The sequence below is a fragment of the Allobranchiibius huperziae genome (genome assembly GCF_013410455.1).
GTDB lineage: Bacteria > Actinomycetota > Actinomycetes > Actinomycetales > Dermatophilaceae > Allobranchiibius > Allobranchiibius huperziae.
Map to the genome: position 1 here is coordinate 907,239 of NZ_JACCFW010000001.1, position 56,223 is coordinate 963,461.

Here is a 56,223-nt window from a genome sequence, read left to right on the forward strand (position 1 = left end):
GCGCTGTGGATGGAGGCCGACCGGCACGGCCACCTGCTCGATGCGGTCAACCAGGCCAACCTGGACAACCAGCGCGACGTGGTCAAGGAGGAGAAGCGCCAGCGCTACGACAACCGGCCGTACGGCAATGCATTGCCCGACATCTACGCCGCCGTCTTCCCCGAAGGGCACCCCTACCACCACAGCACCATCGGGTCGATGGAGGATCTGGACGCGGCGTCCCTGGAGGACGTGCGCTCGTTCTTCGCGGCCCACTACCGCCCTAGCAACACCGTCCTCACGTTGTGCGGCGACGTGAGCGTCGAGGCCGGATTCGACGCCGCCGCAAAGTATTTCGGTGACCTGCCGACCGTGGAACGCCCGCCGGTGCCGCCGACCGCGCCGCTGCCCCCGCTGACCACGCCGGTACGGGTGGAGCGCGTCGAGGACGTGCCGAGCGACCGGGTCTACATCGCCTTCCGGCTGCCCGGTGACCGCACGGACGACTACCTCGCCTGCGAGCTCGCGATGGACCTGCTCGCAGGAATGGCCACGTCGCGGCTCTACCGCCGCGTCGTACGCCGGGAGCGCCTGGCCGACCACGTCTTCCGCAGCGCGTTCGGTCTCGCCGGCGGGGTCTCGCTCGGCATGCTCGGCGCCGACGTCGCGCAGGGACACTCCGTGGCCGAGTTGGAGACCGCCGTGCACGAGGAGCTCGTGACACTGGCCGCATCACCGCCGACGGAGGAGGAGATGCAGGTGCTGCGCGCGGGCGCGACCCGCGACGTGCTGCAGGCCTTCGCCAGCACCCAGGAGCGGGCCGATTTCATCAGCCAGTACACCCTCCTGCACGACGACCCGACCTACGTGAACACCCATCTGGAGGAGCTGCTCGCCGTGACGCCCGAGCAGATCCAGCAGGCCGCGGCGCGGTACCTGCAGCCGGACAACACCGCCACGGTCGTCTACCGCAGGACCGACAGCGCGAAGGACGACGCATGACCAGCCTCGAACGCCCGCAGGTTCGACCGCCCGCCGCGTGGTCCTTCCCCGATCCCGTCGACACCACGCTGCGCAACGGCATCCCGCTGTCGGTCTTCCATCGACCGGGACAGCACGTGGCCTCGGTCCAGGTAGTCATCCGGCTGCCCGCGACCCTGGAGCCGGCGGACCGCGAGGGGCTCGCCACCATCGTGTCGCGGACCATGGACGAGGGCACCCGGTCGCACACCGCGGACGAGTTCGCCGGCCTGCTCGACGGCAGCGGCATTGCACTCGCGGCGAGCCAGACGCTGCTCGGCCTGACCGTGCAGCTGGAGGTCGCGACGGGTGCGCTGCGCCCTGCACTGGAGTTGGCCCTGGAGTGCCTGAGCGAGCCGGCCTTCCCCGAAGAGGAGGTCAGTCGCCATGTCGCGCAACGTCTTTCCGACATCGAGCGTGAGCTGGCCGACCCGGGGTCACGGGCTGCACTGGAGTGGATCGACGCCTACTACGACCCGACCGCGCGGGCCAGCCGCCCGGTCGCCGGGCGCACCGCGACGGTGCGTGCGATCGACGCCGCCGCCTGCCGCGACTTCCACGCCGCGCACGTGACCGCCGATGGCGCCCGGGTGCTGGTGGCGGGCGACCTGGACGCCGCCGAGGTGCATGCTGCCGTTGACGCGACGCTGGGCACGTGGTCCACGACGGGCACGGGGTCGGCCGGCTCCGGTGTGCTGGACCTGCCGCGTGCCGGCGGTGACCGCGTGGTCTTCGTGCACCGGCCCGGATCGGTGCAGACCCAGGTGCAGCTCGGGTGGGGCGGTCCGTCGCGACGTGTCGACGGCGGATGGGCGCCGTACCCGGTGCTGGCTTACTTGGTGGGCGGCTCACCCGGGGCGCGGATCGACCGGGTGCTGCGCGAGGACAAGGGCTACACCTACGGATTCGGCGCCGGTTTCCGGCCCCGCGGTGCCAGCGGCACCTTCGTGGCGGGCGGCTCCGTGCGCGGCGACGTGACCGCCCCTGCCGTGGAGCTGCTGTGGGAGGTGCTGGACGGCGTCGCCGACGGCTTCACCCAGGAGGAGCTGCGCTCCGGCGTGGACTACGTCGGGATGACGGCGCCGGGGCGGTACGCCACGGCGGACGCGGTCGCCGACGAGGCGGCGGCACTCGCGCTGGACGGCCTCGACACCGGTTTCGTCACCGACTACCTGCGCGACCTTCGTGGGCTGACCGCCGATGACCTGGCGCAGGCGTGGGCGCGATGGGGCAGGCAGCCTCGCACGCTGGTGCTGGTCGGGGACGCCGAGGCCCACGCGGACGCCGTACGCGCTCTCGGGCGCAGCGACGTCACCGTCGTCTGAGCGAGCTGCTCAGTCTCAGTCGACGTCGATCACGGCGGCGTAGGTGCCGATGCCGACCAGTGCGTCGCCGCGGGCTGAGCCGTCCGGGTAGTGGATCGTCTCCAGCAGACCGGTGCTCGGGTCGAAGTCGACGTCCTTGACCTCGCCGAGGTCGTCGCCGCGGGTGCTGAGCACCCGCTTGCCCATGAGCTGGTAGTCCTTGTCCGACAGTTCCTTCATCGGCCCGTCGGCCTCGGACAGCACCCCGACGTCGGCCACCGTGACCGCGTCGTCGCCGAAGCCGGTCACGTCGCTCCAGGTGAGGATCTCCCCGTGCTTGTCGGTCTTGCGCAGCACCAGCGCGGCGATCCTGCGCTGCGGGACGTCGATCACGAAGCGGGAGACCTTGCCCACCGTCTCCGCGGTGGCCAGACTCACGACCTTGCGTCCGGTCGCCTTCTTGAAACGCATCAGCGGTCCGCCTTCAACTGGGCCCGGAACTGCTCGACGGCCGCGCCGAAACCGGCGAGGTCGTGTCCGACGAAGTCCTTCGCGCTCGCCGGCACGATGAGGTGCTCGCCGGAGACGGAGATGGTGTCCGGCAAGGGGATCAGCACGTCGGTGCCACTGCTGCCCAGCGCCTCGGACGCCTCGATCTCGTAGCCGACCACGTCGCACTGGCCCGAACCGCCTTGCGACACCTCGATGATCACGTCGACGACCTTGCCGAGGTCGACGCCCGCGTCGGTGAGCACCTGCGAACCCAGCACGTTGCCGCCGGACCCGCCGCTCGACGCGGACCTGTCGAGGACGGCCTCGGTCGATTCGAGCACGTCCTCATCGGCGATCATCACCGCGTCGGCACCGAGGGAGGCCACCGAGGTCCACGCCAGGGCCTTCTTCAACGGCCCGGCGAACAGTCCGCGTCCCGCGAGGGTGAAGCCGCCGACCTGACCGCCGCCCGCGGCGTACACGACGTCCTTGATCTGAGCGACGTCCTCGCCGCCCATCGTGACCACCGGTCGTTTGGCCAGCTTGGAGGTGCGCATCAGGCGGGTCATCGGCCACCACCGCCCTTGGTGCGCGGCGAGCCGGCCGGATCGACGATCACGCCGCCGCGCCGTCGTCGTGCCTGCACGGCGAGGACGGCCCCCACGAGCAACAGGACGATCACCACGATCACGATCAACCAGACCCACCAGCTCATCGCGGAACCTCCATGTTGTCAGCCACATTCGTCAAACGACGGTCGCGGGGAAACCGCGGCGTCCGCACGGTCCGCCGATGCTTCCGACCCTAGTCCACCCCCGGGGTGCAACATGGCGGGCATGACCGACACCCCGGCACGATGGACGGCGGCGAGCGTCTATCCCGACATGTGGACCGACCCGGACCAGGACCCGCGCAACAGCGACGGCGTGAGCCCTGACGGTGAGCTCGCGACACTGCAGGACTACCTGCGGGATTATCGCTGGACCCTGCGGATGAAATGCGAAGGCCTGAATCCTGAGCAACTGGCGCGGCGTTCGGTGCCGCCGTCCACCATGTCGCTGCTCGGGCTGCTGCGTCATCTGGCCGAGGTCGAGCGCGACTGGCGCAACTGGATCAGCGTCGGCGAACGACTCCCCGGCCTTTACGGCGGAGACGACGGTGACTTCGACGGAGCCGTCGGCGAGCAGCCGGTCGTCGACGCCGCGTACGCCGACCTGGCCCGCGAGCAGGCCGCGACCGACGGGGCGCTCGCCGAGCACCCCGACCTGGGTGAGCGGCTGGGCGCGGACGGCATCGCGGTGCGCGAACTGCTCGTGCACCGCATCGAGGAGTACGCCCGGCACTGCGGGCACGCCGATCTGCTCAGGGAGTGCATCGACGGCCGGGTGGGCCAGTGAGGACCCCCGTCAGGAGGCGAAGGCCTCCGTCAGCACGTCCAGGCCCTCGCCCAGCAACTCGTCGGAGATCACCAGCGGCGGCAGCAGCCGGATCACGTTGCCGTAAGTGCCGCAGGTGAGGATGACGACGCCCTGCTCGTGGCACTTCTTCGCCACGGCCGCGGTGCGCGCGGCGTCCGGCTCCTTCGTGCCCGGCTTGACGATCTCGATGGCCAGCATCGCGCCCCGGCCACGGATGTCGCCGATCTCCGGCGTCGTCTCGGCGAGGGTGCGCAGCCGAGCCTTCACCAGGTCCTCGATGTGCGTGGCGCGCTCGAGCAGACCGTCGGCGGCCATGGTCTCGATGGCGCCGAGTGCCGCGGCGCACGCGACCGGGTTGCCGCCGTACGTGCCGCCGAGGCCGCCCGCGTGCACGGCGTCCATCAGCTCGGCCCGACCGGTGACCGCGGCGAGCGGCAGCCCGCCGGCGATGCCCTTGGCGGTGGTGACCAGGTCCGGTACGACGCCCTCGTGATCGCTGGCGAACCAGGAGCCGGTGCGCGCGAAGCCGCTCTGCACCTCATCGGCGATGAAGACGATGCCGTTGGCCGTGCACCAGTTCGCCATCGCGGACAGGAAGCCGGGCGCGGGGACGATGAAACCGCCCTCGCCCTGGATCGGTTCGATGATGACGGCGGCGATCTGGTCGGCACCGATGGTCTTCTCCGCGGCGGCGATCGCGCGCTGCGCGGCCTGCTCGCCCGTCATGCCGTCGGGGTCGCGGAACGGGTAGGACGTCGGCACCCGGTAGATGTCGGAGGCGAAGGGGCCGAAGCCCAGCTTGTACGGCATCGCCTTCGCGGTCAGGGCCATCGTCAGGTTGGTACGCCCGTGGTAGGCGTGGTCGACCGCGACCACCGCGGTGCGGCCGGTGGCGTAGCGCGCGACCTTGATCGCGTTCTCGACGGCCTCGGCGCCTGAGTTGAAGAGCGCCGACTTCTTGGCGTGGTCGCCGGGAGTCAGCTCTGCCAGCTTCTCGGCGACGGCGACGTACTCCTCGTACGGGCTGATCATGAAGCAGGTGTGCGTGAAGTCGGCGACCTGCTCCTGGACGCCGGCGACGACGCGGGCGTCGGAGTTGCCGACGCTCGTCACCGCGATGCCCGACCCGAGGTCGATGAGGGTGTTGCCGTCGACGTCCTCGATGACCCCGCCGCCCGCACGGGCGACGTAGACGGGCATCGTCGAGGCGACACCGGACGCGACGACCGCCGCCCGACGCTCGGACAGGGCTCGTGACTTGGGTCCGGGCAGCTCGGTGCGCAGCTCGCGCCGCTGGGCCAGCTCGGTGTGCTCGACGACGGACATGGGTACTCCTTCAGGACGGCTCCGGAACGACGACGACATCGTCCCGGTAGAAGTGTGCCACCGCGATCATTCGATATCGAAACGCAGATCAGCTGAGGCGCGCGAGCACCTCGTCGTGCAGCAATCCGTTGGTGGCCACGGCGTTCCCGCTCCAACAACCGTCGCGCCCGTCGAGGCCGGTGAAGCGCCCGCCGGCCTCGGTGACGATGGGCACCAGCGCGGCCATGTCGTAGTCCTCCAGGTCCGGCTCGGCGGCGATGTCGACCGCGCCCTCGGCCACCAGCATGTAGGACCAGAAGTCGCCGTACGCGCGGGTGCGCCAGCACTCGTCCATCAGCGTGACGACGGCGTCCAAACGGTCCCGCTCCCGCCAGCCGCTGAGGCTGGAGTAGGAGAAGGACGCATCGGAAAGCTTCGAGACACCCGACACCGCAATGGGTTTCGCGCTGGACAGCGAACGCCCGGTCCAGGCTCCGGTGCCGCGCCCGGCCCACCAGCGCCGCCCGAGCGCGGGCGCGGAGACGAGTCCGACGACCGGTTCGCCGGCATCGATGAGCCCGATGAGGGTCGCCCAGACGGGCACGCCGCGTACGAAGTTCTTGGTGCCGTCGATGGGGTCGATGACCCACTGGCGCTCGCCGGTGCCGGTGACGCCGAACTCCTCGCCCTTCACGCTGTCGCGGGGGCGGGCGCGGGAGAGCTGGGCACGGATGGTGCGCTCGGCGGAGAGGTCGGCCTCGGTGACCGGCGTGAGATCGGGCTTGGTCGAGACCGACAGATCGTCGGCGCGGAAGCGTCCTGTCGTGGTGGGCTCGACCGCGTCGGCGAGGACGTGCGCGATCCGTACGTCGTCGTCGTAGACGCGGTCGCCGGGTGGGATCATCCCGAGACCGTATCCGCGGAGGCCGCTCGATCGCGCGCCATCCCGATGCGCAGTACGTCGTGCAGATCCTTCGCGAGCTCGTGCGCGTCGACGAGGGTGCGGCTGACCGGAGGCAGTTTGGACAGGATGCGCTGCAGCCGGGCGGCCATCGCGTCCGCGTGTAGAGTCGCCGGCGGATCGACCGTCCAGCAGGCCGCAAGGACGGTGTACGACAGCTTGTTGAGGGCCGCTTCCAGTTCGCCCCAGCTGCCGAGCGTGAGGGGCAGGTCCACCTGGGCGATCTGCAGCACCTGCGCGCACTGCAACTGTTCGAAGGACAGGTCACGGCGCGCCTCGAAGCCCGCCGGCGTCGACTGCTCGCCGTCCGCCAGCATCACCAGCACCCGTTCGAGCGCCCGCAGCGCACGGCGGTACTGGCGTCGGACGAGGATGACCGGAGTGCCCCGGCTGCTCACCCAGATGACGATCAACGACGAGGCCGCGCCCACGGCCGTGTCGAGGATGCGCAGCCCGGCGATGTGCCCGACCGGCTGGTAGGGGTTGTTCGCGGTGGAGATGAGCAGCGCCATCGGCGTGATGAAGATGCCGCCGAGCGCGTAGTTGCGCACCACGACCATCTGCATCAGGAAGACCAGCAGCAGCGCGACGCCGAGTAGCAGCAGGCCGCGCACGTGCAGCGCGTGCAGCGCGAAGAAGACCAGCACCCCGGCGAGGGTCCCGGCGAGCCGGTGCAGCGCGCGGTGGGTCAGCGACAGGCGGTCGGCCCCCACGGTGATGATCAGCGCGGTGGTGAGCACGGCCCAGTACGGATGCCCGAGGTGCAGCCCGTACGACACGGCACAGGTGAGCAGCACCGCGGCCGCGAGCCGGCGGGCGGCGAGCCAGGGCAGCGACCGCTGGGACAGGCCCCAGCGCAGCAGGTAGGCGAACGACGGCGACCCCAGGTACCGCTGGCCCTCCATCTCGTCCGCAGCGACCGGCGCGGCGTGCAGACCGGCCAGGGAGATGCGGCGGACCAGGTCGGCGTGCAACTGCCGTAGCCGCAGGTTGTCCTGGGACCAGCGGCGGCTGCGCGGCTTCGACCCGACGGCCGCCTCCAGCACGGTGCTGGCGCGGAAGACGGCGGCGTACGCCCGGTCGCGCAGCAGGCCACGCTCGGCGGGATCACCCTGGTCGGGGACCGTCTCGGTGTAGGCGTGCACGGCCTCCTGGGCGTCGTCGACGGCGTCGTGGACAGTCGTGTCCCGCCTGGCGATCTGGATCAGCAGCGATACGGCGCAGGCGCTCCCGGTGCCCAGGGCGTTGATCTCGATCACCGTGTGGACAGGGACGTGCACGGTCGGCAGGTAGGACGCGATGGCCGCGCCCATGATCAGGAACATCGGTCCGGGCTGCTCGTTGACCAGTGCGTTGTAGGCCAGCACGACGACCAGCGAGATCAGGACCAGCACGATCGTGAGCAGCCACGGGCGCGACCCTGTGAGCGCCCCGAGGGTCACCGAGGCGAGGTAGCCGACGTACATCGTCGACAGGATCACCAGCCGCTCCCGCCACGGCCGGGTGCGCGCGATGGTCGCGAGGAACGCGCCGGTCAGGCCGATGATCGCCAGGGAGGGCGACAGGACCAGGCTGATGGCGGTGAGTGCGACGGCGGTGAGGAACGTCGCCTCGAGGGCGAACTTCCAGCGACCGGGCTCGACCGGTTTGATCTCGGTGAAGGTGAGCACCTGCCGGCTGACGGTCTCCGGCACACCCCAGGTCGCCACGGTCAGTCCCCGGCGAAGTCGGACACGAGGGGTGGTTCACCGGGTTCGTCCGGCTGGTCGTGGACAGCGCTGTGCTCGTCGGAGGTGCCGGCACGCGACCGCAGCAGCCTGCGCAGCGACTCCAGCCGCGACGGTCCCGCCGGGCCGGCGTTGCCGTTCGCGACCCACGCGTCCAGCCCGCACTCCGGCTCGTCGTGGGTGCAACCGCGCGGGCACTCGTCCGTGCCCGCGGCCAGGTCGGGGAAGTGGTCGATGATCCGGTCCAGGTCGACGTGCGCCAGGCCGAAGGACCGCACGCCCGGGGTGTCGATGACCCAGCCGCCGTCGGCGAGGGGGAGTGCCACTGCCGAGGTGGAGGTGTGCCGTCCCCGGCCGGTCACGGCGTTGACGATGCCGATCGCCCGGCCGGCGTGCGGCACGAGCGCGTTGACGAGGGTGGACTTGCCGACACCGGAGTGTCCGACGAGCACGGTCATCCGGTCCTGCAGGCGGGCGCGCAGGTCGGCCAGCCCGTCGGTTCCGTCGCCCTCCTCGGCGCCGCTCACAGACGTCGTCACGACGTACGGCACATCGAGCGAGACGTAGTCCTGCAGGAACTGGGCCGGGTCGCGCAGGTCGGACTTGGTGAGGACCAGCAGCGGGTCCATCCCCGCGTCGTACGCCGCGACGAGGCATCGGTCGACCATCCGCGGCCGCGGCTCCGGATCGGCCAGCGCGGTCACGATCGCGAGCTGGTCGGCGTTGGCCACGATGACCCGCTCGATCTTGTCCGAGTCGTCCTCCGCGGTACGGCGCAGCAGGCTCGTCCGCGGCTCGATGCGCACGATCCGCGCCAGGCTGCCCGGATCGCCGGTGGTGTCGCCCACCAGGCCCACCCGGTCGCCCACGACCACGCTCTTGCGGCCGAGCTCGCGGGCGCGCATCGCGATCACCGGCCGGTCCTGCACCAGGCAGGTCCATCGTCCGCGGTCGACCCCGATGACCAGGCCGATCACAGCGTCGGCATGCGCCGGACGCTCCTTGGTGCGCGGCCGCGAGCCGCGACGCCCCGGGCGCACCCGGACGTCGCTCTCGTCGTACTCGCGCTGTCTGCTCACCGGGTGCCGACCCGGTCCGCGCCACGCAGCATCGAGTCCCACAACGTCGTGAAGGTGGGCAGGGTCTTGGCCACGGTGCCGATGTCCTGGACCACCAGTCCCGGCACCCGGAGGCCGAGGACGGCGCCGGCCATCGCCATCCGGTGGTCGGCGTAGGTGTGGAAGACGTCGGGCGACAACGCTCGCGGGCGCACGATCAGGCCGTCGTCGGTCTCGGTGACCTCGCTGCCGAGGCGACTCAGCTCGGTGGCCAGTGCCGCGAGACGGTCGGTCTCGTGGCCGCGCAGGTGGGCGATGCCGTGCAGGTGCGACGGTGCGTCCGCCATCGCGGCCAGCGCGGCGATGACCGGGGTGAGTTCGCCGACGTCGTGAAGGTCGACGTCGAGGGAGCCGATCTGGCCGTCGCCGCGCACCGACAGGCCGTCGCGGTCCAGGCGTACCTCGGCGCCCATCATGTCCAGGATGTCGCGGATCTGGTCGCCGGCCTGGGTCGTCGTGTGCGGCCAGGCAGGCACCCGCACCTCGCCGCCGGCGACCAACGCCGCGGCGAGGAACGGCGCCGCGTTGGACAGGTCGGGCTCCACGTCGACGTCGAGCGCGAAGATCTCCGACGGCTCGACCCGCCACTGGTTCGCGTCGCTGTCGTCGACGATGACGCCGGCGTCGCGCAGCACCTCCACCGTCATCTCGATGTGCGGCAGCGACGGCACCGGCTTCCCGTCGTGCACGACGGTCACCCCGTCGTCGTACCGGGCACCGGCCAGCAGCAACGCCGAGACGAACTGGGAGGAACCGGAAGCGTCCAGATGCACGGTGCCGCCGGCCACCCGTCCTGACCCCTCGATCGAGAACGGCAGCCCGTCGCCCTCGACGGGCACGCCGAGCGCTCGCAGCGCGTCCAGCACTGGACCCATCGGCCGGCGGCGCGCACCCTCGTCACCGTCGAAGTGCACCCGGCCGCGCGCCAGGGCGGCCACGGGTGGCAGGAACCGCATGACGGTGCCCGCCAGGCCGCAGTCGATCTGCGCGGGGCCCTGCAGCGGCGCGGGATCGATCCGCAGCGTCTCGGCGTCCTCATGAGCGATACGGGTGCCGAGCGCACGCAGCGCGTCGGCCATCAGGAGCGTGTCGCGCGACTCCAGCGGCAGCCGCAACCGCGAGGTGTCGGCAGCGAGCGCGGCGAGCACCAGGTACCTGTTGGTGAGGGACTTGCTGCCGGGCACCGTGATGTCGGCATCGATCGGGCCGGCCGCGTGCGGCGCCTGCCAGTCGTGCGGATCCAGGGGAGGGTTGCTCATCGGGACCTACGGTATCGGCGCGCGGCCTACGCTCGCCCCCATGTGTGGACGGTACGCCGCGACGTTCAACCCCGACGATCTGGTCGACCAGATGGAGATCGAGCTTGACCGGACGGCCGACGCGACGCGCTCGGTCCTGGTCAACCCGCAGGAACCGCCCGCTGGGGCGCCCGACTGGAACATGGCGCCGACCAAGCAGGCACCGGTCGTGCTCACCCGGCCGGACCGCTCGGAGAAGGGCTCCGGCGAGGAGCAGGCGGTCCGCCAGTTGCGCCTGCTCACGTGGGGGCTGGTGCCGAACTGGGCCAAGGACATCAAGGTCGGCATCCGGATGATCAACGCCCGCGCCGAGACCCTGCTCGACAAGGGCGCGTTCGCCAAGGCGGCTGTCGCGCGGCGGTGCCTCGTCCCGGCCGCCGGGTGGTACGAGTGGCAGGTCAGCCCGACCGCGACCACCAAGGGCGGCAAGCCGCGCAAGCAGCCCTTCTTCGTGCACCGCGCGGACGAGGAACTGCTGGCCTTCGCCGGCGTGTACGAGTTCTGGCGGGACCGCAGCCTGGCCGAGGACGACCCCTCCGCGTGGGTGGCGTCGTTCTCGATCATCACCACCGGCGCCGAAGAGGGTCTGGACCGCATTCACGAGCGGCAGCCGTTCGTGCTCGACCGCGACGTGTGGCAGGACTGGTTGGACCCGGCCCAGCGGGACCCGGACTTCGTGCGCGCGACGCTGGCGGATCACGACCCCGGCCGGTTCGAGGCGTGGCCGGTGGGTGCGGCGGTCAGCTCGGGCCGCAACAACGGCGCCCACCTGCTCGACCCTGCGCCCGAGAGCGAGCTGGTCGGCGTCGTGGACCCCAGCACCGGCCAGGTGCTCGGCCCCGTCGAGGACTGAGCATGACGCTGTCGGTGAGGGAGATCGACACCCCGCAGGGGCCCGCGCGGGTGCATGTCGAACGCCCGGCTCGGGGGGCATCTCTCCGCGGCTCGCTGGTGTTGTCGCACGGCGCGGGCGGGGGAGTGCAGGCGGGCGACCTGGTGGCGCTGCGGGCGCTGGTGGACGACGGATGGACCTACGTGCGGGTGGAGCAGCCGTGGCGGGTGGCCGGTCGGCGCGTCGCGACGCCACCGCGAACGCTGGACGCCGCGTGGGTGCCCGTTCTCGCCGCGCTGTGTCGTGGCCGGTGGGCGCTGCCCTGGCCCCTGGTCGTCGGCGGGCGGTCCGCCGGCGCACGGGTCGCGTGCCGCACGGCCACCGGGGTCGGCGCGGACGCCGTCCTCGCCCTGTCCTTCCCACTTGTGCCGCCGTCGGGCGGGCCGAGCCGGGACCACGAGGCCCGGCTGGTGCTGGACGCCGGGCTGCCGCTGGCCGTCGTACAGGGTCTGCGCGATCCCTTCGGCACCCCCGACGACGTACGCCGCGCGTTGGGCGAGGCGGCCGCGGTGTACGCCGTCCGCGGTGACCACAGTCTCGGCAGGCACCCGGAGGATGTGCTCGTCGCGGCCGACCAGTGGCTGAGCACGCTGACGCAGTAGCGTCGAACGCATGGCACTTCGTATCGGGTACAAGGCATCGGCCGAGCAGTTCGGCCCCACCGAGCTGGTGGATCTGGCGGTGGCGGCGGAGGAAGCGGGCCTGGACAGCGCGTTCGCGTCCGACCACTTCCAGCCCTGGCGTCACGAGGGCGGCCACGCCCCGCACGCGCTGACCTGGATGGCGGCCGCGGGGGCGCGCACCGAGCGCATCGTGCTCGGCACCTCCGTGCTCACCCCGAGCTTCCGCTACAACCCGGCCGTGCTGGCCCAGACGTTCGCCACCATGGGGTGCCTCTACCCGGGTCGGGTGATCCTCGGCGTCGGCAGCGGGGAGGCGCTGAACGAGGTCGCCGTCGGACTGGACGGCTGGCCGGACTTCAAGGAGCGCTTCGCCCGGCTGCGGGAGTCGGTGCGGTTGATGCGCCAGCTGTGGACCAAGGACCGGGTCACCTTCGAAGGGGACTACTACCGCACCAGCGACGCCACGATCTACGACCGCCCGGACACTCCGATCCCCGTCTACGTCGCGGCGGGCGGGCCCACCATGGCCAAGTACGCCGGCCGGATGGGCGACGGCGTGATCGTGACCTCGGGCAAGGGTCGCGAACTCTACGAGGACAAGCTGGTGCCCGCCATCCGGGAGGGGATGTCGCTCGCGCACAAGGAGCCCGGGGACACCGAGCAGCTGCTCGAGGTGAAGATCTCCTACGACCGCGACCCGGAGAAGGCGCTGGAGAACACCCGGTTCTGGGCTCCGCTCGCCCTGACGGCCGAGCAGAAGAACTCGCTGCACGACCCGATCGAGATGGAGCACGCGGCCGACGAGCTGCCGATCGAGCAGATCGCCAGCCGCTGGATCGTCGCGTCGGACCCGCAGACGGTGCTCGACGGGATCGCGCCGTACGCCGAGCTGGGCTTCACCCACTTCGTCGTGCACGCACCGGGGTCGGACCAGCGCCGGTTCCTGTCCCAGTTCGCCGAGGACGTGCTGCCGGCGCTGCGTGAACTGTGACCCGCGGGGAATGTGACGCGACGTGACCCTGTTGGAACGAGGGTCATAGTCCGTCGTACCCCTCGTGAGGAGACAGCGTGTTCGCCCTGTCAGAAGCGCCGGCCGGCGAGGTCCAGCGCCCGGGTGCCCGTCCGCGAGGTGTCGCCCTCCCGGCGGCCCTGCGCCCCGCCGACGCGCCTCCTGCCGTCGGGCTAGGCTGGCGGGCGATGAGTGACAACGACACCGTGGCTGCCCAGGAGCGGGTGAACACCGACGACGGCAATGTCGACGTCTCCACCGAGACCGACGCCGAGCGCGCCGCCCGGTTCGAGCGCGACGCCATGCCCTACCTGGATCAGCTCTACAGCGCGGCGCTGCGCACCACGCGCAACCCGACCGACGCCGAGGACCTGGTGCAGGAGACGTTCGCCAAGGCGTTCGCCGCATTCCACCAGTACAAGCCGGGCACCAACCTCAAGGCCTGGCTGTACCGAATTCTGACGAACAGCTACATCAACAGCTACCGCAAGAAGCAGCGGCAGCCCCTGCAGTCCGACGCGGCCGAGATCGAGGACTATCAGCTGGCGCGCGCCGCGTCGCACAGTTCGGCGGGATTGCGGTCGGCGGAGACCGAGGCGCTGGATCACCTTCCGGATTCCGATGTCAAACGCGCGCTGCAGGAGATTCCGGAGGATTTCCGGATGGCCGTCTATCTCGCGGACGTCGAGGGTTTCGCGTACAAAGAGATCGCCGAGATCATGGAGACGCCGATCGGAACGGTAATGTCCAGATTGCACCGTGGTCGGCGAATGCTTCGTGAACTCCTGACCGATTACGCCACCGAGCGAGGCTTCATCCGTGAGGAGGCGCGGTCATGAGCGATGGATGCGACGCTTACATCAGCCAGCTCTACACGTATCTCGACGGTGAATTGAGCGATGCCGAGTGCGCCCAGCTCCAGGCGCACCTGGAGGACTGCCCGCCCTGCCTGCAGGAGTACGAGCGCGACGCGATCCTCAAGGCTCTCGTACGCCGATCGTGCACCTCCGAGCCCGCGCCGGCGACCCTGCGCGCGCAGATCCTCACCCAGATCACCGTGACGGTGACCGAGGTGCGTGTGCACCGCAGCTGAGGTCCTCCCTCCCATCCACCGACGAAGGCCCGCATCCCCCGAGGGGGGTGCGGGCCTTCGTCGTTGTGGTCGGTGAAGCGTCAGGCGTTGGGCTTCTTGCCGTGGTTGGCCGACTTGCCCTTGCGGGAACGACGCTTGCGTGCGCGCTTGCTCATGAGGTTCTCCTGCTGACCGGCGGCCTCGGAACGGCTGCGTTGGTCGATCGAATGCGGGTCCTAGAGTATCGCGCCGTCCCCACCGTCCCGACCACACCATCCCGACCGCCGATTCGGGCCCGTTCGGTGTGCACCGTCGAAAGGCTTGGTCAAGGCTCGGTAAATATTGCCAAATCTTGGCAAACCATACCGTTTTGAGGTGGACTTTTTACCCCCTCTTTTGACAAGGTCTTCCTCAGCGGACCGAGACACAGGCCCAAAGCCGTGAACCTACGGCACCCATACCACAGCCCAACGGGCCGAGAGAAGGAATTCACAATGCTCACTTCCACCACTTCCGCCACCACCGCCACCTCTTCCTTCAACGGCTGGCTCCCGCGCGTGACGTCCTTCAATGGTTGGTTGCCGCGTTGATCTCAATTCGGGAATCTTCCCACCTTTAGCAGCGCTAGCTTCGTTTCGTAGCTACCTCTTTTGAGTCGGCGAAGCAACTGCAAGGGGCGAGCGTGGCAGATCGTGGACCAAGGCTCATTCGTAGCCAACGGGTGTTGATCGCTGCGTTACTGTCGTTCGCTGTATTGATAATTGTTGCCGCAGGCTGTCTGCCACTTGAGATTGTTCGGTATCCGAGTTGGACTCCCACAGTTTCTCTTGCGGTGATCGGTGTTATTGCAGAGTCCAACCTGGGCCGCATACGTGGTGGCCACACACTGTCGTTGACAACAGTGGTTGTGTTGACCGCGCTTCCTCTGTCCGGCATGTACGGAAGCGTTATCGTCGCGGTCTCCAGTACTGCATTACTGGTCACGTCCGATGCTCCGTTCGTGGCACGTCTTTTTAACTCGGCGAACATTGCAATCTGTGGTGTCGGCGGGGCCATCTCATACTCGTGCAGTGGGGGTTATTCGCACCTAGGGCCCTCGACCAGCGCGACTGCCCTCATCGAGCACGTTCTCGGGCCGATGATCATCGCGACTGCTGTCCAACTGGCCTTGAATATCTTCTTCCTGAGCCTCATGATCGCGCTCGGAGCGCACCAGTCACTGGGGGTGACAGTGCGCGAGGCGCTGATCAACGGGTGGTCTCCCTATCCGATCTATCCGGTCATCGCATTCGTATTCGCCGTGCTCTGGGCATCGGCCAACTTGGGCGCGATCAGCATCCTGCCGATCGTCGCCCCCCTCCTTATCGCGCAATGGTCCGTTGCGTTACAGGCCGAGGAGAACGACGCGCACCTGCGAACGGTCGAGACCCTGGTCGCCGCCGCACAGGCGAGCCAGCCGATCCTGCACGGCCGAAGCGCCTGGGTGGACGTGGTGTCTCGGGAGATTGGGCTGGAGCTTCGTCTTTCCGCTTCCCTCATGCACTCCCTGCAGTACGCCGCCCTCCTGCACGACATCGGCCTGGTCGCACCGGCCGCGCACACCCCGGGCGAGCGCCTGACCGGCAAGGAGCTGCGGTGGATCAAGGCCCACCCGCAACAGGGAGTGCGCATGCTGCAGGGCATCGACTTCCTCTCGGACGCCGTCGTCGCCGTAGGGCATCATCACGAACGGTGGGACGGCAACGGTTACCCCTCCGGCCTGGAGGGTGAGCAGATCCCGTTGCTGGCCCGGATCCTCGCCATCGCCGACGCCTACTGTGCACTTCTGGCCGCGGATCCAGACGTGAGCGCGGAGCAGCTCACATCGGTCGCCGAGCGAAGTCTCGACGCGCTGCGCCCGCTCGCCGGTCTGCAGTTCGACGCCGTCGGCCTGGAGGCTCTGGCGCACGCCCAGCCACGGATCGTAGAATCTCTGAGCGTCCTGATCGCCCGTCAGCCACCGCAACCGATCACCGGGGTGGACCCGCACCTGCCATGGGTGTCGGCCATGTTCGCCTCTGCCCGGGCGGATATATGAGGTTGCGCCAACCCGGTGTCCTGCGGTGGCGATTGCGCTTGGTGTGGGTGATCCTCGCGGGCGTCCTGGTGCTCGCCGCCTTCGTCCGCGTCGTGAGCACAGCCGTGGGCGGTGCCCGGATAGCCGGCTGGGACGCCGCGATCCTGGCCACCCTGACGGTCGCCATCGCCTTCGGGTCGGCGTTGCCGGTGCAGATCGGACGAGCCCGCGCAGTCGCGCCACTCGCGACTGCAGCGTCGGTCGCGCTCGCCCTCGCGTCGAGTCGGCCGCACCAGGCGCCGGTGAGCTACTCGCCCTCCATCGTCATCGTGTGCGCCGCCATCGGATACGCGGCTGGTATCGGTCTGCGACGTATCTGGCAGAGCGACACCAGCCGGTCGGTCGCGGTCGCGGTGCCCGTCGTGACCGTCTCCGCGATGTCGCTGCTCTACCGGTGGTTGCCGCTCTGGGGCGGTCACACCAGTGCGGAGATGTATTCCGATTGGGACTCCCAGCGGTGGAAGGCGGTCTGTGTGATGACCGTCGCCGCGCTGCTCCCGATCCTCGGGGAGCTGCTCATGATCGGCCTCCTGGTCAGCCCGATCCGGACGATCGGTGCGTTCCTCGCCGAGACGCTGCGCGACCTGGGTCCGATCTACGGTGCCGCTCTGTCCACCGGTGTCGCGATGGCCATCGGCCTGCAATCACTGTCGCTGTGGGCAGTCCCTCTGGTCGTGATGCCGCTCGTCCTCGCCCGGTCGGCGCTGCGACGCGCGTACAGCGTGCAGCGTGAACGACGCCAGACGATCGCCGCGTTGTCGACGATGACGGACGTCGCGGGATACACCCGCCCCGGTCACTCGGCCCGGGTCGCGGACCTGGCGCGCCGGGTCGGTGAATGCATGCGGTTGACCGAGCAGGAACTGACGCTGCTCGAGGATGCTGCGCTCCTGCACGACATCGGCCAGGTCTCGCTCAGCGCACCGATCCCCGGTGGCGCCACCGTCGAGGCCGCCCCGCTGGACCAGCTGAGCATCGCGCTGGAGGGCGGCTCGATCGTGCGACGCAGCGGAGTGCTGGACGATCTCGCCGTCATCATCGAGGCGCAGACGATCCAGTACCGGCAGGTGCGCGAGTTGGGCGAGGACGTCCCGGTCGCCGCGCGCATCATCAAGGTGTGCAACGCCTTCGACGACCTGACCTCGGGGAACGAGATCATGGAGGACTCGGCGTTCGAGCGATTGTCGCTCGGCCTCGGATACGAGTACGACCCGGCCGTCGTCACCGCGTTGAAGGATCTGTCCGGGCGACACGAAGAGGTGCGCAGGATCCTGCGCTGAGCACCGGCTTCGACGCGTCGGGGTCGTGTCAGGTCGAGGCCTTGGGGGAGCCTCCACCGAGATCGGCGTCGTCGTAGGGCACCGGGTCGTAGGCGGAGACCCGTGGGTCGTCCTCGTCGGCGAAGTAGTCGGCCACGATGGTCTCGTCGGCGCCGCGTGGCACGAAGCGCTCGAGGACCACGGTCAGCACGGCCGACACCACGATGTTGATGATCAACGCGGTGAACGCGATGTAGCCGAGCTTGCCGATGATCGGGATGTCGGCCGTCGAACCGCCGAAGTGCGCCACCTTGGTGGCCGGGTTCGCGACGCCGTACGCCGTCCACGTGCCGTAGACCATGGCGACCGCCCAGCCGATCAGCAGGGCCCAGCGGTGGAACCAGCGGGTGTAGAGGCCGAACACGATGGCCGGGAACGTCTGCAGGATCCAGATGCCGCCGAGCAGCTGCAGGTTGATGGCGTTCTGCTTGTCCATCGTGAGGACGAAGCCGACCGCGAAGATCTTGACCACCAGTGAGGCGATCTTGGAGACCTTCGCCTCGTGCTCCACGGTGGCGTCCGGGCGCAGCCACTCCTTGTAGATGTTGCGGGTGAAGGTGTTGGCCGCCGCGATCGACATGATGGCCGCGGGCACCAGCGCGCCGACGGCGATGGCCGCGAAGGCGATGCCGGCGAACCAGCTCGGGAACTGGTCCTCGAACAGCTGCGGGATGACCAGCTGGGCGTTCGGCTTGCCGTCAGCGCCGATCGGGGTGGTCTTGGCCGCGCTGGCGACCCAGCCGAGCAGCGCGAGCAGTGCCAGCAGGAAGGAGTACGCCGGCAGGATCGCCGCGTTGCGCCGGATGGTGTTGCGGCTCTTGGCCGACAGGCTCGCGGTGATGGAGTGGGGATACATGAAGAGCGCGAGCGCCGATCCGAATGCCAGTGTCACGTAGGCCCATTGCTGCTTCGGCCCGACCAGGATCGAGCCGTTCGGCTTGCCGGTGACCTTGTTCGCGGTCTGCATCTTGGTGTTCGCGGCGTCGAAGATGTGCCCCCAGCCGCCGACCTTGGTCGGCAGATAGATGACGGCGACGACGATGACCAGGTAGATCAGCGCGTCCTTGACGAAGGCGATGATCGCCGGCGCTCGCAGACCGCTGGTGTAGGTGTACGCCGCGAGGACCGCGAAGGCGATCAGCAACGGCAGGTCCTTGGCGAACCAGTTGCCGCTGCCGCCGATCCCGGCCACTTCCAGGACGGCCTGGATGCCGACGAGCTGCAGGGCGATGTAGGGCATCGTCGCGATGAAACCGGTCACCGCGATGGCGAGCGACAGTCCGCGCGATCCGTAGCGACCACGGACGAAGTCGGCCGAGGTGACGTATCCGCGTCGGTGGCTGACCGACCACAGCCGCGACATGAAGAAGAAGATGATCGGGTAGGCAACGATCGTGTACGGGACGGCGAAGAAACCGGCCACCGCGCCGGTCGCGAACATCGCTGCGGGCACCGCCACGAACGTGTACGCCGTGTAGAGGTCGCCGCCGAGCAGGAACCAGGTGACCCAGGTGCCGAACGAGCGGCCGCCGAGGCCCCACTCCTCCAGGCTCTCCATCGAGGACGCGCGCCTCCAGCGGGCTGCCATGAAACCCATCACGGCGACAATCACGAAGATCACGATCAGCACCGTGAGGGCGACCCCGTTGACACCGGTGTTGGGGCGCGACGGGTCTGCGGCGGCGTGCACCACGGCGAGGGTGTGCGGCGTGATCATGCGTCACCCCGCTCGTTGCGGGCCATCGGACGGTGCGGTCGTGCGCGTTTCACGACGACGTACGCGGAGTAGGTGAATCCTGCGCAGAGGAAGACCCACAGCATCTGGTACCAGACGAAGAACGGGAACCCGCCGAGCTCGGGGGAGCGTCGGGAGTACCAGCCGACCGGGATGAGGGCCAGGCACGGGATCGCCAACAGGACACCCGCCAACACCTGCAAGGGGCGATTGGCGGGAGGTGCACCGTCCTGCGAATCCGGTTGGTGGGACACGGGAGACCTCCTGTCGCCGCGCACGACGGACCTGGTCCCGTCGGCTCTGCCCCGCAAACTATCGCGTGACCCGGGTCACACTGTGGTGCGGCTGGGCGTGTCCTGGGACCGGGCCGGGACGGCGCGGCTGCCCCGGAGCGTCGCGAGGTCGGTCTCGCAGCGGCGCTCCAGCTCGGCCAGTTCGGCGAGGGAGTCCTCGATGTCGCGACGACGCGCCTCCAGATCGGCCCGTCGGTCGCTGATCTGGTCGAGCAGGTACTGCAGCTGACCGACGCGACCCGGCTGATCGTCGTACATGTCGACGATCCTGCGGATCTCCTCCAGTGGGAAGCCGAGGCGTCGTCCCCGCATGATGAGGGCCAGGCGGGTGCGGTCGCGCTTGCTGAAGACCCTTGTGGTGCCCCGGCGTTCGGGGGAGATCAGGCCGAGCTCCTCGTAGTGCCGCAACGTCCGGTGGGTGATCTCGAATTCGGTCGCGAGCTCGGCGATCGACCACGTGCGCTCGCGAGTTGTCATGGCGCCCAGCGTGCTTTACGTTTACGTCAACGTCAAGTGCGTCGACGACCAGGCTCGACGCGCCGAACGCCCTTCACGAGAGGCACCTGATGTTCGAGCTCACCAAGGACCACGACGACTTCCGCCACGCCGTCCGTGACTTCGCGGCCGACAAGATCGCGCCGCACGTCGCCGGATGGGATCGCGAACACCACTTCCCGTCCGACCTCATGCCGCAGCTGGGCGATCTCGGGCTCTTCGGTCTGGTCGTCCCCCAGGAGTACGGCGGCGCCGGGCTCGAGCACGGCGGCTTCACCTATCTGTGCCTCGCCATCGAGGAACTGGGCCGGGTGGACCAGTCGATCGGCATCACGCTGTCGGCGGGGGTGGGCCTCGGCATCAACCCGATCCTGAGCTACGGCACGGAGGAGCAGAAGCAGACCTTCCTGCCCGACCTGGTCGCCGGTCGCACGCTGGCCGGCTTCGGTCTGACCGAGCCGGACGCCGGCTCCGATGCGGGCGCGAGCCGTACGAAGGCGACGCTGGCCGACGGGTCCTGGACGATCAACGGCGCCAAGGCGTTCATCACCAACTCGGGCACCGACCGCACCAGCGTCGTCACCGTCACCGCCCGCACCGGCACGGCCGCCGACGGGCGACCGGAGATCAGCGCGATCATGGTGCCGTCCGGCACTCCCGGGTTCACCGCGGAGAAGCCCTACGACAAGCTCGGCTGGCACATCTCCGACACCCACGGCCTGACCTTCGCCGACTGCGTCGTGCCGGAGGGCAACCTGCTGGGGGAGCGGGGACAGGGTTTCCGACAGTTCCTGAAGATCCTGGACGACGGCCGGATCGCCATCTCCGCCCTGGCCCTCGGCTGCGCGCAGGCGTGCCTGGAGCTGGCGACGGACTACGCCAAGACGCGCAACAGCTTCGGCCGTCCGATCGGGGTCAACCAGGGCGTGTCCTTCCAGCTCGCCGATCTGGCGACCTCGGTGGAGGCGGCCCGTCTGCTGACCTACAAGGCGGCCTGGCTGAAGGACGAGCAGGAGGCCGGGCGCCGGTCCGTCGCCGAGGTGAAGCAGGCAGCGGCCATCGCCAAGCTCTACTCCACCGAGGCGGCCGTTGTGGCCACCCGCACCGCCACCCAGGTCTTCGGCGGCAACGGCTTCATGGAGGAGTACCCCGTCGCGCGGTTCTACCGCGACGCGAAGATCCTGGAGATCGGCGAGGGCACCTCCGAGGTGCAGCGCATGGTCATCGCCCGCGGCCTGGGTCTGCCGGCGTGACGCACCCCACCGACCCGCGCGTCCAGGACGCCCGGAAGCGGCTGCGGGCGGCGTACGACGCGGCGGCCGAGCCCACCGAGGCGGCGCGCGCCAAGCTGGATCGTCAGTCGAAACTGTATGTGCGCGAACGCATCGCGCTGCTGTTCGACGAGGGTTCATTCGTCGAGGACGGGCGTTACGCGAACTCGACCGCGGCGGGCCTGCCCGCCGACGGCGTGGTCACCGGGCGGGGGACCGTCGACGGGCGCGCCGCCATCGTGGTGGCCAACGACCCGACCGTGAAGGCCGGTTCGTGGGGCGCCCGGACGGTGGAGAAGATCGTGCGCGCCACCGAGGCGGCGCTGCGCGAGGAGCTGCCGATCTTCTGGTTCGTCGACTCCGCAGGCGCCCGGATCACCGACCAGGTGCAGCTGTTCCCGGGCCGGCGCGGTGCCGGTCGGATCTTCCACAACCAGGTGGCGCTGTCCGGCCGGGTGCCGCAGATCTGCTGCCTCTTCGGGCCGTCCGCCGCCGGCGGCGCCTACATCCCGAGCTTCACCGACGTGCTGATCATGGTCGAGGGCAATGCCTCGATGTACCTGGGCAGCCCGCGGATGGCCGAGATGGTCGTCGGGGAACGGGTGTCGCTGGAGGAGATGGGCGGCGCGCGGATGCACTGCACCGTCAGCGGAGTCGGCGACCTGCTGGTCGAGGACGACACCGAGGCCATCGAGCTGGCGAAGCTCTACTTCTCCTACATGCCCTCGACCTGGCGCGACGAGCCGCCGTCGTACGCCGCGGAAGCCCCTGTCGCGCAACTGGACTCCGACACCGTGCCGGAGGTCGAGAGTCAGCCGTTCGACGTGCACGACGTCATCGACGGCCTGGTGGACGAGGACTCCTTCTTCGAGATCAAGCCGCTCTTCGCGCCCGAGCTCGTCGTCGGGTTCGGACGGATGGACGGGCGCACCGTCGGTTTCGTCGCGAACAACTCGGCGGTGAAGGGCGGCGTGCTCTTCACCGACAGCGCGGACAAGGCCGCGCGCTTCATCTGGACGTGCGACGCGTACTCGATCCCGCTGATCTACCTGGCCGACGTGCCCGGCTTCATGATCGGCTCGGAGGTCGAGCGCGGCGGCATCATCCGGCACGGCGCCAAGATGGTCTCCGCTGTGTCCGAGGCGACGGTGCCGCAGTTCTGCGTCGTGGTGCGCAAGGCGTACGGCGCGGGTCTCTACGCGATGGGCGGACCGGGATTCGGTCCCGACGCGACGCTCGCCCTCCCCACCGCGCGGATCGCCGTGATGGGCCCGGAGGCAGCCGTCAACGCCGTGTACGCCGGCAAGATCGCCGCGCTCGAAACCGACTCCGAGCGTGAGCAGTTCGTGCGCGAGAAGCGCGAGGAGTACCTCGAGGACGTCGACATCCAGCGCCTCGCGGCGGACCTCGTCGTCGACGGCGTGGTGGAGGCAGAGGACCTGCGCGGTGAGCTGCTCGCCCGCCTGCGCTACGCCGTACGCCGGGACCGTTCGTTCACCGAGCGGCGGCGGGCCATCCCGCCGGTCTGACCCGCCTCAACCGAGCCGGCCCGTTCAGGCGGGTTGCTCGGCGCCGGCCCCCGCTCCGACCAGGGTCGTCTTCGAGGTGCCGAAGCTGATCCCCTTGCGTTCCGAGCCGATCAGCGTCAGCAGGATCACCGCGATCAGGACGGGCACGATCGTCACGGACAGCGCGAACGCGTAGCCGTGGGAGGACGCCAAGGACTGCTGGATCGGCAGGTTGAACGCCGCCAGGCAGTTGCCGAGCTGATAGGTGACGCCCGGGTAGAACCCGCGGATCTCGTCGGGCGACAACTCGGTCAGGTGCGCCGGGATCACGCCCCATGCCCCCTGCACCATCACCTGCATCAGGAACGAGCCCAGGATGATCAGGCCGAGGCTGGTGGAGTAGGCGAAGAGCGGCACGACGGGCAGCCCGAGGACGGCGCACGCGATGATCAGCACCTTGCGCCCGTAGCGCTCCGACAGCATCCCGGCGATCGCGCCGCCGGCGATGGCGCCGATGTTGTAGATGACCGCGATCCACGTCGCCGCGCTCTTGCTGAAGCCCAGGCCACCGTCGTTGCTGGCCTTGAGGAACGTCGGGTAGAGGTCCTGGGTGCCGTGGCTCATCCAGTTGAACGCCGTCATCAGCAGCACCAGGAAGACGAACCGCTTCCAGATGGTCGGGTTGGCGAAGATCTGCCGCGCCGAGGTGTTGGTCTGCTTGACGCGCTTCTGCGCGGTCTCCCACACCTCCGACTCGTGCACCCGCGAACGGATGATGAGGCTGATGGCCGCCGGGATGATGGAGAGGGCGAACATCCAGCGCCAGGACAGATCCAGCCAGCCGGTGACCACGAGCGCGGCCAGCGCGGCGAAGAGGTAGCCCATCGAGTAGCCGCCCTGCAGCAGGCCGGAGAAGAAGCCGCGTCGTTCGGCCGGGATCTTCTCCATCGCCAGCGCGGCGCCGAGACCCCATTCGCCGCCCATGCCGATGCCGTAAAGCATCCGCAGGCCGATCAGCAGCCAGAAGGCGTTGTTCGGCACGAAGGCGCACGCGAACCCGACGACGGAGTAGAAGACGACGTCCACGATCAGCGGCAGGCGACGTCCCGAGCGGTCGGCCCACAGCCCGAAGAGGAACGCACCGACCGGGCGCATGACCAGCGTCATCGTCGTGATGAACGCCATCTCACCGAGGGTCTTGTGGAAGTCCTTGGCGATGTCCGCGTAGATGAGCACGACGATGAAGTAGTCGAAGGCGTCCATCGCCCATCCGAGGTACGCGGCAGCGAACGAACTGCGTTGATCTGAGGTGAGTTTCACCTTGGTCGGTGCGGTTGCTGCGTCGGACATCCGTGGCTCCTTAGAACATCGGTTGTCTGTGCACCGTACTCATCGCAGTGGCGTACGTCTCATCCGTGTGGTGCGCTCCAGAGTTCGTGCCAGGCCACGTCCAGCTGCGCGAGCATGTCGCGCAGCGTGGTGAGACTGACGCCGACCACGTTGTGGAAGTCGCCCTCGATTCCCGTCACATACGCGCCGCCGAGCCCGTCGACCGTGAATCCACCTGCGACAGAGAGAGGTTCGCCGGTGGCGACGTACGCGTTGATCTCGGCGTCGCTGAGGTCGGCGAAATGAACGACGGTCGAGCAGGTCACGCCGAATGTCGCGCCGGTGGAATCCTCGCGTTCGTCGATGAGCCAGTGACCGGTGTGCAGGACACCCTCCCGTCCGCGCATCGCCCGCCAGCGCTCGGTGGCGGTGTCGGCGTCGCCGGGCTTGCCGTAGTCGCGGCCGTCCATCTCGAGCACCGAATCGCAGCCCAGCACAACGCAGTCCGCGAGGTCGTCGCGGCTGCTCACGTCCTCGCACTTGGCCCTGGCGAGCAGCAGGGCCACGTCGGCCGGCTCCAGATCGCCGTACGCCGCGCGTGCCGTCGCCACGACGGCCGGCTCGTCGACAGCGGACACCACCACCCGTGGTTCGACACCGGCCGAGCGCAGGGTGGCGAGGCGGGCGGGAGAGGCCGAGGCCAGCACGAGACGCACCCCGCGACCCTACCCACCCGCCGAGCCCTCGGTTGAGATCCCGAATCGAGACGGTGCGTCAGGCCCAACATCGGGTCAAGCCCGGAACTCGCGTGGTGCCTGTGGATAGCGCGGTCGGTAGATCGCGCAACCTTGGCACGCTCACGCCATGCGCCGACGTCCGTTGCCCCGTGAGCTCGGCGAGGCGTTCTCGCGAGCGCAGGCGATGGACGCCGGAGTGAGGCCGAAGCGTCTCGAGGCGGGGGACCTCACCAGGCCATTTCGTGGCGTACGCGCGACGTCCCCGGCGGTGGACCTGGAATCGCGGGCGCGGGCCCTGCTGACTGTGTTGCCCGACCGCGCAGTATTCAGCCACGCATCTGCAGCCCTGCTCTGGGGGATCCCGCTACCGCGCCGGCTCGAGAGCGGCGAGGATCTCCACATCACGCTTCCTGCCGGTGCCAGCACGTTCGTCCGAGGCGGCGTGGTGGTGCACTACGGAGACCGGGACACGACCAAGTGCCCCGCTGGACTGAGCGTCACCGCACCTGGTGCAACGTGGTGCGATCTGTCAGCCGGCATGGCCGTTGCTGACCTGGTCATTGCGGGCGATGATCTCTGCTTCAGATCTCTCACCGATCGTGCCGGGCTGCAAGCGGCGCTCGTGGCGCATCCGGGTCGGCGCGGTCGGGTCGCGGCCCGATCGGCGTTGCCGCTCATCCGGGACGGAAGTGCATCGCCCGGTGAGACTCGTACACGCCTGCTCCTGGGCCGCTGGGGTCTGCCCGAGCCCGAACTCAATGTCGATGTCTTCGACCGGAGCGGTGGATGGTTGGCGCGGGTGGACTTCCTGTGGCGTGCCCACAACGTGGTCGCCGAGTACTACGGCGCGGTGCACGAGAAGTCATGGGGCAGGGACCTGACCCGAGCAGCCCAGTTGGAGGATGCCGGGTACCGCGTCGTCGTGATCACCGCGCGCGATCTCCGGGGCGGCGCGGGCGAGCTGCGTGCCCGGCTGGGCCGACTGATCGTGCCGTGAGATCCCGCTTTGAGCAGGTGAGTCTTTGGGCGCACTGGGGTGAAACGGGATGTGAGCGCGCCCAGGGTGGCAGGAAGGGGTCAGCCGAGGCGCTTGTCGACGTAGCACCAGCGCCAGCCCTCGCCAGGCTCGAACGAGCGCATGACCGGGTGCCCGGTGTTGCGGAAGTGGCGGTCGGCGTGCAGCCCGACCGAGGAGTCGCAACAGCCGACGTTGCCGCAGGTGAGGCACAGGCGCAGGTGCACCGGCACGGTGCCCTCCCGGGCGCAGTCCGGGCATCCCTCGGGGGTCAACGGATCGACCGCGACGGGTGCCTCTTCCAGGTGGTCGCACTCGAAGGTGCGCGATTCGGGGGTGAGCAGCAACTCCCGGCGCACCTGCTGGGTACGGTCCTCCACCACCGCGATGGTCGACTCCTCGACGTCCAGGTAGCGCATCGCCTCGTCGAGCACCTCGTGGTCCATCACGCCCTTGTCCCTCATGTGCAGCACCTTGGCGCGTTCGGACTGCAGCATCTGCATCCGCAGCCGGCGGTAGGTCTGCGTCGGCGTCTCCACCTGCAACCCGCCGCCGAGTCGCTCCCACACCAGGTTCGCCCGCCGGTCACCCTGCTGCCGCAACTGCCGGACGATCTCCTCGGGCAGGTCGTCCTCCTCCTGCATGATCTCGCCGAGGCGGGACCTGCCCGCGGTCACCGCCGCCTGCACCAGTTGCGCCTGCTGCAGTGCGTCCTCGCGCGGATCCGGAGCGTGCAGGCCGAGCCGACCCGCGACCCAGCCGAGCGAGAACCCCTGCAGCAGAAGGGTGCCCACGGTCACGACGAGTGCGATGAAGATGATGGCGTCGCGCTCGGGGGTGTTCTCGGGTAGCAGGAACGCCGCGGCGATCGTCACCACCCCGCGCATACCGGCCCACGACGCGACCAGCGCCTCCCGGCGGGTCAGCTGCGGCTGCTCGAAGTCGATGAAGCGGTTGACGAACTGCCAGATCGCCAGGTAGATCGGGCGCAGCGCGATCACGGTGACCAGCACGACGAGGCTGATCAGCACCACCTTGGTCGCGCCGAGGCGGGAGTTGGTGATGCCGTCGACGATCGAGTACACCTGCAGGCCGATCAGCAGGAAGACCGTGTTCTCCAGCATGAAGGTGATGGAGGCCCAGTTCGTCCGCTCCGACACCCGCGACTGGGCGGTCTGGATCAGCGGCGCTTCGTGGGCGAGCAGCAGGCCTGCGATCACGACGGCGACGACGCCGGACGCGTCGATCCTCTCCGCGGGCAGATAGGCGACCCACGGGGTGAGGAACGAGAGCGCGACGCTGGTGATCGTGTCCTGGATGTGCTTGCGGACCTCGGCGATGACCCGATAGGCGACGTAGCCGATCAGCACGCCGCCGACGGCGGCGACGATGACATCCCACGTCACGCCGTACCAGGTCAGCGTCGCGCCGCCGATGAGCACCTTGGCGATGTTGACCGTGCTCAATGCGGTGGCGTCGTTCAGCAGCGACTCGCCCTCGAGGATGAGCACGACCCGCCGGGGCAGGCCGATCCGCCGGGCGATCGCCGTCGCCGCGACGGCGTCCGGGGGCGCCACGATCGCGCCGAGCGCCAGCGCGGCGGCGAACGGCACGTCCAGCAGTTTCCAGGCGATGAGGGCGACACCGAACGCGGTGAAGAGCACCAGCAGGATCGACAGTCCCAGGATCTGGCGCTTGTCCCTGCCGATGTCGACCAGCGAGGTGCTCGACGCGGCCGCGAACAGCAGCGGCGGCAGGAATCCGAAGAGGATCAGATCCGGGTCGATGTGGATCGGGTCGACGCCGGGCAGGAGCGAGTACGCCGCACCGACTGCCACCAGCAGCAGCGGAGCCGACGTGCCGATCCGGCGGGCGACGGTGGCGACCACCACGACGGTGATCGCCACGAAGAAGACGGCGAAGGCGACATGCACCCGGTAAGTCTGTCAGGGGCGCGGTAGCGACGTGGGTACGCCGGAGACCTCAGGAGGTCGTGCGCGCGGTCTCCGGTCCGCCGAGGGTGCCGAGCACCGCCTGCCGCAGCGTGTCCAGCCCGACGCCGCCGATGTCGAGCGCGCGACGGTGGAACGCCTTGAGGTCGAACGCCGCACCCTCGCGATCCTGCGCCTGCTCCCGCAGCTGCATCCAGATGCGCTCGCCGATCTTGTAGGACGGAGCCTGGCCGGGCCAGCCGAGATAGCGGTCCAGCTCGAAGCGCAGGAACCCCTCGGCCATGTCGCAGTGAGCGGTGAGGAACGTCCACGCCTTGTCGTAGGTCCAGTCACCCCCGCCGACCTCGGCCGGTGCCGGGAAGCCGCAGTGCACGCCGATGTCGAGGACGACGCGGGCCGCGCGCATCGACTGCGCGTCGTACATGCCCATCAGCGTGCCCGGATCGTCGAGGTGGCCCAGCTCCTGCATGAGCCGCTCGGCGTAGAGGGCCCAGCCCTCGCCGTGCCCGGAGGTCCACGCGTCCATCCGGCGCCAGGAGTTGAGCAGGCCCGAGCGGTACATGGTCTGCGCGACCTGCAGATGGTGACCCGGGACGCCCTCGTGGTAGACGGTCGTCAGCTCACGCCAGGTGCCGAACTGCTCGACGCCCTTGGGCACCGACCACCACATCCGGCCCGGCCGGGAGAAGTCCTCGCTCGGACCGGTGTAGTAGATGCCGCCGGACTGGGTGGGCGCGATCATGCACTCGATGCGCTGCACCGGCTCCGGGATGTCGAAGTGGGTGCCGCCGAGATCGGCGATGGCGCGGTCGGCTTTGTCCTGCATCCAGTTCCGCAGCTCGGCGGTGCCGTGCAGCTGGTAGGCCGGGTCGGCGTCGAGTGCCGCCATGGCCTCCTTGACCCCGGCGCCCGGCGTGATCCGCTCGGCGACCTTGCGCATCTCGCCCGTGATCCGCGACAGCTCCTCCTGGCCCCACGCGTAGGTCTCCTCCAGGTCGACCGTGGTCCCGAGGAAGTGCCGCGAGTGCAACGGGTAGAGGTCACGGCCGCACGCGTCCGCCTCGGGAGCCCGCGGCAGGATCTCCTCCTTGAGCCGCTGCCCCACGGCGACGTACGCCCGCGCGGCCTCGCCGATCTGGTCGGCGATGGCCGGATGCTCGGCGGCGTACGTCGTGAAATAACCGTCCGCCGCGGTGTGGTCCTGGGTCTGCTGGATGCACGCGAGCACCTGACGGCGCGGCGCCACCATGCCGCGGTCGGCCGCCGCGTGCAGCGACTCCAGCCACTGGTCGAGTGCTCGCGGCATCGCGCTCATGCGGGCGCCGATCGTCGCGAGACCCTCGGCGGTGTCGGTGCTCATCAGGTCGATGACGTCGCGCATCTCCTGCATCGGCGAGGCGATGACGTTGAGCGACATCAGGGGTGTGCCGGCCTCGAACTCCTCCACCACCAGCTCCAACCGCTCGGTCATCGCGGCGATGGTGACCTGGTCGACGTCGTCGGTCGCGGTCGCCCCGCCGAGCGCCGCCAGCGTGCGGCGTGCCTGGTCGGCGACCTCGGCACGACCGCCGGGGGAGAAGTCGTCGAGCCGGTCGTCGTAACCGGGGACGCCGAGCTCGGTGGCGAGGATCGGGCTGAGCCGCATGGACGCGTCGTGGTGGGCCTCCGCGATCGCGTCGACGGGCGTGGGCGTGCGGGTGGTCGTGTCCTCGCTCATCCCGCCAAGCTATCGCGCGGCACCGACGACGGCCGCCGGTCCAAGGTCCCGGCCGACCCTTGGGAGAACCCTGAACCACCGTTGGCCCCGCGTTCACGTGCCGTCGTTAGCGTCCCGATTCATGAGAAGACCTATGTATGCAGCTGCCGCCGTCTGCGCCGTCGCCTGCACGGCCGTGACGATCACCGGACCGGCCGACGCCACCCAGATCAGCACCGTCTCCGGCACCACCGCGGCCGCGCAGCTCAAGCTCGGGATGACCGGCACGCCGGCCGACGCCAAGACCGACCTCGGCGCCCTGGTGGTGAAGGCGGCGGACTCGATGACCGGGTATGACCGGTCGCTCTTCCCGCACTGGCGAGACGCCTCGACCAACGGCTGGCCGGTCGCGCCGAACGACGCCTGCGACTCCCGCAACGCCGCGCTCTACCGCGACGGCACCGACGTCACCTTCTCCTCGACCTGCACGAACGCCCAGGGCACCTGGATCGACCCGTACGGCGACGGTGTCTACAACGCGTCCTCCGACATCGACATCGACCACCTCGTCCCGCTGGGCGACGCGTGGACGACCGGCGCGGACAGCTGGAGCACCGCCGAGCGCACTAGCTACGCGAACGACCCGTTGGTGCTGGTCTCCTCCAAGGACACCCTCAACGAGGCCAAGGGCGACCGCGACCCGTCGCAGTGGACCCCGCCAAACGCCGATGCGGACTGCCTCTACGCGACCCGCTGGGTGCTGGTGAAGACCAAGTACGCGCTGTGGGTCACCTCGGCCGAGAAGAGCGCGCTGACCACGATGCTCGGGAGCTGCTGAGCGCCGCTCAGGCGCGCGGCAGCGCCGAGCCTTTCCAGCCGCCGCCCCCGCGGCCGGTCCATCGGGATCGCGCGGGGGCCGCCGGGGGAGCGGCAGCGCCGGCGGCAGCCAGCACCGCGATGACCGCGGCGATCTCCTCGGCCGTCGCATCACCCGAGATGACTTGCAGGGTGGGCGCTTTCGCCGTCTGGTCGTCGCTCATAGCGGGATGTTGCCGTGCTTCTTCGGCGGCAGGGTCTCCCGCTTCGTGCGCAGGGTGCGCAGCGCGCGGGTGACGTAGCTGCGCGTGTAGCTGGGCGGGATGACGGAGTCGATGTAGCCGCGCTCCGCGGCGAGGTAGGGGTTCGCCAGCGCGTCCTCGTACTGCTGGATCAGCTCCTGGCGGGTGGCCTCGACGGCGGCCGGGTCGTCCGGATTCGCCTCGCTCGCCGCCTTGATCTGCTTGCGGTAGAGGATGTTGGCCGCGCCCTGCGCACCCATCACCGCGATCTGCGCCGTCGGCCAGGCGAGGTTGACGTCGGCGCCCAGGTGCTTGGAGCCCATCACGTCGTACGCGCCGCCGTACGCCTTGCGGGTGATGACGGTGACGAGCGGGACGGTGGCCTCGGCGTACGCGTAGAGCAGTTTGGCGCCGCGACGGATGATGCCGCCCCATTCCTGGTCGGTGCCGGGCAGGAAGCCGGGCACGTCGACGAACGTCAGCACCGGCACGTTGAACGCGTCGCAGGTGCGCACGAAGCGCGCGGCCTTCTCGGAGGAATTGATGTCGAGGGTGCCGGCGAGCTGCAGCGGCTGGTTGGCCACCACGCCGACCGGATGGCCCTCGACACGCCCGAAGCCGGTGAGGATGTTGGGCGCGAACAGTGCCGAGGTCTCCAGGAACTCGCCGTCGTCGAGGACGTGCTCGATGACGGTGTGCATGTCGTAGGGCATGTTCGCCGAGTCGGGGATGAGCGTGTCGAGCTCGCGGTCGAAGTCGTCGATCTCCAGATCGGGCGTCGCGTCGAAGACGACCGGCTCGTCCATGTTGTTCGACGGCAGGAAGGACAAGAGCTCCTTCACGTAGGAGATCGCGTCCTCCTCGTCCGAGGCCATGTAGTGCGCGACACCCGAGCGGGTGTTGTGGCTGCGCGCGCCGCCGAGCTCCTCCATGCCGACGTCCTCGCCGGTCACCGTCTTGATGACGTCCGGTCCGGTCACGAACATGTGCGAGGTCTGGTCGACCATCACCGTGAAGTCGGTGATCGCGGGGGAGTAGACGGCGCCGCCGGCGCATGGCCCCATGACCAGGGAGATCTGCGGAACGACGCCCGAGGAGTGCACGTTGCGCCGGAAGATCTCGGCGTAGAGGCCGAGGGCGACCACGCCCTCCTGGATGCGGGCGCCGCCGGAGTCGTTGATGCCGACGACCGGGCAGCCGATCTTGGCGGCCAGGTCCATCACCTTGACGATCTTCTCGCCGAAGACCTCGCCGAGGGATCCGCCGAACACCGTGAAGTCCTGGGAGAAGACGCACACCGGGCGGCCGTCGACGGTGCCGTGGCCGGTGACCACGCCGTCGCCGTACGGGCGGTTCTTCTCCTGCCCGAAGCTGGTCGACCGGTGCCGCGCCAGCTCGTCGAGCTCGATGAACGAGCCCTCGTCCATCAGCAGCTCGATGCGCTCGCGGGCGGTCAGTTTGCCCTTCGCGTGCTGTTTCTCCACGGCGCGCGCCGACCCCGCGTGCACGGCCTCGTCGTTGCGCTGATACAGGTCGGCGAGGCGCCCTGCAGTCGTGTGCAGATCGGGCTGATCGTGCTGGGAGGTTTCTCGGACGCTGGCCCCATCGGTCATGCGACCAGACTCTAGCCTTGTGGCCGTGAGCCACGATCTGCGAGCCGACGTGCTCCGTGACGCCCTGGCGGCCACGGTGTGGCGTGAGGTCGCCGTGCACGACGAGGTGGGCTCGACCAACGACCTGCTGCTGGCCGATCCGCGGCCCTGGCGGGTCGTCACCGCCGATCACCAGAGCAGCGGCCGTGGCCGGCTCGATCGCTCTTGGGAAGCGCCGCCCGGCACCTCCATCGCGCTGTCCTGCACGCTGCCCCTGCCGGCGGACCAGGCTCGCTGGGGGTGGGTTCCGCTGCTCGTGGGCGTGGCGGTACGCCGCGCCGTCGCCGAGCTGACCGGCGTACAGCTCGCCCTCAAGTGGCCCAACGACCTGCTCGCGCTGACGTCCGAGGACGCCGAGTGGCGCAAGGTCGCGGGCATCCTGTGCACGGTCGCCGGGGGTGAGGCACCCGTCGTCGTGGTGGGGATCGGGCTCAACGTCCACCAGAGCGCTGACCAGCTGCCGACCGACGTGTCGACGTCGCTGCGCGAGTGCGGTGCCGACGTCGCGCGCGAGGACCTGATCGAGTGCATCCTGCGCGAGCTGCTGCTGATCCAGCGGCAGTGGGCCACCTCGGCCACCGACGACGACTACCGCGCCGCGTGCATCACCGTCGGGCAGCGAGTGCGGCTGCAGACCGGCGCCGAGCGCCATCTGACCGGTGACGCCGTCGGGGTCGATGCCGCGGGTCGGCTGCTGATCACCGCGCAGGGGCAGACCACGGCGTACGCCGCCGGCGACGTCGTGCACGTGCGGCCCACCGACGACGCGCCCAGCTCGGAGCCCGAGCCGCCGGCCGTCCTCTCGCCGGCCGGGGAGCTGGATCCTGCGGAGTTCGTCGACGCCATCGAGGCCCGCCTCATGGGCCACCCGCGCTCGATGCGCCGCAGCGAGATCAGTCGTGCCTCGGGGATCTCGCAGGACCAGACCGCGACGATGTGGCGTTCGCTGGGCTTCGCCCGCGCCCGGGACGACGAGGTCTTCTTCGGCGAGGCCGACCTGGAGGCGCTGCGCCGATTCGACGGCCTGGTGCAGGACGGTCTGCTCGACCGCACGACCGGGCTGGCGCTCGCGCGGGCCGTCGGACGATCCACCGACCGGATGGCGATGTGGTCGCTGCAGCTGATCGCCGACATGGTGAGCGGCGACCGCGGCGGTGTCGATAGCGACGTCGCGCAGCGCACGGCGGCGCTCACCGTCGAGCTCGCGGAGCGGATGTCGCCGCTGGTGGACTACGTCTGGCGTCGCAACCTGTCGGTGGCGATCTCGCGGATGATCGCCGACTCCGAGCCGGAGTCGCACATCGGGATCGTGCGCACCGTCGGATTCGCCGACCTGGTCAACTTCACCCAGCTCGTCCGCCGCCTGAGCGAGCGGGAGCTGGCGCAGTTGGTGCTTCGCTTCGAGTCGCTGGCCTCGGACATCGTCGGCGCGCACGGCGGGGCGATCGTGAAGACGGTGGGCGACGAGGTGCTCTTCACCCACACGGCGGTCGAGGGCGCCGTCGACATCGCCTTCGACCTGCGGGCCGCCGCGGAGGCCGACGATCTGGTGCCCACGATGCGCGTGGGAATGGCGCGCGGCCGGGTGCTCGCGCGCCTCGGCGACGTCTACGGCACCACGGTCAACCGGGCGAGCAGGCTGACCGGTGCTGCCAAGCCTGGCAAGATCATGGTCGATCAAGAGGTCATGGACGGCCTGCCCGACGGAGCCGCGGTGCGCGTGCGGCGCCGTAAGCGGGTCGACCTGGCCGGCATCGGTGCCACCGATGCCTTCGTCATCGAGCGACCTTCGCAGTGAACGCAGAAGGCGCAGATAGGCTCACTACATGACCAAGGTCCTACTGGCCGAGGACGATCCCACGATCTCCGATCCCCTGGCGCGAGCCCTGCGCCGCGAGGGGTACGACGTCATGGTGCGTGCCGATGGAGTGTCCGCGCTCGCCGCGGCGTCGACCGGCCCCGATCTGGTGATCCTCGACCTCGGCCTGCCCCAGATGGACGGGCTGGAGGTCTGTCGGCGGATCCGATCGACCGGGATCGTGGTGCCGGTCCTCATCCTCACCGCCCGCGCCGACGAGGTCGACACGGTCGTCGGACTGGATGCCGGTGCGGACGACTACGTCACCAAGCCGTTCCGGCTGGCCGAGCTGCTGGCACGGGCGCGGGCGCTGCTGCGCCGTTCCAGCTCCGACGAGGGGCAGGGCGCGCGGGTGCGCATCGACGCCGCCGGCCGACGCGCGTTCAGCGGCGACCGCGAACTGCAGCTGACCGCCAAGGAGTTCGACCTGCTGCGGGTCCTGGTGCGCGAGGGCGGCAAGGTCGTCTCCCGCGAGGACCTGATGCGCGAGGTCTGGAACACCGTGTGGGTGGGATCGACCAAGACCCTCGACATGCACGTCTCGGTCCTGCGCCGCAAGCTGGGCGACGACGCGACCGACCCCCGGTTCATCACCACCGTGAGGGGCGTGGGTTTCCGTTTCGAGACCGACGACGGCGATTTCTAGGTGACGCTGCAGAACCGCCTCGTCGGCGTCATCGTCCTTGCGGTCGCCATCCCCGTGGTGGTCGTCGCCGCCGTCGCCGCGATCGCGGCATCCACCTGGTGGATCTCCCTGCTGGTGATGGGGGTCGCCCTGGTGCTCGGTGTCGGCTCGGTGCTGTTGTCCGCGTCGCGGATCGAGTCGGTCGTCGACCCTGTGCGGGAGTTGGCCGACCGTGCCGACCGACTCGCGGACGGCCCGATCTCCTTCACCCCGCTGCGGACCGGGATGGACGAGGTCGACCGGATCGCGGCCTTCTACGAGATGCGCTCCACCGAGCTCACCCGAATGCTCGCGGCGGAGCGGGAATTCGCATCGGACGCCAGCCACCAGCTGCGTACGCCGCTCACCGCGCTGCTGATGCGGCTGGAGGAGATCTCCTCGGCCGAAGACCTCGATGCGGCCCAGGAAGAGGCGCAAATCGGGATCGCCCAGGTCGAGCGACTCACTCAGGTGGTCGACGAACTGCTCGCCCGGTCCCGCGGCACGGTCGACGCGCCGAGCAACATCTCCCTCGACTCGGTCATCGCGGCGCTGCAGCTGGAGTGGCAGCCGGCGTTCGAGACCGCGCGGCGCAGCGTGCTCGTGAGCGGTGAGCGCGGGCTGCACGTGTCCGCGACCCGCGTGGGTCTGGCGCAGATCCTCGCGACCCTGCTGGAGAACGCCCTGATCCACGGCGCGGGCACCGTCGAGGTGCGAGCCCGCCGCAGCGGGCCGTCGGTCGTGGTGGAGATGAGCGACATGGGTGCCGGGGTCGACCCCAACCTGGCACCGCACATCTTCGAACGACGGGTCACCACGGGCGGGACCGGGCTGGGCCTGGCCCTCGCGCGCGACCTGGCCGAGGTGAGCGGCGGCCGGCTGGAGCTGCGGAACGCTCAGCCGGCGGTCTTCGCGCTCTTCCTGTCGGCGGCGACGTCGGACTGAGCGGCGTCGCCCGGCGCGGCCGGGCCGTCGTACTGCTCGTCAACGGCGTCCCCGGGCAGGTCGGCCACGTCCGGCTCGTGGGCGAAGACGAACCTGCGGTAGGCCCAGAAGCGGAAGAGCGTGCCGAAACCGATGCCGATGAACGCCGCGACGTTGAGCTCGAGCCTGCCGTGCACATGGAAGGCGTAGTGCGCGAGCGCCACCCAGCCGGCGGAGACGGCCAGCGCGATCCCGTTGACCACGAAGAACAGGACGACCTCGTGGTGCACCGGACGGTTGCGCCGGTGCCGGAAGGTCCAGTAGCGGTTGCCCAGCCACGCGAAGACGGTGGCGACGGCGCCGCTGACCAGCTTGGCGGTGGTGATCTTGTGCTCCATCGCGCCGCTCACCAGCAGGTTGAAGCCGCCGAGGTCGATGACGAACGAGATGAGGCCGATGACGCCGAACTTCGCCAGTTCGCGCCAGAGGACGTCGAGAGTGAGGCGTAGGCGTTGCAGCACCAGGGAAGGGTAAGCCCGTCGGCTGCGATCGTTACAGTGACGGCGTGGATCGACCCCTTCCTGCCCCCGGTGGTTTCCCGATCGTCGGCATCGTCGGCGGCGGGCAACTCGCCCGCATGTGCGCCGGACCCGCAGTGGAACTCGGCATCACCTTGTCGGTGCTCGCCGAGTCGACGCAGGCCGCGGCGGCGTTCGCGATCCCGTCGGCGCCCGTCGGCGCGGCGGACGACCTCGAGGCGGTGCGCGCGTTCGCCCGTGACTGCGACGTCGTGACGTTCGATCACGAGCAGGTGCCGCAGGACGTGCTGGCCGCGCTGGTGGCCGAGGGCGTCACCGTGCACCCGTCGCCGGAGGCTCTGGTGCACGCCCAGGACAAGCTGGTCATGCGGAACCGCCTGTCGCAGATGGGGATTCCGTGCCCCGCGTGGGCGCAGGTCGATGACGTGGCAGCGTTGCGCGCGTTCGGCGAGGCCCACGGGTGGCCGGTCGTGCTGAAGACGCCGCGTGGCGGGTACGACGGCAAGGGCGTGCGCGTCGTACGGACCGCTGAGGACGCTGCCGATTGGTTCGCGCACGGCGAGCCCCTGCTGGCCGAGGAGAGCGTCGACTTCGTCCGGGAGCTGGCGGTGCTCGTCACGCGCAGCCCGTCCGGGCAGGCGTCCGTCTGGCCGATCGTGCACACCGTGCAGACCGACGGCATCTGCACCTCGGTGGTCGCGCCGGCGGCCGACCTCGACGAGGAGCTCGCGGGGGAGCTCGCGGCGACCGGCCTGCGGATCGCCGGTGAGCTGGGGGTGACGGGTGTAATGGCCGTCGAGGTCTTCGAGCTCGCGGCGGGTGACGGGGCGGCATACGTCGTCAACGAACTCGCCATGCGGCCGCACAACAGCGGGCACTGGACCCAGGACGGCAGCGTCACCAGCCAGTTCGAGCAGCACCTGCGCGCGGTGCTCGACCTGCCGCTCGGCGCGGTGACGCCGCGGTCGCCGTGGACCGTGATGACCAACGTGCTCGGCGGGGATCCGGAGCGGCACGGGCAGCTCTATCCGACGTACAAGCACCTGATGGCGCGCGATCCCGCGCTGCGCATCCACCTCTACGGCAAGAGCGTGCGCCCCGGCCGCAAGATCGGGCACGTCAACACCTACGGCACGGATCTCGCGGAGGTGACCGCCCGTGGGCGGCACGCCGCCGACTACCTGCAGGGAGTGATCGACGAATGAGCGCTGTGGTCGGCGTGGTGATGGGGAGCGACTCGGACTGGCCGGTCATGAGCGCGGCCGCCGAGGTGCTCGCCGACTTCGGCGTGGACTACGAGGCCGACGTCGTCTCGGCCCACCGGATGCCGCACGAGATGGTGGCGTACGGCGAGCAGGCGGCCGGTCGCGGGCTGCGGGCGATCATCGCCGGTGCCGGGGGAGCGGCGCACCTGCCGGGGATGCTGGCCTCCGTCACGACGCTCCCGGTGATCGGGGTGCCGGTGCCTCTGAAGTACCTCGACGGGATGGACTCGCTGCTCTCGATCGTGCAGATGCCTGCCGGGGTGCCGGTCGCGACGGTCTCGATCGGGGGCGCGCGCAACGCCGGCCTGCTGGCGCTGCGCATCCTGGCGGCCGGGGAGGGCGCCGAGGCTGATCGGCTGCGCGCCGCGATGGCGGACTTCCAGGCGGACCTGAAGACCCAGGCGCAGGACAAGGGCGCAGCCCTCCGGTCGCGCCTGGCCGACGTTACTGACGAGTAGGATGGGCACCGTGAGCGGCAACAAGGAATTCGACCTCTTCCGGATCAACGAGGACCACGAGGCGCTGCGCGAGGCGGTGCGCGACATCGCGGACGACAAGATCGCGCCGTACGCGGCCGAGGTCGACGCGGAGTCGCGCTTCCCGCACGAGGCGCTGAAGGCGCTGGTCGCCTCCGACCTGCACGCGCCGCACATCGGCGAGGAGTACGGCGGCGCGGGTGCCGATGCGCTCGCCACCTGCATCGTCATCGAGGAGGTCGCCCGCGCGTGCGCGTCGTCCTCCCTGATCCCGGCCGTCAACAAGCTGGGCTCCATGCCGATCATCCTGGGCGCCTCGGACGAGGTGAAGCAGAAGTACCTGCCGCGGATCGCCTCCGGCGACGCGATGATCTCCTACGGCCTGTCCGAGCGCGAGGCCGGCTCGGACACCGCGTCGATGCGCTGCAAGGCCATCGCCGACGGCGACACCTACGTGCTCAACGGGCAGAAGTCGTGGATCACCAACGCCGGTGAGTCCAAGCTCTACACCGTGCTGGCCGTCACCGACCCGGACGGCGAGCGCGGCCGTAACATCTCGGCGTTCGTCGTGGAGAAGGACGACGAGGGCTTCGACTTCGGTGCCAAGGAGCGCAAGCTCGGCATCAAGGGCTCGCCGACCCGCGAGCTGCACTTCGACGGCGTACGCATCCCTGCCGACCGCATGATCGGAGCACCCGGTGAGGGCCTGAAGATCGCGCTGCGCACGCTCGACCACACCCGCGTCACGATCGGCGCGCAGGCGGTCGGCATCGCGCAGGGTGCGCTGGACTACGCCCTCGGTTACGTCAAGGAGCGCAAGCAGTTCGGCAAGGCCATCGCGGAGTTCCAGGGGCTGCAGTTCATGCTCGCCGACATGGCGATGAAGCTGGAGGCGGCGCGGCAGATGGTCTACGTCGCCGCCGCGAAGTCCGAGCGCGGCGACGACGACCTGTCCTTCTTCGGTGCGGCCGCCAAGTGCTACGCCTCCGACGTCGCGATGGAGGTGACCACCGACGCCGTTCAGCTGCTCGGCGGCGCCGGTTACGTGCAGGACCACCCGGTCGAGCGGATGATGCGCGACGCGAAGATCACCCAGATCTACGAGGGCACCAACCAGATCCAGCGCATGGTGATGGCGCGTCAGCTCCTCAAGCGCTGACCGCTCGCGGTCAGAGTCGCCGCGCGCCCTATAGGGCGCGCGGCGACTCCAGCGTCCGTCACCGCTGCGGGTCGCCCGACCATCCGCCCCGGTGCAGCGCGGCCTTGACCTGCTCGGCGAACTCGGTCGGCGCGACGTGCAACCCGAGCACGGGTATCCGCAGCACCGTCACGCCGTCGTTGCGGACCACGTTGTCCCGCAGGGCGTCCTCGACGACCGCGTGACCCACGGTGTGCTGGAATCCGTCGACTTCGACGGCGACGTCGTACGCGTCCCAGAAGGCGTCGAGGTAGATGCGTCCGGTATGACCGCGCCGCATCGCCTGCCGGAGGGGCTCGGGGATGCCGTGCGTGCGGCACACCTTCGCGAAGTCGATCTCGGAGAGGGCCTGAGCGCCGCCTGTCACGTCGGCCACGACCCCGCGGATGAGGTGGATGCGGGGAAGGGCCGGTGATCGGGTGAGGAGCGCCTGCAGGCGAGGTCCGGTGGTGATGCGTTGCTGGACCGCCATCGCGAGCAGCGTGGTCGCGGCCCGATCGCTCCCGGCCCACGCGGCTGCGTGCAGGGCGGCCCACTCAGGCGTGGTGCGCGCGGGCTCACCGGTGACATCGACCGCGTGCCGGGTCTTGTGGACCGTCACACCGACGACCGGGGTGATGTGGGTGCCTTCGGGCACGCTGACATGGACGGTGGCCTCCTCCCAGTGGCGCAGGCCGGCCGCCAGCAGGGCGCTCACGCCGTCGAGCCGCGCCGAGCCTCGCACCTCCCAGACCGCTCGCCACCAGTCGGCTGCCGGACCACCTGGCTGCACCTGGACGGTCTGATGACCCCGCAGGATCCAGCGTCCCGCCTGAACCTCGTGGCGGATGTCATCCCGAGTGACGCCCCGTCGGCGTAACTGCTCCCGGTGACATACGCCGTCGTGGTCGGTTGCCAGGGCGGCGGCGACCTGTGTCCGGAAGGCACGACGCGAGGTGCCGGGCGCAGGGAGGGGGTCACAAGTGATGGTCACCGGCGGATCGTCCGCCGGCCCACCCGCTCGCGCGAGCTCTCCGGGGGAGGGTGTGGACGGCCGCCAGGGGTGTGGACAGGCGGGTGGAGTCGCGGCGCGCCGTATAGAGCGCGCGGCGACCCTGAGGTCGCGGGGGGCTAGGGGGCGACGTCGGGGGAGCGGTCGTGGTTGAGCGCGTCGAACAGGGCCGCTGCCTTGGTCTTGTCCCAGAGCACCGCTTCGCCCGCGGAGGTCGGATAGGCGGCGTTCGCGATCGGCACCTGCACCGAGTTGCCGCCGTTGCCGATCTTCTTCAGCGTCCAGAGGATGCGCAGCGCGGTCCAGGAGTGCATGCCGTTCTCGACCGCCAGGCCCTGGGCGCCGGACTCGCCGACGTTCTTCAGCCGCCACGGGACCAGCAGGTTGCCCGGCGAGGCGACCTTCTTGGTGAGGGCCGCGAGGAACTCCCGCTGCCGCTTCACGCGGGCCAGGTCGCTGGTGGCGTCGACGTGGCGTGAACGGACGTAGCCGAGCGCGTTCGCGCCACTCAGGTTCTGGCATCCGGCGGGCAGGTTGATGTGCGCGTACGTGTCGTCCATAGCCTTCGGCAGGCACATCCGCACCCCGCCCACGGAGTCGACGATCCCGGCGAACCCGCCGAACCCGATCTCCATGTAGTGCTCGATGCGCAGACCGGTGACGTTCTCGACGGTCTGCACGAGGACCTGGGGGCCGTAGGAGAACGCCGCGTTGATCTTGTTCGCCCGGTGCCCGGGGATCTGCACGTAGGTGTCGCGCGGGATGCTGACCAGCGTCGGTTCGCCGCTGTCGGGCATGTGCAGCACCATGATCGAGTCGGTGCGGGAACCGGTGATGTTCGAGCCGCCGGTGCGCAGGGCCTTGGCCTGCGCCGAGGTGAGCCCGGCGCGGCTGTCGGAGCCCACCAGCAGCACGTTGGTGCCCTTGCCGGCGGCGGGCTGGTCGCCGGTCGGGATGGCGTCCACCCGTGCGACCTTGTGCCACGCGGCGAGCCCGGCCCAGAGCAACAGCCCCGCCCACAGGCCCACGATGACGACGAAGGCGGCCAGCACCCGCGGCCAGCGGCGCCGCCGGCGGGGGGCCCGACCGGCGGGGCGCTGGGGCTGTGCGGGCCGGTTCGGCGGCCGGTCGTACCCGCCGCCGTCGTACCCGCGCCCACCGTCGTAGCCGCCGCCGTCGTAGCCGCGCCCGCCGCCACGCGGATCGGCGTACGGGCGACCGGACGCCGGGCGTGCCGCGGGCTGCTGCGCGCCTCCGCGCGGACCGGACGGCATCATCCGGGTGGAATCCCCGGCGCCGCCCTGGGGACGCGCGGCAGGACGTGGACGGCGCACCGGGAGCGGCTGGGCGATGGTCTCGTCGCCACCCCGGCGGCCTCCCCGGCCACGGGGATCCATGCGGTACTGATCGTCGTCCGTCATCGGCAAAGGGTAACCGGGCCACCTTGGTCCGCCGTGTAACCTTTCGCCCGTGCAACCTGTGGATTCCCCGTCATTTCAGGGAATTTCAGTAGTGATGCCGATCCTGAACGAGGAACGTCACCTGGCCGAGTCGGTCGGCGCGATCCTGGAGCAGGACTGGGACGGCCCCCTGGAGGTCGTCCTGGCGCTCGGCCCGTCGCAGGACCGTACCGACGAGGTCGCCGCGCGACTGCAGGCAGCGGACGCCCGGGTGCGGACCGTCGCCAACCCCACCGGACGCACCCCCGACGCGCTCAACGCGGCCATCGGCGCCGCGTCGTACGACGTGGTGGCACGGGTCGACGGGCACGGGATCCTGTCGCCCGGTTACCTCAAGACAGCCGCGGTGACCCTGCAGGACACCGGTGCCGCCAACGTGGGCGGAATCATGGACGCCGAGGGCACCACCGACTTCGAGCGGGCCGTCGCGGTCGCGATGAAGAGCAAGATCGGCGTCGGTGGCGTCAAGTTCAAGCAGGGCGGCGCCGCGGGGCCGGCCGACACCGTCTACCTCGGGGTCTTCCGGGGTGACTGGCTGCGCAAGGTCGGCGGCTACGACCGGCGCTACATCCGCGCGCAGGACTGGGAGATGAACTTCCGCATCCGACGGCAGGGCGGCGTGGTGTGGTTCACCCCCGACCTGCGCGTCACCTACCGGCCACGGGGCAGCTTCCGGGCCCTGTCGCGGCAGTACCGCGAGTACGGCCGCTGGCGCAGGGTCGTCGCGCGGGAGCACCAGGGCTCGATCAACGCCCGCTACCTCGCGCCCCCGGTCGCGCTCGCGGCCATCGCGATCGGTACGGTCGGCGGCCTGGTGAGGCGTCCGCTGTGGGTCATCCCCGCGGCGTACGCCGGTGGCGTCACCGTCGGCGGCCTCGCGATCTCCCGCGGTTCGGCGCGCGCTGTCCGGGTACTGGTGCCCGGTGTGCTCGCCACCATGCACTTGTCCTGGGGGTGGGGTTTCCTCACCAGCAGGGTGCGGCTTACCGACGACGTCCAGCGGATGTCCAGCAACACCCCGGTAGCCTGACTCCCAGCAATCAGCCGGTCCTTCCGGACAGACAGATCAGCAAAGGAACTCATGTCGTTCGCGCAACGCCTCCAGCGCATCGTCGATCACCGCGCGGTGCTCTGGACGCTGGTCAAGCGGGACCTGCGGATCCGTTATGCGCGCAGCGCGCTCGGCTACCTCTGGACCTTGATCGACCCGCTGTCGATGACGCTGGTGTACTGGTTCGTTTTCGGGGTGATCTACCAGATCGGTAACAACCCGCGCCAGGAGGGACGTAGCGACCACATCCCGTTCGTGCTCTTCATGGTCTCCGGTGTGCTGGCCTGGAACTGGTTCAGCAACTCGGTCAACGAGACGGCGCGTGCCCTCTACGCCGAGCGGCTGCTGGTGCGATCGACCAACCTGCCGCGCGAGCTGTGGGTCATCCGGGTCGTGCTGTCCAAGGGAATCGAGCACCTGCTGTCGCTGCCGATCCTGATCGCGTTCATGCTGTATTTCCGCTACGTCGATCACGCGGTCATCCTCAACTGGAAGCTCGTGTTCTGGCTACCCGCGCTGGTGCTGGAGCTGGTCCTGTGCATCGGAATCGGCCTCGTCATGGCCCCGGTGACCGCCCTCGTCGACGACTTCGTGCGTATCGTGCGGATCGTGCTGCGGATCGGCTTCTACTTCACGCCGATCGTGTACTCCCTGAACTACCTGCACCAACGCGGCAACAGCGACCCGTCGCTGAAGATCATCGCCCGGATCCTGGAATTCAATCCGCTCTCGGCGGTCAACGACCTCTATCGGGAAGGGATGCTGGTGCGAGAGACACCCCCGTACCACATCTGGCTCTACGGCACCGTCATCAGTGTGGCGTGGCTGATCCTCGGCATGTGGGTCTTCCGCCGTCTCGAAAAACCCATCCTGAAGGAGATCTGAGGTGTCCCTTCCCTCTGCCGAGAAGGTCAAGTGGAAGTCGTCGGTGGGCGAGCCCGTCATCACCGTCGACAACCTGGGCATCGAGTTCCTGACCGGACGCAAGCGCAATCTGTCGATGCGGGAGATCGTCTTCCAACGGCGCACGAGCCACAAGAAGGAGACGTTCTGGGCACTGAAGAACATCTCCTTCCAGGTGGGCCGCGGTGAGGCGGTCGGGCTGGTCGGCAGCAACGGGGGCGGCAAGTCGACCCTGCTGAAGATGATCGCCGGCACGCTGCTGCCCGACGAAGGCGACGTCAACGTCCGCGACGGTGTCGCGCCGTTGATCGAGTTGACCGGCGGTTTCATCGGCGAACTGTCGGCGCGGGAGAACATCTACCTCACCGGCGGCCTGCACGGCATGAGCAAGGATGAAATCGACGAGCGCTTCGACGACATCGTCGACTTCGCCGGGCCCAAGGTCCGGTCGGGCCTCGACCTGCCCTACCGGCACTTCTCTTCCGGTATGCAGGTGCGGCTCGGCTTCGCCGTGATCACCTGTCTCGACGAGCCGATCATCCTGGTCGACGAGGTGCTGGCCGTCGGAGACGCGGCCTTCCGCGACAAGTGCTACCAACGGATGGAGGGCCTGCTCGAACAGGGACGCACCCTCTTCCTCGTGTCCCACTCGGAGGGAGACCTGCTGCGCTTCTGCACCCGCGGCATCTACCTGAAGGAGGGCCACATGGTCGCCGACGGGTCGATGGAGGAGATCATGCAGCAGTACATGGAGGACCTCCTCGGGGTGCCGTGGATCCCGCCGGCCGAGCGCAACGCGGTGGACGCGCTCTACAACCGGCGCGACCGCGAGGCCCCCGGCTACAAGGCCGACTGAGCCTCAGGCGCGGGCGAGCGGGGCCGCGGTCGCGGCGCGTACGTCGTCCTCGCTCACCCCGGGCGCGAGCTCGATCAGCACGAGGCCACCCGGCGTCACGTCGATGACCGCGAGGTCGGTGATGATGCGTTGCACCACGCCCTTGCCGGTAAGGGGCAGCGTGCACTCGGGCAGGATCTTCGGCGATCCGTCGCGGGCCACGTGCTCCATGAGCACGATGACCTTCTTGGCCCCGTGCACCAGGTCCATGGCCCCGCCCATGCCCTTCACCATCTTGCCGGGGATCATCCAGTTGGCGATGTCTCCGCCCGCGGAGACCTGCATGGCGCCGAGGATCGCCGCGTCGACCTTGCCGCCGCGGATCATCCCGAAGCTGGTCGCGGAGTCGAAGATGGACGCGCCGCGCCGCAGCGTGATCGTCTCCTTGCCGGCGTTGATCAGGTCCGGGTCCTCCTGCCCGGCGACGGGATAGGCACCGACGCCGAGGACGCCGTTCTCGGACTGGAGCACCAGCTCGGTGTGGTCGTCGACGTAGTTGGGCACCAGGGTGGGCAGCCCGATCCCGAGGTTGACGTAGTCGCCGTCGGACAGCTCGCGGGCGGCGCGCGCGGCCATCTGTTCGCGGGTGAGTGCCATCAGCGACCTGCCTCCTGGACCGTGCGCTTCTCGATGCGTTTGTCGTCCGCCTGCTCGGGCGTGAGCGCGAGGACGCGGTGCACGTAGATGCCGGGCAGGTGCACGTCGTCCGGGGCGATCTCGCCGGGCTCGACCAGCTCCTCCACCTCGGCGATCGTGTGCCGGCCGGCCATCGCGGCCAGCGGGTTGAAGTTGCGGGCGCTCTCGTGGAAGACGAGGTTGCCGTGCCGGTCGCCGCGCCGCGCGCGCACCAGGGCCACGTCGGTGACGATCGCCTCCTCGAGCACGAACGTGCGGGATTCGCCGTCGACCTCGAAGTGCCGGGTCTCCTTCGGCGGTGACGCGACCGCGATGTTGCCCTCGGCGTCGTACCGCCACGGCATGCCGCCGTCCGCGACCTGGGTGCCGACGCCGGTCGCGGTGTAGAACGCCGGGATCCCCGCGCCGCCCGCGCGCAGCTTCTCCGCGAGCGTGCCCTGGGGGGTGAGCTCGACCTCCAGCTCGCCTTCGAGGTACTGCCGGGCGAACTCCTTGTTCTCTCCGACGTACGACGCCGTCATCCGTCGGATCCGCTTCTCCCGCAACAGGATGCCCAACCCCCAGTCGTCGACTCCGCAGTTGTTGGAGACGACCGACAGATCGGTCACGCCCTTCGCGAGCAGTTCGGCGATGAGCACGCTGGGGATCCCGCAGAGCCCGAATCCGCCGACGGCGATCGAACTCCCGCTGACCACGCCGTCGACGGCGCGCGCGGCTGAGGAGACGACTTTGTCCATTCGCCGGACCTTACCGGTCGCCCTCGCCGGGGTAGACGACTCCCACGTCGGCGCGTGCCCGATCCAGCAACGTCATCACCCGCAGGGTGGCGGAGGGCGGCAGCAGCGGCGACTCGCTCGCACCGTCGGCGACCAGGTGGGCGAGGTGCGCGGCCTCATAGGCCATGGCCTGGTGACCGCGGATGCGCCCGCCGTCGTACGACGCGCGCTCACCGTCGCGGGAGATCAGCGTGATCCGGGTCGGCAGGTAGAAGTCGGGCTCCAGTTCGACCCGGGCCAGGGTGCCGCTGATCGAGGCGGTGGTCGGCGTACGTGCCGCCAGGGTGGTGCTGAGGGCGGCGTACGCCGCGCCGCTGCGCAGCGTCATCGTGACCTGCCGGTCGACGCCGGTGTCGGTGAGGTCGCCGCTCGCGGTCAGCTCGCGCTCCACGCCGGGCAGCGCGAAGTCGGCGAACGAGAGAGGGTAGACACCCAGGTCGAGCAGGGCCCCACCGGCGAGTTCGGGCGCGTAGAGCCGGTGCGTGGGGTCGGGTGCGAACCACTGGCCGTGGTCGGCCAGCACCGTCCGCACCTCACCGAGGGCGCCGTCCTCCAGCAGTTGCCGGATGACATCGGAGCCGGGGAGGAAACGGGTCCACATGGCCTCCAGTGCGATCAGATTCGCCGCGCGGGCGGTGTCGAGCACCTCCCGCGCCTGCGCGGCGTCGCGGGTGAAGGCCTTCTCGACCAGCACATGCTTGCCGGCGCGCAGAGCAGCCATCGCGTCCGCGTGGTGCTGGGAGTGCGGTGAGGCGATGTAGACGATGTCGATCGAGTCGTCGGCCAGCATCGCGTCGAGACCCTCGTGAGCGCGCGGGATCTCCCAGGCGGCCGCGAAGCGGTCGGCGGACGCCTGAGACCGCGAGCTGACGGCCACGACCTCCTGGCGGGTGTGCCGACGCAGCGTGTCTGCCATCGACGCGGCGATACCGCCGGTGGAGCTGATGCCCCATCGCAGCGTGGGGGCCTCGGACGGCTCAGGAGTGCGGGGTGCGGGCAGGGACGGTGTGCTCATGGGCGGGCCTCGGCTCCTTCGGTGGCCAGACGCCGGTCGACGTCCTCGGGTCGTACGTCGCGCAGGAGGAGCACCGAGCCGTCGTCGGCCCAGACCGCCAGCGCGTCGCGCAGGGCGTCACCGAGGTCGCCGGTGACCAGCACCCGTCGGCGCAGCGCACCCCCGACGGCGACCAGATCGGCATACGACGTGTCGTCCAGCGCGGGGTCGGCGTCGGCGGGGGCGCGGTAGGCGACGAAGACGTCGCCGTACGAGGACAGCTCGCGTGCCTCGTCGATGCCGCCGGCGGGTACGTCGGCCGTGGCTTGCCGCGCCAGCGCCGCCAGGGTGACGACGATCTGGGTGTCACCGGACGCGACGGCCGCCTGCGCCACGGCGACGTCGCTCGGCCCGTCGGTGGTGATGACGTGCGCCCCCACGGACCACGCGGCGAGGGCCCAGTAGTAGGTGCGCCAGTGGTCGGCCGGAAGGTGCAGGGCCACGGTCGCGCCCGGGCCGACGTCCAGCTCGTCCTGCAGCAGGTTCGCCGCTTTGGAGACCCAGTTGACGAGCACCTTGCCCGACAGCTCGATGCGCTCCCCGGTGCCGTCGTCGTAACAGGTGATCCGGGGTGACGTGGGGTCCGACCGCAACAGGCCGGCGAGGACGTCGCCGGGGGTCATGCCGCCCGCATCCGCTCGTCGACCTGCAGGATCTCGCTGAGCGACAACGGTTTCCGTGCAGACAGGTCGAGGTTGCGGCGAAGCTGCGCGCGGTCGAGCGAGCCGACGGCGACCGCGGAGACCTCGGGGTGGCCGAGTGCGTACGCCATCAGCAGGTCATCGGCACCGTCTCGACCGAGTTCATCGGCCAGGGCCGCGATCCGCGGATCGGCGACCAGCCGCCCACCGGCGTAGATGCTGCGGGCCAGCAGCTCGACGCGTGCCCTGCGGGCGGTCGTCCGCAGATCCTCCGGCAACGGCGACTCAGGACTCAGGGGCACCTCGAGAAGGCCGATTCCTCTCAAGGACAGAGCTTCTCGACCTTCCTCTGCCGAGCCGACACTCACGCCGATCGCGGCGACCGTGCCCTCGTCGCGGTAGCGAGTGAGGCGCGCCCAGACCTGGGGCCCGGCGTCGACCAGGCCGTCGACCACGACCGCGGAGGCCGTGCGCCGACCGATGGTCGCGAACGAGCGCTCCAGTCCGGCCTCGGCCGCCGCGGCGCCCCCACCTTCGAGCGGGTGCAACCTGCTGATCACCTTCATCCGTTGCACCAGCTGAGGATCGGCGCAGGCGCGCAGCACTGCCTCGGCGGCGCCGTCGGCGCGTCCGACCTCCACGTGGGTGACGCCTCGGGCCACCGCGTCCGACAGCATCACCCGGGTCTCGGGCGCCGACGACTCGGCCAACCGGCTTCCGCCATAGACGAACGAACTCAGGCCGAGAGCTGAATCGCGCTCTGGGACACTGACTCCCGCGGCGCGGACCTCCTGCGCCAGGAGCTCCATGAGCTGGGTCCACGTGGCTGCGACCGGATCGTCCACCTGGGCGAAGAGGCGGCTGGCCCGGTCGAAGTCGTCCAGCGTGTCCACCGTGCATCGGAAGCGTTTCGGATCACCAGGGTTGGCCACGGGAGCGAAGAGCAGCTCCCCGAGGTGGCGGCGCAACCAGGGCGTCACGTGCTCACGGTCGTACGGGTCCTGTGTCGCCTCGGCGGCGCGGCGCAGGTCGCGCACCAGGAATCCCTCGGCACCCAGACCCTCGGGGACCACGTCGATGTCGACGCGGCCGTACGCGTCCCCGGACGCGTCCATCGCGGTCAGCAGCTCGTCGATGACGTCGGCGTCCATCACGGGGTTGTCGCCCGTCAGGCGCACCACCCGGTCGTCCGGGTCGAGGTCGGCGGTGGCGTGCACGAACCTGCCGAGCACGTCGTCGAGTTCGCCCCGCATCACCGGGACCCCGACGGCCTTCAGGTGCTCGGAGATCCGGGTGTCGTAGTGCTCGTCGCTGGTGGCGACCACGACCTCGTGACCACTGCGACTGGCCCGCCGCGCGACCAGCTCGACCAGAGGCATCCCACCGATGGTCATCAGGGCCTTGCCGGGCAGTCGCGAGGAATTGAGGCGCGACTGGACGACCACTCTGGTGCGGGTCACGGGGAGCCTTCCGGTGCAGGGGAGTACGACGAGTAGACGCTGGTCCGAGGCTAACGCGCCGGGCGCAGCAGGTAGATCGATACGGTGCCGTCGCGGAAGACGGGGCGTGCCAGGGTCCGCAGGGACGCCGACACCGGCCCGGCGGAGGTGTCGGCGAAGAGCACGCGCACCCCGTCGGCGTACATCCGGGCGAGCAGGGCGGGGGTCGGCGCGGTGAATGCGCTGTCGTTGCGACGCAACCGCGCCGGGTCGAAGAACGCGGTGTGCGTGTAGTTGATATGGCGGCCGGGGTGGTTGCTCGCGGCGGCCGCCGCCTGGTCGGTGTAGCCCCACGACTCCACGTACGCCTGGCGCTCGCCGAGCCCGGTGACCCAGAACGCCCGCGCGTCGCAGGCCGTTCGGGTCGGCCCGCTCAGGCAGTGCACGTCGGTCGCGACCACGTCGCGCGCGGGCGTGTGCGTCCTCAGCCAGGTGGTGCCCGCGATCTCGGCTGCGGACAACCGTGCGGACGACGCGGGCGATGTCGCGTCCGCGGCGCCGGCGCGGGCCGCGTCCACCGTGCTCGGCACCAGGATCGCCGCGAGGAGCGCGACGGCCGCCACCCCGAGGCGGCGTGGCGAACGGCGTACGACGAGGAGGCAGGCCAGCGCGCCGGCCGCGAGCACCAGCAGGGCGACGGCGAGCGGCAGCGTGCCCACGTGGGCTCCCCGGTGACGCCCCGCCACGGCCGCGACCACGGCCACCAGTGCCCACGCGGCCAGGCCGGCGACGGCCGAGAGGGCGATCGAGACCGCGCCCGCCGCGGTCCGCCGCAGCACGTGGGTCGCGCCCCAGGAGGTGAGCACCGCCACGAGCGGGAGCACGCCGCGCATGAAGTACAGCTGCGACCCGCCGGGGTGGTGCACCAGCATGAGCCCGGCGAAACCGGCCGCGCAGCTCGCCGCGAGCAGCACCGCGCCAGGGTCCCGGCGAAGCGGCCAGGCGAGCAGCACGCCGCTGAACTGGATGAGCACCACGGCCGACAGGAGGACCGCGAGCACGCGCAGGTCCAGACCGGTGACGACGTGCGGGTGTGCGTGGTGCTGTGCGATCGCCCGTTTAAGGGCGGTCAGCTCATCGGCACCGGTCAGGAGCCCCGGCGTCGAGCCCGCGCTGCCGCCGGCCAGGAACCGCGAGGCGGGCACCAGCACCACGAGCAGCACGGCGGCGAGCATCAGCGTCGGTCGGTGGACGGCACGCTCGCGCCACCATCGGATCGCCCCCGTCACCAGCGCCGCCACGAGGACGGTGGGCAGGATGGAGGACTTCGCGCCCGCGGCCAGTGCGGCGAAGAGGGCCAGCAACACCCATTCGCCCATTGGAACGGCGCGCATGCCGGGCGCGCGGACGAGGTGCACCGAGGTGCCCAGCAGTGCCAACAGGACGGGCAGTCCGAAGACCTGGGAGGGGGACAGGGGCAGGAGTGCGTCCGTCGCGAGGGCGGGCACCCAGGTCACGGGTGTCAGCGCGGAGGGGACGACCAGCAGCGCCACGGCCAGGAGACCCGCCCGTGGCGAGCGGGCGAGGCGGGCCGTCAACAGGTAGGTCAGCAGGAGCGTGGCGGCGTACACCGGCAGGTACCAGAGCCGGGCCGCCACCTCGAGGACGTCGATCCGCGCTACGAGCGCGTCGGCGGCCATCTGCGCGTTGGCGAACCAGTGGTAGAGCAGTGGCTGGCCGCTGACCTGCGGTACCTGCGGGGGAGCGTGGTGCATCGCCTCCGCGCTGATGGACAGGTGCCAGTACAGATCGGGGTACCACCGTCCGGTGGACGGCGGAAGGGGGGTGTGCCGCAGCACGGTGGCCCAGAGGCGCAGCAGCGCGAGCAGGTACGCCGCGCACAGGGCCCAGGCGACACCGGTCGGCATGCGTGCGGCGTACGCGGGCCCGCGCAGCCGTGCGCGGAGCCGCGGCACCAGGGCGGCGGCGGCGACCAGTGGCAGCGGATAGAGGATCAGCCAGCCGCCGACGCCGGCGGCGACGAAAGGGCCCCAGGCGAGGAGCTGCATGCCGAGACCGACCACGAAGCCGGTGGCGAACTCCTGCGGGAGGGCCCGGGGCCGCGGGAGCAGCAGGCGCAGGAGCAGCACGCCGGGCAGCAGGATCGACCAGCCGACCGCAGCGGCGAATCGCACGGTGTCCTGGACCGGGACGCCGGTCGCGGTCGCCAGGGCGCCGGATCCGAGCAGCGCGACGATCGCGGGACACCACGGCAGGCCCGCCCTCACGACGCGGGCAGGTCGTGGCCTCACGGGAGGAGGGCGTCTGCAACCCGCTCGCGCCCGGCACCGTCCACCAGGGCCTGGCCCCGCGCCGCGTACCCCTCACGGCGCGACGCGTCGGTGACGAGCTCGGCGAGAGTGGCGGTGGCCGCTGCGGCGTCGAACCTGCCGAGGTGACCGAGGCCGGCGAGGACGCCGCGGTCCAGGCCCTGGCGGTAGCCCGCCTCCTGGTTGTCCACGACGCACACGACCGCCGCGGGGACGCCCATGCAGAGCAGCTCCCACACCGAGCTCCCCGACGCGCTGAGAACGAGGTCCGCATCGGCCACCAGCGCCCCGAAGTCCGGATCGGGCGCCACGACCCGGACGGTCTGCCCTGCCGCGGTCGGCATCGCTCGCACCGCATCGACACTCTCGGGACGGGCCGCCACGACGGTCACCTCCACGGGCTCCCCGGTCGCGAGCAGGGCGGGTACGACGACCGGTGCCGCGCCGAACGCGTCCGTGCCCCCGAAGACGGCGACCACGCGCACGGGTCGGCCCGGGGCGCGCGGGGTCGCTCGGCGACGGTCGCGGACGGTGTCCCTGAAGAGCGCGTACTCGATGCCCGCCAGGACGATCGCACCGGAGGGCAGGCCGGGGTGCGGGACGGCCCCGAGGTTCTGGTCGACGTAGACGTCGGCGTGTTGTCGCACCCCGAAGTCGTAGTCCACCAGGGTGAGAAGTCGCCGGGAGGGCTCTGCGAGCGCCCTGCCGATGCCCGGGTCGAGGTGGTAACCGTCCAGGACCACTGCGTCCAGGCCGAGCGCGTCCGCCTCCCGCGCGCACCCGGAGGGGTCGCCGGGTGCCGGCACCACGGCGTACCCGTGCGCGGCCACCAGGGCCTGCAGCCAGCCGATGTCTCCCAGGTCGCCCCACAGCAGCACCTCGTGACCGCGGGCCGTCAGCTCCTCGCCCAGCGCGACGCACCGCATGGCATGGCCGACACCGAGCGTCGGGCCTGCGTCGCACCGCAGCGCGACGCGCGCGCCCCCGTGTCGCGACATGCCGTTGCCTGCTCCTTCGTCGTGCGGTCTCCCGGACCCGGAATGCTAGCCTCGTCGCTGGTCTGCGGCGGTCGCGGTCCGCATCGCGGTGCGGTACGCCGGTCGTGTCACGCCGACGCCCCCGTCCACCCTCGTCAGTGCAGCAGGAGTCGCCAGAGTGAGCATTCTTGAAGGTTCGTCCATCCTCGTCACCGGTGGCACCGGATCTTTCGGCAAGGCGTTCATCACCCGGCTGCTGGCCGACGTCGGCCCCAAGCGGGTGGTCATCTACTCCCGCGACGAGCTCAAGCAGTGGGAAGCGCGTCAGCTCTTCGGTGACGACCCGCGGCTGCGCTGGTTCATCGGCGACGTCCGCGACCTGGACCGCCTCAAGCGCGCGATGCACCAGGTGGACTACGTGGTGCACGCCGCCGCGCTGAAGCAGGTCGACACGGGCGAGTACAACCCGTTCGAGTTCGTCAAGACCAACGTGCTCGGCAGCCAGAACGTCGTCGAGGCCGCCATCGACTCCGGTGTGCAGAAGGTCGTCGCGCTCTCGACGGACAAGGCCTCCAGCCCGATCAACCTCTACGGCGCGACGAAGCTGACCGCCGACAAGCTCTTCATCCTCGGCAACCACTACGCGGCGGCGTACCCCAGCCGGTTCGCCGTGGTGCGCTACGGCAACGTCACCGGCTCGCGCGGCTCGATCATCCCGAAGTTCCGTGCGCTGCACGCCGCGGGGGAGTCGCTGCCGATCACCGACCTGCGCTGCACGCGCTTCCTGATCACCCTGCCGGACGCCGTACAGATGGTGCTCGACACGTTCGACATGATGCAGGGCGGCGAGCTGGTCGTGCCGCACATCCCCTCGCACATGGTCACCGACCTCGCCCAGGCCGTCGCGCCCGGCGCGAAGATGCACGACATCGGTCTGCGGCCCGGCGAGAAGCTGCACGAGGAGATGATCAGCCCCGAAGAGGGTCGTCGCGCGGTCATCGTGATGGACGGCAAGTACTACGTCCTCGAACCCGAGCTCGGCACCTGGGGCTACCAGCCGATCAAGGACGCCGTCCCCGTCCCCGAGGGCTTCCACTGCTCCTCGGACAAGAACGACCTGTGGTACTCCGCCGAGGACATCCGCAAGGTCCTGGAATCAGGGATTTGATGGTCGTCCCCTACGGACGTCAGTCGATCGACGAGTCGGACATCGAGGCCGTCGCGCAGGTGCTGCGCGGCGACTGGCTGACCACCGGTCCGGCCGTCACCCGGTTCGAGGACGACATCGCGCGCGTCGCGGGGGTGAGCGGGTCTGCCGTCGCGGTGAGCTCGGGCACGGCCGCGCTGCACACGGCGTACGCCGGGATCGGGGTCGGCGCCGGCGACGAGGTCGTCACCACGCCGCTGACCTTCCTGGCCACCGCGACCTGTGCGATCTGGCAGGGCGCCGACGTGGTCTTCGCGGACGTGTCGGAGGACACCGGCAACCTGGACCCCGAGGCCGCGCAGGCGGCGGTCACCGGGCGGACCAAGGTCATCGCCGGTGTCGACTTCGGCGGTCATCCCATCGACGCGCCCGCGCTGTCGAAGGTCGCGCATGACGCCGGTGCCCTGCTGCTGCAGGACGCCGCGCACAGCATCGGGGGAGCGCTGGACGGCGTACCGGTCGGCTCGATGTCGGACGTGACCACGTTCTCCTTCTTCCCCACCAAGAACCTCACCACGGCCGAGGGCGGCGCCGTGGTCGCGCTCGACCAGGACGTCACCGATCGCGCTCGCCGGTTCAAGGGCATCGGGATGGTGCGCGACGAGGCGCAGCTGCGGCACGAGTCGCCCGGCGGCTGGTACTACGAGATCTCCGACCTCGGCCTGAACTACCGACTGCCCGACGTCCTCGCCGCCCTCGGCTCCAACCAGCTGAAGCGGTTGCAGCAGTTCAAGACCCGTCGTCAGCAGATCGCGGACCGCTACAACGCGGGGCTGGCGGGCATCGAGGAGCTGCGGCTGCCCGGGCACCGCCCCGAGGCCGACCCGATGTGGCACCTCTACCCGCTGCGGATCCAGGATGGTCGCCGGCGCGAGCTCTTCGACCACCTGCGCTCCGAGGGCATCCTGGTGCAGGTCAACTACATCCCCGTGCACTGGCAGCCGTACTTCGAGGACCGCGGCTACCGGCGCGGCATGTGCCCGGTGGCCGAGACCTACTCCGAGCAGGAGCTCAGCCTGCCGATGTTCTCCGACCTGCGGGACGACGACGTCGACCGGGTCATCGAGCTGGTGCGCGGGTTCGTCGGCGTCTGAGGCCTGCATGCACCACGCCAACGTCTTCTACGGGCACGCCCAGATCCTCGCCCGGTACTGCGGACTGGAGCATCCTCCGACCATCTGGGGATACCTGCAGCACGGCTGGAACACCCACGACGGGTTCGCGGTGGGCCACGAGTTCGTGCCCGGCTACCCGAAGTTCGTCTGGTCGCACTCGGTCGCGCGCCGCGGGCGCTCACTGGGAGAGCACGACTACGTCGTCATCGGCTCACCGTGGGCGTATCTGCTGCTGCAGCAGCGTAGTTCGAGCACCGTCGATCCTGACGCGCGCGGCACGATCGTCTATCCGTTCCACGGGTGGGAGGGGCAGCGCATCGTCGGCGACCACGCGGCGTACGCCGCCGAGATCCGCCGTGTCGAGGGCGAGGTGCCGCTGACCGCGTGCCTCTACTGGAACGACCACGAGAAGCCCGCCGTCCGGCGGGTCTACGAGGACGCGGGCTTCCGGGTCATCACCCACGGTCGGCGCGGGCACATGTACGTCGGCGGCGACGACGACTTCCTGGACCGGCAGCTGCTCGAGCTGCGCAGTCACCGGCGCGCCGTCAGCAACCGGATGGGGTCCGCCCTGCTCTACGCCGCGTCGCTCGGACTGTCGATCGGCGTGTACGGCGACCCGATGGTCCTCGACGGAGACCACGCGGTCCTCGGGGGGATGGAACGCCAGCAGCGGCTGTTCCCGGTGCTGCACCAGGCGCACGTCCCCGACCGCGACGCGCAGGACGTCGCCCGCTCCGAGCTCGGGCTCGAACTGACTCTGCCGCCTGCCGTGCTCGCGCACGTGTTGTCATGGGATAAATTCGCCTGACATGGACTCCAGCAACCACTGGTACGGGCACGCCCACATCTTCGCGGCGTACTGCGGCCTCGACGGGACCAATCCGCCTCGCATCAACGGGATCCTGCAGCACGGGTGGACCTTCGTGCACGGCTTCGGCTACGGGCACAACCCGCCGAAGGGTTTCGCGCGCTTCGTGTGGTCGGACGTCTGCCGGCGCCGCGGACAGGCCATCGGCTGGCGTGACTACGTCGTGACCGGCAGCCCCTTCCTCTACCTCGACGGCATGCTGGCGCCCGAGCCGGACGCGCCGGAGCCGGAGGGCACCATCTGGTACCCGTTCCACGGCACCGCCGACTACGAGGGCGTGACCGGCGATCACGACCGACTGATCGCGGAGATCAAGGAGACCGAGCCCGGCCCGGTCACCATGTGTCTGTACTACGTGGAGTACGAGCAGCCGCAGATCCGGGCCAAGTACGAGGACGCGGGCTTCCGCGTCATCTGCCACGGCAAGCGCGGCACGTTCTGGACCGGCGGCAACCACGACTTCCTGCACCGTCAGCTGCGGGAGCTGCGCCGGCACACCCGGGTGGCGTCCAACCGGCTGTCCACGGCGACGTTCTACGGCGCAGCGCTCGGCCTGGAG

Annotated in this window: 55 protein-coding genes (2 of these 55 running past the window's edge); 27 read left to right on the top strand and 28 right to left on the bottom strand. The window is 70.1% G+C overall.

Going from position 1 to position 56,223, the window contains the following annotated elements:
- Together HNR15_RS04320 and HNR15_RS04325 are read left to right on the top strand one after the other, a co-directional pair.
- A protein-coding gene (locus tag HNR15_RS04320; protein WP_179479416.1) for a M16 family metallopeptidase crosses the window boundary here: on the top strand, positions 1-981 show its 3' portion. Its footprint begins 306 nt before the window's first position; 981 of the gene's 1,287 nt are visible here — the last part of the coding sequence; its start codon lies off the left edge, out of view; the stop codon is at positions 979-981.
- The gene (locus tag HNR15_RS04325) at positions 978-2,324 is read left to right on the top strand and encodes a M16 family metallopeptidase (RefSeq protein WP_179479418.1); all 1,347 of its coding nucleotides are present in this window, start codon (positions 978-980) and stop codon (positions 2,322-2,324) included. Before HNR15_RS04320 ends, HNR15_RS04325 begins: the two co-directional genes overlap by 4 nt.
- Positions 2,325-2,339: 15 nt before the next feature.
- Here the strand turns inward: HNR15_RS04325 and HNR15_RS04330 are convergent, their stop codons facing one another.
- From HNR15_RS04330 to HNR15_RS04340, 3 genes are read right to left on the bottom strand one after another with little or no spacing between them, the layout of a single operon-like run.
- Positions 2,340-2,774 (bottom strand): PRC-barrel domain-containing protein, encoded by a 435-nt coding sequence (locus tag HNR15_RS04330; RefSeq protein ID WP_179479420.1) that lies wholly within the window; start codon positions 2,772-2,774, stop codon positions 2,340-2,342.
- Complete coding sequence (locus tag HNR15_RS04335) at positions 2,774-3,364, bottom strand: PRC-barrel domain-containing protein (protein WP_179479422.1); 591 nt, start codon at positions 3,362-3,364, stop codon at positions 2,774-2,776. The genes HNR15_RS04330 and HNR15_RS04335 overlap by 1 nt, the downstream gene beginning before the upstream one ends.
- Entirely contained in the window at positions 3,361-3,510 is a 150-nt protein-coding gene (locus HNR15_RS04340) for a hypothetical protein (protein ID WP_179479424.1), read from the bottom strand. Before HNR15_RS04340 ends, HNR15_RS04335 begins: the two co-directional genes overlap by 4 nt.
- A gap of 121 nt (positions 3,511-3,631) precedes the next feature.
- On the opposite strand from HNR15_RS04340, the gene HNR15_RS04345 reads away from it, so the two are divergent.
- On the top strand, positions 3,632-4,192 hold the full coding sequence (locus tag HNR15_RS04345; protein ID WP_179479427.1) for a DinB family protein: 561 nt from the start codon (positions 3,632-3,634) through the stop codon (positions 4,190-4,192).
- 9 nt (positions 4,193-4,201) lie between these two features.
- Here HNR15_RS04345 and gabT read toward each other — a convergent pair whose 3' ends face one another.
- The 5 genes from gabT to aroA form a co-directional block, all read right to left on the bottom strand.
- Complete coding sequence (gene gabT / locus HNR15_RS04350) at positions 4,202-5,539, bottom strand: 4-aminobutyrate--2-oxoglutarate transaminase (RefSeq protein ID WP_179479429.1); 1,338 nt, start codon at positions 5,537-5,539, stop codon at positions 4,202-4,204.
- A gap of 88 nt (positions 5,540-5,627) precedes the next feature.
- Positions 5,628-6,422, bottom strand: coding sequence for a histidinol-phosphatase (hisN, locus tag HNR15_RS04355; RefSeq protein WP_179479431.1), 795 nt, complete (start codon positions 6,420-6,422; stop codon positions 5,628-5,630).
- Positions 6,419-8,188 (bottom strand): FUSC family protein, encoded by a 1,770-nt coding sequence (locus tag HNR15_RS18765; protein WP_179479433.1) that lies wholly within the window; start codon positions 8,186-8,188, stop codon positions 6,419-6,421. The genes hisN and HNR15_RS18765 overlap by 4 nt, the downstream gene beginning before the upstream one ends.
- 2 nt (positions 8,189-8,190) lie before the next feature.
- The gene (gene rsgA, locus HNR15_RS04365; RefSeq protein ID WP_179479435.1) at positions 8,191-9,285 is read right to left on the bottom strand and encodes a ribosome small subunit-dependent GTPase A; all 1,095 of its coding nucleotides are present in this window, start codon (positions 9,283-9,285) and stop codon (positions 8,191-8,193) included.
- Positions 9,282-10,583 carry a 3-phosphoshikimate 1-carboxyvinyltransferase gene (aroA, locus tag HNR15_RS04370; protein WP_179479437.1) on the bottom strand — a complete coding sequence of 434 codons (1,302 nt, stop codon included), beginning with the start codon at positions 10,581-10,583 and terminating at the stop codon, positions 9,282-9,284. The genes rsgA and aroA overlap by 4 nt, the downstream gene beginning before the upstream one ends.
- A gap of 40 nt (positions 10,584-10,623) precedes the next feature.
- On the opposite strand from aroA, the gene HNR15_RS04375 reads away from it, so the two are divergent.
- The 5 genes from HNR15_RS04375 to rsrA all read left to right on the top strand — a co-directional run bounded on the left by HNR15_RS04375 (position 10,624) and on the right by rsrA (position 14,239).
- Entirely contained in the window at positions 10,624-11,475 is an 852-nt protein-coding gene (locus tag HNR15_RS04375) for an SOS response-associated peptidase (RefSeq protein WP_179479439.1), read from the top strand.
- 2 nt (positions 11,476-11,477) lie between these two features.
- Entirely contained in the window at positions 11,478-12,116 is a 639-nt protein-coding gene (locus HNR15_RS04380) for an alpha/beta hydrolase family protein (protein WP_246305883.1), read from the top strand.
- A 10-nt stretch (positions 12,117-12,126) separates the two neighbouring features.
- Positions 12,127-13,128 (top strand): glucose-6-phosphate dehydrogenase (coenzyme-F420), encoded by a 1,002-nt coding sequence (fgd, locus tag HNR15_RS04385; RefSeq protein WP_179479442.1) that lies wholly within the window; start codon positions 12,127-12,129, stop codon positions 13,126-13,128.
- 206 nt (positions 13,129-13,334) lie between these two features.
- Positions 13,335-13,985: a sigma-70 family RNA polymerase sigma factor gene (locus HNR15_RS04390; RefSeq protein WP_179479444.1), complete on the top strand. Its 651-nt coding sequence runs from the start codon at positions 13,335-13,337 to the stop codon at positions 13,983-13,985.
- Positions 13,982-14,239 (top strand): mycothiol system anti-sigma-R factor, encoded by a 258-nt coding sequence (rsrA, locus tag HNR15_RS04395; protein ID WP_179479446.1) that lies wholly within the window; start codon positions 13,982-13,984, stop codon positions 14,237-14,239. Before HNR15_RS04390 ends, rsrA begins: the two co-directional genes overlap by 4 nt.
- Before the next feature lie 80 nt (positions 14,240-14,319).
- Here rsrA and HNR15_RS18965 read toward each other — a convergent pair whose 3' ends face one another.
- Positions 14,320-14,394 (bottom strand): 50S ribosomal protein bL37, encoded by a 75-nt coding sequence (locus HNR15_RS18965; RefSeq protein WP_370639715.1) that lies wholly within the window; start codon positions 14,392-14,394, stop codon positions 14,320-14,322.
- 656 nt (positions 14,395-15,050) lie between these two features.
- On the opposite strand from HNR15_RS18965, the gene HNR15_RS18575 reads away from it, so the two are divergent.
- On the top strand, positions 15,051-16,295 hold the full coding sequence (locus tag HNR15_RS18575) for an HD domain-containing phosphohydrolase (RefSeq protein WP_179479448.1): 1,245 nt from the start codon (positions 15,051-15,053) through the stop codon (positions 16,293-16,295).
- Entirely contained in the window at positions 16,292-17,614 is a 1,323-nt protein-coding gene (locus HNR15_RS04405) for an HD-GYP domain-containing protein (protein WP_179479450.1), read from the top strand. The genes HNR15_RS18575 and HNR15_RS04405 overlap by 4 nt, the downstream gene beginning before the upstream one ends.
- 28 nt (positions 17,615-17,642) lie before the next feature.
- Here the strand turns inward: HNR15_RS04405 and mctP are convergent, their stop codons facing one another.
- The 3 genes from mctP to HNR15_RS04420 form a co-directional block, all read right to left on the bottom strand.
- Positions 17,643-19,370 carry a monocarboxylate uptake permease MctP gene (gene mctP, locus HNR15_RS04410; protein ID WP_179479452.1) on the bottom strand — a complete coding sequence of 576 codons (1,728 nt, stop codon included), beginning with the start codon at positions 19,368-19,370 and terminating at the stop codon, positions 17,643-17,645.
- Positions 19,367-19,642: a DUF3311 domain-containing protein gene (locus HNR15_RS04415; protein WP_218883544.1), complete on the bottom strand. Its 276-nt coding sequence runs from the start codon at positions 19,640-19,642 to the stop codon at positions 19,367-19,369. Before HNR15_RS04415 ends, mctP begins: the two co-directional genes overlap by 4 nt.
- A 75-nt stretch (positions 19,643-19,717) precedes the next feature.
- Positions 19,718-20,158 (bottom strand): MerR family transcriptional regulator, encoded by a 441-nt coding sequence (locus HNR15_RS04420; protein WP_179479454.1) that lies wholly within the window; start codon positions 20,156-20,158, stop codon positions 19,718-19,720.
- 89 nt (positions 20,159-20,247) lie between these two features.
- Here HNR15_RS04420 and HNR15_RS04425 point away from each other — a divergent pair, with 89 nt between their 5' ends.
- A complete protein-coding gene (locus HNR15_RS04425) occupies positions 20,248-21,429 on the top strand; it encodes an acyl-CoA dehydrogenase family protein (protein ID WP_179479456.1) in 1,182 nt (393 codons plus the stop codon).
- Complete coding sequence (locus HNR15_RS04430) at positions 21,426-22,976, top strand: carboxyl transferase domain-containing protein (protein WP_179479458.1); 1,551 nt, start codon at positions 21,426-21,428, stop codon at positions 22,974-22,976. The genes HNR15_RS04425 and HNR15_RS04430 overlap by 4 nt, the downstream gene beginning before the upstream one ends.
- Positions 22,977-23,000: 24 nt before the next feature.
- Here HNR15_RS04430 and HNR15_RS04435 read toward each other — a convergent pair whose 3' ends face one another.
- Positions 23,001-24,305 carry an MFS transporter gene (locus HNR15_RS04435; RefSeq protein WP_179479460.1) on the bottom strand — a complete coding sequence of 435 codons (1,305 nt, stop codon included), beginning with the start codon at positions 24,303-24,305 and terminating at the stop codon, positions 23,001-23,003.
- A 59-nt stretch (positions 24,306-24,364) separates the two neighbouring features.
- Complete coding sequence (locus HNR15_RS04440) at positions 24,365-25,000, bottom strand: Maf family nucleotide pyrophosphatase (RefSeq protein WP_179479462.1); 636 nt, start codon at positions 24,998-25,000, stop codon at positions 24,365-24,367.
- Between the two features lie 148 nt (positions 25,001-25,148).
- Here HNR15_RS04440 and HNR15_RS04445 point away from each other — a divergent pair, with 148 nt between their 5' ends.
- A complete protein-coding gene (locus tag HNR15_RS04445; RefSeq protein WP_179479464.1) occupies positions 25,149-26,018 on the top strand; it encodes a hypothetical protein in 870 nt (289 codons plus the stop codon).
- Between the two features lie 80 nt (positions 26,019-26,098).
- Here HNR15_RS04445 and HNR15_RS04450 read toward each other — a convergent pair whose 3' ends face one another.
- Together HNR15_RS04450 and HNR15_RS04455 are read right to left on the bottom strand one after the other, a co-directional pair.
- Complete coding sequence (locus HNR15_RS04450; RefSeq protein WP_179479466.1) at positions 26,099-27,970, bottom strand: Na+/H+ antiporter; 1,872 nt, start codon at positions 27,968-27,970, stop codon at positions 26,099-26,101.
- 49 nt (positions 27,971-28,019) lie between these two features.
- Complete coding sequence (locus HNR15_RS04455) at positions 28,020-29,705, bottom strand: DUF885 domain-containing protein (protein ID WP_179479469.1); 1,686 nt, start codon at positions 29,703-29,705, stop codon at positions 28,020-28,022.
- A 121-nt stretch (positions 29,706-29,826) separates the two neighbouring features.
- Between HNR15_RS04455 and HNR15_RS04460 the strand changes: the two genes are divergently transcribed.
- A complete protein-coding gene (locus tag HNR15_RS04460) occupies positions 29,827-30,522 on the top strand; it encodes an HNH endonuclease family protein (RefSeq protein ID WP_218883545.1) in 696 nt (231 codons plus the stop codon).
- Between the two features lie 7 nt (positions 30,523-30,529).
- Here the strand turns inward: HNR15_RS04460 and HNR15_RS04465 are convergent, their stop codons facing one another.
- Both HNR15_RS04465 and HNR15_RS04470 read right to left on the bottom strand, forming a co-directional pair.
- Positions 30,530-30,724, bottom strand: a complete 195-nt coding sequence (locus HNR15_RS04465; RefSeq protein ID WP_179479471.1) for an acyl-CoA carboxylase epsilon subunit — start codon at positions 30,722-30,724, stop codon at positions 30,530-30,532.
- Positions 30,721-32,355, bottom strand: a complete 1,635-nt coding sequence (locus HNR15_RS04470) for an acyl-CoA carboxylase subunit beta (protein ID WP_179479473.1) — start codon at positions 32,353-32,355, stop codon at positions 30,721-30,723. Before HNR15_RS04470 ends, HNR15_RS04465 begins: the two co-directional genes overlap by 4 nt.
- Positions 32,356-32,380: 25 nt before the next feature.
- On the opposite strand from HNR15_RS04470, the gene HNR15_RS18125 reads away from it, so the two are divergent.
- The 3 genes from HNR15_RS18125 to HNR15_RS04485 are packed head-to-tail and all read left to right on the top strand — an operon-like array spanning position 32,381 to position 35,861.
- Complete coding sequence (locus tag HNR15_RS18125; protein ID WP_179479475.1) at positions 32,381-34,192, top strand: biotin--[acetyl-CoA-carboxylase] ligase; 1,812 nt, start codon at positions 32,381-32,383, stop codon at positions 34,190-34,192.
- Between the two features lie 28 nt (positions 34,193-34,220).
- Positions 34,221-34,898 carry a response regulator transcription factor gene (locus HNR15_RS04480; RefSeq protein ID WP_179479477.1) on the top strand — a complete coding sequence of 226 codons (678 nt, stop codon included), beginning with the start codon at positions 34,221-34,223 and terminating at the stop codon, positions 34,896-34,898.
- A complete protein-coding gene (locus tag HNR15_RS04485; RefSeq protein ID WP_343048417.1) occupies positions 34,899-35,861 on the top strand; it encodes a sensor histidine kinase in 963 nt (320 codons plus the stop codon). It abuts the gene before it with no gap.
- Here HNR15_RS04485 and HNR15_RS04490 read toward each other — a convergent pair.
- Positions 35,813-36,361, bottom strand: coding sequence for a GtrA family protein (locus HNR15_RS04490; RefSeq protein WP_343048418.1), 549 nt, complete (start codon positions 36,359-36,361; stop codon positions 35,813-35,815). The two genes, HNR15_RS04485 and HNR15_RS04490, sit on opposite strands and share 49 nt — an antisense overlap.
- 44 nt (positions 36,362-36,405) lie before the next feature.
- On the opposite strand from HNR15_RS04490, the gene HNR15_RS04495 reads away from it, so the two are divergent.
- The 3 genes from HNR15_RS04495 to HNR15_RS04505 are packed head-to-tail and all read left to right on the top strand — an operon-like array spanning position 36,406 to position 39,279.
- Entirely contained in the window at positions 36,406-37,584 is a 1,179-nt protein-coding gene (locus HNR15_RS04495) for a 5-(carboxyamino)imidazole ribonucleotide synthase (protein ID WP_179479479.1), read from the top strand.
- Entirely contained in the window at positions 37,581-38,102 is a 522-nt protein-coding gene (gene purE, locus HNR15_RS04500; RefSeq protein WP_179479481.1) for a 5-(carboxyamino)imidazole ribonucleotide mutase, read from the top strand. The genes HNR15_RS04495 and purE overlap by 4 nt, the downstream gene beginning before the upstream one ends.
- Before the next feature lie 10 nt (positions 38,103-38,112).
- On the top strand, positions 38,113-39,279 hold the full coding sequence (locus HNR15_RS04505; protein WP_425484512.1) for an acyl-CoA dehydrogenase family protein: 1,167 nt from the start codon (positions 38,113-38,115) through the stop codon (positions 39,277-39,279).
- A 58-nt stretch (positions 39,280-39,337) separates the two neighbouring features.
- Here HNR15_RS04505 and HNR15_RS04510 read toward each other — a convergent pair whose 3' ends face one another.
- Complete coding sequence (locus tag HNR15_RS04510) at positions 39,338-40,291, bottom strand: PDDEXK family nuclease (RefSeq protein ID WP_179479485.1); 954 nt, start codon at positions 40,289-40,291, stop codon at positions 39,338-39,340.
- 137 nt (positions 40,292-40,428) lie between these two features.
- Complete coding sequence (locus HNR15_RS04515; protein WP_246305885.1) at positions 40,429-41,730, bottom strand: LCP family protein; 1,302 nt, start codon at positions 41,728-41,730, stop codon at positions 40,429-40,431.
- Positions 41,731-41,824: 94 nt separating this feature from the next.
- Here HNR15_RS04515 and HNR15_RS04520 point away from each other — a divergent pair, with 94 nt between their 5' ends.
- Genes HNR15_RS04520 through HNR15_RS04530 form a run of 3 tightly spaced genes read left to right on the top strand, consistent with a single transcriptional unit; the run spans position 41,825 to position 44,579 of the window.
- Positions 41,825-42,799 (top strand): glycosyltransferase family 2 protein, encoded by a 975-nt coding sequence (locus HNR15_RS04520; protein ID WP_179479487.1) that lies wholly within the window; start codon positions 41,825-41,827, stop codon positions 42,797-42,799.
- Positions 42,800-42,850: 51 nt separating this feature from the next.
- Positions 42,851-43,705, top strand: coding sequence for an ABC transporter permease (locus HNR15_RS04525; RefSeq protein ID WP_179479489.1), 855 nt, complete (start codon positions 42,851-42,853; stop codon positions 43,703-43,705).
- Position 43,706: 1 nt separating this feature from the next.
- Complete coding sequence (locus tag HNR15_RS04530; protein ID WP_233763196.1) at positions 43,707-44,579, top strand: ABC transporter ATP-binding protein; 873 nt, start codon at positions 43,707-43,709, stop codon at positions 44,577-44,579.
- 3 nt (positions 44,580-44,582) lie between these two features.
- On the opposite strand, the gene HNR15_RS04535 is transcribed toward HNR15_RS04530, so the two are convergent.
- The 7 genes from HNR15_RS04535 to HNR15_RS04565 are packed head-to-tail and all read right to left on the bottom strand — an operon-like array spanning position 44,583 to position 52,492.
- A complete protein-coding gene (locus HNR15_RS04535) occupies positions 44,583-45,215 on the bottom strand; it encodes a 3-oxoacid CoA-transferase subunit B (RefSeq protein ID WP_179479491.1) in 633 nt (210 codons plus the stop codon).
- On the bottom strand, positions 45,215-45,991 hold the full coding sequence (locus tag HNR15_RS04540) for a CoA transferase subunit A (RefSeq protein ID WP_179479493.1): 777 nt from the start codon (positions 45,989-45,991) through the stop codon (positions 45,215-45,217). The genes HNR15_RS04535 and HNR15_RS04540 overlap by 1 nt, the downstream gene beginning before the upstream one ends.
- Before the next feature lie 10 nt (positions 45,992-46,001).
- The gene (locus HNR15_RS04545) at positions 46,002-47,045 is read right to left on the bottom strand and encodes a Gfo/Idh/MocA family oxidoreductase (RefSeq protein ID WP_179479495.1); all 1,044 of its coding nucleotides are present in this window, start codon (positions 47,043-47,045) and stop codon (positions 46,002-46,004) included.
- Positions 47,042-47,707, bottom strand: coding sequence for a TIGR03089 family protein (locus HNR15_RS04550; RefSeq protein WP_179479497.1), 666 nt, complete (start codon positions 47,705-47,707; stop codon positions 47,042-47,044). The genes HNR15_RS04545 and HNR15_RS04550 overlap by 4 nt, the downstream gene beginning before the upstream one ends.
- On the bottom strand, positions 47,704-49,185 hold the full coding sequence (locus HNR15_RS04555; protein ID WP_179479499.1) for an aldo/keto reductase: 1,482 nt from the start codon (positions 49,183-49,185) through the stop codon (positions 47,704-47,706). The genes HNR15_RS04550 and HNR15_RS04555 overlap by 4 nt, the downstream gene beginning before the upstream one ends.
- A gap of 50 nt (positions 49,186-49,235) precedes the next feature.
- Complete coding sequence (locus tag HNR15_RS18770) at positions 49,236-51,452, bottom strand: hypothetical protein (RefSeq protein WP_179479501.1); 2,217 nt, start codon at positions 51,450-51,452, stop codon at positions 49,236-49,238.
- 20 nt (positions 51,453-51,472) lie between these two features.
- Positions 51,473-52,492 (bottom strand): PseG/SpsG family protein, encoded by a 1,020-nt coding sequence (locus HNR15_RS04565; protein ID WP_179479503.1) that lies wholly within the window; start codon positions 52,490-52,492, stop codon positions 51,473-51,475.
- A 157-nt stretch (positions 52,493-52,649) separates the two neighbouring features.
- On the opposite strand from HNR15_RS04565, the gene pseB reads away from it, so the two are divergent.
- The 4 genes in view from pseB to HNR15_RS04585 are tightly spaced (at most 7 nt apart) and all read left to right on the top strand, a layout consistent with a single transcriptional unit that may run on beyond the window.
- Positions 52,650-53,639, top strand: a complete 990-nt coding sequence (gene pseB / locus HNR15_RS04570) for a UDP-N-acetylglucosamine 4,6-dehydratase (inverting) (RefSeq protein WP_179479505.1) — start codon at positions 52,650-52,652, stop codon at positions 53,637-53,639.
- Positions 53,639-54,772 carry a DegT/DnrJ/EryC1/StrS family aminotransferase gene (locus tag HNR15_RS04575; RefSeq protein ID WP_179479507.1) on the top strand — a complete coding sequence of 378 codons (1,134 nt, stop codon included), beginning with the start codon at positions 53,639-53,641 and terminating at the stop codon, positions 54,770-54,772. The genes pseB and HNR15_RS04575 overlap by 1 nt, the downstream gene beginning before the upstream one ends.
- A 7-nt stretch (positions 54,773-54,779) precedes the next feature.
- Positions 54,780-55,604 carry a hypothetical protein gene (locus HNR15_RS04580; RefSeq protein ID WP_179479509.1) on the top strand — a complete coding sequence of 275 codons (825 nt, stop codon included), beginning with the start codon at positions 54,780-54,782 and terminating at the stop codon, positions 55,602-55,604.
- 1 nt (position 55,605) lies between these two features.
- A protein-coding gene (locus HNR15_RS04585; protein ID WP_179479511.1) for a hypothetical protein crosses the window boundary here: on the top strand, positions 55,606-56,223 show its 5' portion. The gene runs 249 nt beyond the window's last position; the window shows 618 of its 867 coding nt (coding positions 1-618); it begins with the start codon at positions 55,606-55,608; the stop codon falls past the right edge of the window.

What these genes read in the sequence shown, in the direction of transcription:
- HNR15_RS04325 (WP_179479418.1), top strand. Translation starts at nt 978, where the DNA reads ATGACCAGCCTCGAACGCCCGCAGGTTCGACCGCCCGCCGCGTGGTCC.
- HNR15_RS04330 (WP_179479420.1), bottom strand. Translation starts at nt 2,774, where the DNA reads ATGCGTTTCAAGAAGGCGACCGGACGCAAGGTCGTGAGTCTGGCCACC.
- HNR15_RS04335 (WP_179479422.1), bottom strand. Translation starts at nt 3,364, where the DNA reads ATGACCCGCCTGATGCGCACCTCCAAGCTGGCCAAACGACCGGTGGTC.
- HNR15_RS04340 (WP_179479424.1), bottom strand. Translation starts at nt 3,510, where the DNA reads ATGAGCTGGTGGGTCTGGTTGATCGTGATCGTGGTGATCGTCCTGTTG.
- HNR15_RS04345 (WP_179479427.1), top strand. Translation starts at nt 3,632, where the DNA reads ATGACCGACACCCCGGCACGATGGACGGCGGCGAGCGTCTATCCCGAC.
- gabT (WP_179479429.1), bottom strand. Translation starts at nt 5,539, where the DNA reads ATGTCCGTCGTCGAGCACACCGAGCTGGCCCAGCGGCGCGAGCTGCGC.
- hisN (WP_179479431.1), bottom strand. Translation starts at nt 6,422, where the DNA reads ATGATCCCACCCGGCGACCGCGTCTACGACGACGACGTACGGATCGCG.
- aroA (WP_179479437.1), bottom strand. Translation starts at nt 10,583, where the DNA reads ATGAGCAACCCTCCCCTGGATCCGCACGACTGGCAGGCGCCGCACGCG.
- HNR15_RS04375 (WP_179479439.1), top strand. Translation starts at nt 10,624, where the DNA reads ATGTGTGGACGGTACGCCGCGACGTTCAACCCCGACGATCTGGTCGAC.
- HNR15_RS04380 (WP_246305883.1), top strand. Translation starts at nt 11,478, where the DNA reads ATGACGCTGTCGGTGAGGGAGATCGACACCCCGCAGGGGCCCGCGCGG.
- fgd (WP_179479442.1), top strand. Translation starts at nt 12,127, where the DNA reads ATGGCACTTCGTATCGGGTACAAGGCATCGGCCGAGCAGTTCGGCCCC.
- HNR15_RS04390 (WP_179479444.1), top strand. Translation starts at nt 13,335, where the DNA reads ATGAGTGACAACGACACCGTGGCTGCCCAGGAGCGGGTGAACACCGAC.
- rsrA (WP_179479446.1), top strand. Translation starts at nt 13,982, where the DNA reads ATGAGCGATGGATGCGACGCTTACATCAGCCAGCTCTACACGTATCTC.
- HNR15_RS04405 (WP_179479450.1), top strand. Translation starts at nt 16,292, where the DNA reads ATGAGGTTGCGCCAACCCGGTGTCCTGCGGTGGCGATTGCGCTTGGTG.
- mctP (WP_179479452.1), bottom strand. Translation starts at nt 19,370, where the DNA reads ATGATCACGCCGCACACCCTCGCCGTGGTGCACGCCGCCGCAGACCCG.
- HNR15_RS04420 (WP_179479454.1), bottom strand. Translation starts at nt 20,158, where the DNA reads ATGACAACTCGCGAGCGCACGTGGTCGATCGCCGAGCTCGCGACCGAA.
- HNR15_RS04425 (WP_179479456.1), top strand. Translation starts at nt 20,248, where the DNA reads ATGTTCGAGCTCACCAAGGACCACGACGACTTCCGCCACGCCGTCCGT.
- HNR15_RS04435 (WP_179479460.1), bottom strand. Translation starts at nt 24,305, where the DNA reads ATGTCCGACGCAGCAACCGCACCGACCAAGGTGAAACTCACCTCAGAT.
- HNR15_RS04445 (WP_179479464.1), top strand. Translation starts at nt 25,149, where the DNA reads ATGCGCCGACGTCCGTTGCCCCGTGAGCTCGGCGAGGCGTTCTCGCGA.
- HNR15_RS04455 (WP_179479469.1), bottom strand. Translation starts at nt 29,705, where the DNA reads ATGAGCGAGGACACGACCACCCGCACGCCCACGCCCGTCGACGCGATC.
- HNR15_RS04460 (WP_218883545.1), top strand. Translation starts at nt 29,827, where the DNA reads ATGAGAAGACCTATGTATGCAGCTGCCGCCGTCTGCGCCGTCGCCTGC.
- HNR15_RS04465 (WP_179479471.1), bottom strand. Translation starts at nt 30,724, where the DNA reads ATGAGCGACGACCAGACGGCGAAAGCGCCCACCCTGCAAGTCATCTCG.
- HNR15_RS04470 (WP_179479473.1), bottom strand. Translation starts at nt 32,355, where the DNA reads ATGACCGATGGGGCCAGCGTCCGAGAAACCTCCCAGCACGATCAGCCC.
- HNR15_RS04480 (WP_179479477.1), top strand. Translation starts at nt 34,221, where the DNA reads ATGACCAAGGTCCTACTGGCCGAGGACGATCCCACGATCTCCGATCCC.
- purE (WP_179479481.1), top strand. Translation starts at nt 37,581, where the DNA reads ATGAGCGCTGTGGTCGGCGTGGTGATGGGGAGCGACTCGGACTGGCCG.
- HNR15_RS04515 (WP_246305885.1), bottom strand. Translation starts at nt 41,730, where the DNA reads ATGACGGACGACGATCAGTACCGCATGGATCCCCGTGGCCGGGGAGGC.
- HNR15_RS04520 (WP_179479487.1), top strand. Translation starts at nt 41,825, where the DNA reads ATGCCGATCCTGAACGAGGAACGTCACCTGGCCGAGTCGGTCGGCGCG.
- HNR15_RS04525 (WP_179479489.1), top strand. Translation starts at nt 42,851, where the DNA reads ATGTCGTTCGCGCAACGCCTCCAGCGCATCGTCGATCACCGCGCGGTG.
- HNR15_RS04535 (WP_179479491.1), bottom strand. Translation starts at nt 45,215, where the DNA reads ATGGCACTCACCCGCGAACAGATGGCCGCGCGCGCCGCCCGCGAGCTG.
- HNR15_RS04540 (WP_179479493.1), bottom strand. Translation starts at nt 45,991, where the DNA reads ATGGACAAAGTCGTCTCCTCAGCCGCGCGCGCCGTCGACGGCGTGGTC.
- HNR15_RS04545 (WP_179479495.1), bottom strand. Translation starts at nt 47,045, where the DNA reads ATGAGCACACCGTCCCTGCCCGCACCCCGCACTCCTGAGCCGTCCGAG.
- HNR15_RS04550 (WP_179479497.1), bottom strand. Translation starts at nt 47,707, where the DNA reads ATGACCCCCGGCGACGTCCTCGCCGGCCTGTTGCGGTCGGACCCCACG.
- HNR15_RS04565 (WP_179479503.1), bottom strand. Translation starts at nt 52,492, where the DNA reads ATGTCGCGACACGGGGGCGCGCGCGTCGCGCTGCGGTGCGACGCAGGC.
- HNR15_RS04575 (WP_179479507.1), top strand. Translation starts at nt 53,639, where the DNA reads ATGGTCGTCCCCTACGGACGTCAGTCGATCGACGAGTCGGACATCGAG.
- HNR15_RS04580 (WP_179479509.1), top strand. Translation starts at nt 54,780, where the DNA reads ATGCACCACGCCAACGTCTTCTACGGGCACGCCCAGATCCTCGCCCGG.